This window comes from Geodermatophilus ruber (assembly GCF_900114385.1).
In the GTDB taxonomy this organism is placed as follows: Bacteria; Actinomycetota; Actinomycetes; order Mycobacteriales; family Geodermatophilaceae; genus Geodermatophilus; species Geodermatophilus ruber.
Genome location: NZ_FOSW01000003.1, coordinates 1 through 57,139, shown reverse-complemented (window position 1 = coordinate 57,139; position 57,139 = coordinate 1). Strand labels below are relative to the sequence as shown.

The window sequence follows — 57,139 nt, the reverse complement described above, 5'->3', positions numbered from 1 at the left end:
CCACCATCTCCAGCCGGTGCCCGGTGCGGGAGACGAACGCACGCCGGTTCACCGCGCCGGAGTTGCCGTCGATGAGCGTCACGTCGCCGGGGTCGGGCTCGTCGATCCCGTTGTACAGCCCGCCGAGGACGTAGGGGCGGTCGAAGCTGCCCTGCTCGAAGGCGACCAGGACCTCGTCACCCACCTCCGGCACGACGACGGCACCCCGGCCGGCCCCGGCGCCCGGCTGGACGGTGCGGGCCCAGTCGCTGACGAAGTCCTCGGACAGCCAGGGGAAGGTCAGCCGGACACGGGCCCGTTCCTCGGGATCGCGGTTGTCGGAGACCTGGGCGATGACCACGCCGTGGCCGCCGGCGTCCGCCGCGCCCGAGCCGCCGCCCTCGACCACGCCCCAGAGGCTGCGGTCCTGGGCCCCGGTCACGGTGACCCAGGTCGTGTAGCCGGTCTGCTGCTCGAAGACGTGCCGGCTGGCGGTCACCACGTACTTGCCGTCGAAGGGCGCGCCGGCGCCCGCCAGGGTGATCGCGGTGCCGGCCCGCACCGCGGGGTTGCCGCGGATGACCCCCTCCAGCGCGGCGAAGCCCCCGCTGACCTGCTCGGCCAGCGCCGCGGCCGCCTCCTCGACCTCGGACTGCGCGGCACAGGACGTGCCGGCGACGAGCAGCGGCGCCCCGAACTCGCCGGCCAGGTCGGCGGGTCTCGCCCCGGTCTGGGCCGACTGGGTGGCCGCCTTCGCCGTCCCGACCACCGCGCGCTTCGCAGCGGCGTCCCAGCCGCGCACCTCGACCTCCGGCACCTGTTCCCCCGAGGTGACGACCGCCCGGAGCTGCAGCAGGTTGCGCCCGAGCTCGAGCACGAGCGGGTCCTCGACGGCCTTCGTCCCGGCCGGTGCCCTGCTGGCCCGGGTGGGCCGCCGGAACTCGAGCTTGCCGTCCCGGACGGCGACCTCCGCGCCGACCTCGGCGGCCAGCCGGTGCAGGAAGTCCCAGTCGCTGACGTTGCCCTGCGACAGCTGCTGGTGCACCGTCGTCGTCGCGTCGACCTGCCCCACCTGCAGCCCCGCACCGCGTGCGATCTTCGTCGCGACGTCGGACACGGTCATCTCCCGGAAGCCGACGACGCGGCGCCCCCGGGTCAGCCGGTGCGCCCGGTCGAGACCCCGCACCACGGTGAAGGTTCCCGTGCCGTCGTGCTCCTTCTCCAGCGCGGTCACCTCCCCGACGAGCAGCGGCCCCCGCGGGACGACCTCGTTGGACGCGACCGACAGGGACACCGCGCTGCCGATCCGGAGGCCCGACTTCTCCAGCACCACGTTCTCGCCGTCGCGGAAGCGCAGCACGAACAGGTCCGGCATGGCCCGGCTGTCGTCCACCACGCTGCGGACCAGCAGCGGGCGCACGTCGTCGGCCAGCGGCCGGTCGTCGACGGTCACGAGCAGTTCGTTGGTGAAGTCCTGCGCGGGCATGCCGGCTCACCCACCCAGGTCCTCGGCGGCGGGGATGAACAGCGCCGTGCCGGCGGGAAGACGCATCGGGTCGTCGATGCCGTTGCGTTCGGCGATGACCCGCCACACGGTCGGGTCGCCGTACTCACGCCAGGCGATGGACGGCAGCGAGTCCCCGGCGACGACGGTGTGCACGGTCTGCGCGGTCAGCGCACCGGAGGTGGGGTTCTGCCCGGAGTGCTCGCCGGAGATCTCCTCGATGCCCACCGTCGCCGTGGCGCGGATCGGCAGGCCGTCGGGGGTGAAGAGGGTGTACTTCACCGAGACCGAGCTGACGTAGGACGGGAAGCCGCTCATCTGGCCCCAGCTGAAGATCACCCACGGTGGGCTGCCCGGCTTCTTGCGGAGGCTCTCCTTGGTGGGCACGCAGCATGCGAACAGCTGCTCGACCTTCTCCACCACGCTGGCGTCCTGGACGTCGCTGGCGTCGAGGAACATCTCCACGGACAGCTTGCTGGGGTCGGGCCCCTTGAACTGCGGGGGGTCGCTCTTCGCGTTGTTCTTCTGTGAGCCGCGATCCCACTTGGCCGACTTGCTGACCGTCAGCTCGCGGGGGTTGAACTGGAAGTCGATCCGGCCTCGCGACGGGCCGGGGTCCAGGCTGCCCTTGGCCGGCGGCGGGTCCCGGAGGTCGAGCCAGGCGTGCTGCAGCTTCGGGCGCCCGCCGGCGCCCGGCTGCGCGGTCGACGTGGTGGTCGCCGTGGCGGACAGGACGATCTGCTCGGCCATCGGCGTTCCTCAGTTCTGGCCCTTGGCCGCGGGCGCGTCGTCGCGCAGGAAGCCGTGATGGGCGATCTCGAGGGTCTCCGTCGCCACCTTGGGCGAGTCCAGGTTCAGCGAGGGGCCGGTCCAGCGGACCGGGACGACGCCCGCGAGACCCCAGCTCGCCACCTGCACCCCGTCGCCGGTCATCGCCGTGATGTGCCCCGTGGCCTTGTCGAGCGAGGCCCGCTTCGCCCCACCGGCCGTGACCTGCGCGATCCACTTCGCGACCTGCTCGGTCGACCGGGTGAGCGGTCGGCTGAGCTTGATGTTGGGGTACTTGATCCGGGACGGCAGCTGCCAGACGAAGCCGTTGTTCCCGCCCTCCTCGCGCTGCTCGATGACGACCTCGGCGCCGAGGCCCTCGCAGCTGTTGAAGGCCCCGAGGTCCATGTTGTCGAGGGTCACGACGAAGCAGACGGAGACGGCCGGGTCCTGGTCCTGGGGCGGCATGGCGTGCTCCTTGCTCAGTAGCGGAGATCGAGGGCGTGGCCGATCCGCTCACGGTCGAGCAGGAGCTCGGCCTTGAGCTGTCGGACGAGGGGGTCGTGCAGCCGGCGGACGAGCGCGTCGAGTTCGGCCGGGGCCGACGGCACGGCGGCCGGGGCCGCACCCCCCGTCGGCCCCGAGGCCGTCTCAGGCCCCGAGGCCGTCTCGGGTGCGGAGGCCGTCCCGGGAGCGGAGGCCGTCCCGGGAGCGGAGGCCGTCCCGGGAGCGACCTCCTCCGCCCGCTGGACCGACGCCGGTCCGGGCGGCACGGACCCGGCGACGGCGGGGCCGCCGGCGTCCGGCACGGCCGGACCGGGTGCGAAGACGCGCGGGGCCCCGGCCACGGGACTCTCGGACAGCTCCGCTCCGGAAGCACCGCCCAGGAGCGCGGGGGCGAGCAGCTGGTCCGGCGGTCGCTGGTGGCGCTGCACGAGAGGGCTCGGCGCGCCACGTGCCGGCGCAGGCACCGTCGCGCCCGCGTGCGGCGGAAACCGTTCGACGGGGCCCGGCGCCGCGGTCCCCGGGAGCGGCAGGGCCGCCCACTGCACCGAGACTCGACGCCCGCCGTCGGGGGCACGGTCGGCCGTCGGCACACGTGCCTCCCCGGGCGGCGCCGCCGGGGCGGGTGCGGCCAGCAGGCGGAGCACGATCGGCCGTGCGCCCAGCGGGCCCACCTCGGCCGCCGGCCCCGGGCCGCCGCCGGGCGGAAGCGCCGACGCCGCAGCGGGCCCGGCGTCCGTCCCTCCACCGGGCGACCCGCCGGGGAGGTCGGTCGACCAGCCAGGGCCGACGGCAGGCACCGACGCGGTCGGCGCCTCCGGCCCGACCGTCGGTCCGGGCTCCGTCGAAGCGCTCCGGAGCATGACCGGCCGGTCGCCGATCGGACCGGCCTCGTCCACGGCGGCGGTGCCGGTCCCGACGACGGGGTCGGCGCCGCGGCCGGGTGCAGCTACGGGCCAGGACGGACCGGTGCCTCCTCCGGCCGGGGTCGGGAGAACGGCCGCCCGCTGGAGTGCGGCGGGCCCGGGCGTCGGCAGGCCCGTCGGGAGGCCGGCGGAACCGGCAGCGGCGGCGTCGACGGCGCGCTGCAGGCCGGTGCCCCGCGGGGCCCCGCGAGGCGGCGCGGCGTCCGCCCCAGGGCCGGGGCCGTGCGCAGGCTCCATCGCCACCGACGCCATCGGTGCCGCCTCGCCGAGCAGCGGCGCGGGCGCGGCCGTCGACCCGTCCCCGACGACCCCCGTCATCGGGGCCTCGGCCGCCGACCCGGCGTTGGCGTCGCGGTCACCGCCGGCCCGCTGCACCGCGGCCGGCCTGGTGTCGGCCTGCTGCGGCCGTGGCTCCCCCGGGGGCTGGTCCGGCAGCCGGGAGACCGTCAGCGGCGGCGCCGTCGGTCCGCTCCGCGGCACCGGAGCCGCCGTCCCGGACCGGTCCCCCGGCTCGGGCAACTGCCCGCCGAGCGGGGACCCGCCGCCCACCAGCGGGGCCTCGTCGGCCCCGGCGCCGTTCACCGCCACGTCCGCCGGTGCCGCTGGGCTCGCCGGCTCCGGCAGGCCGGTGGTGCCCTCGTCGTGGCGGGTGTCGCCGGGATCCCGCTGCACCGCGGCCGGCGCGGGGCCAGGCGCGGGCGCGGGGTCCGAGCCAGCGGGGTCCGAGCCAGCGGGGTCCGGGGCACCGAGTTGCTCCCCCGGGCGGGGCTGATCCTCCGGCACGCCTGCCGGCACGGAGGGAGACGGCCACGGCACGCTCCCCGGTCCGGAGTCCTCCGGCGCCCCCGACGTCGAGCCTGCTGTGAGGGGCGTAGGGGCCGGGGCCTCCGCCGGCACGGGCGTCGTCATGGATGCGTCGCCGACCAGGGGCACCTCGTCGGGGGGCGTGGCCACTGCCGGGCCGACGTCCGGGTCCGCGCCCTCGACCCGCTGAACAGCGGTCGCCGGCGCCACGGTCGCACGGGGCGCGGGCTCGGGAACGGGAACGGGAGCGCCGGCGGACGGCGGGGCACCGGTCGACCGGGACACCGTGGGGCCGGCCGCCCGGTACCCGGCGGGCAGCGGAGCACCGAGGCCCAGGCGCCGGCGGGGCGGGGGCACGGGTGTCCCCGGGTCGAACGCCGGGGGCTCAGCCGCAGGTCCGGCCGGCTCCGCGAGGAGCGCGGTCGCGGGAGTGGCGGAGCCGGCGATCGGGGCCACTTCCTCCGGCGGCGACCCGGGCGGCGCCACCGGCGACGGCGGCTCGGTCAGCCGCTGCACCGGTTCCCCCGCCGCGCCGTCCGCCGTCGGCGCGGCGTCGTGCGGTACCGGCGCCGATGGTGCGTCGGGTTCGAGCGGCACGGCCGGAACCGGGCACGGGGGCGGCTCCGCCGCCGTGCCGACCGCGCTGACCAGGGGGCTCGCGACGAGCGGAGCGGGCCCGCCTGCGGGCTCCGACCGAGGAGCCGTCGGGGGGATCGGGTGATCGAGAGGGCCGGCGTCCCGCTGGACCGCCGCGGGCAGGGCGGGCCACTGCCGGGCCGGCCGGGCCGGTACGGACAGTGCGGTGACCGAACCGGACGGCGCGTCCGGCGACCGGAGGTGACCCGGCGGATGGAAGAACGAAGGGTTCCGCCAGCTGCCCAGGTGCCGGCTGAACTCCTCCGGGGCCGTGATGAGGAAGGGACCGGTCAGCACCCGCTGCACCGGGGGCAGGTGCTGCCACTCGTGCCGCGCTGGAACGGGCGGCGCCGCGTCGGGAGGCCCCGGAGCGGGCGGCCGACGGGAGAACAGGTCGCGCAGGCGCATGCCGGGTCACCGCCGGGCGGCCGAGGAGGCGTTGATCCGCCCGATCTCGGCGACGAAGCGCTGCCGGTCCGGGTGCTCGAGGTCGAGGATCTCGCTGAGAGGCCAGTGGAAGTGGTAGGCGACGTACGAGACCTCCTCGAGCACGCGCTGCGCCCCGTACGTCACGATTCCCCCACGCGCCCACCCGAGAGGTCCACGGCGAACTCGTGGCCGCACGAGGGACAGGTCGCCTCGGCCCGCGTGTGGCCTTCCGCGTTGACGCGCCGGTAGAGGTCCTGCAGGAACGCGAGGTCGGACGCGAAGAGGTCCTCGACCAGGCCGGCGTGGATGTCGGTGATCGTCCCGAGCCGGGTGATCACCCGCGCGAGCAGCACCACCGAGAGGTACGGGGGGTTCTCCCGGACCCGGTCGTCCCGCAGGGGTACCAGCTCGTCGCGCGCGGTCGCCAGCCGCATGGAGCCGGTGCGGTGCACCGTCCCGCGGTCGTCGACGTAGCCCCGGGGCAGGACGAACGGGAACTCCGTGCGGAACACCGGCCCGGGGGCGATGGGCGCCGGCTCTGCCGCGGGCGCCGGACGGCCGAGGCCCTCGGCCGTGCTCAGGACCCGCCTCATCACTCGACGTCCAGCGCCTCGTAGGTGACGACCAGCTTCTCGGTGAGGACGCTCGTGTCGCCGGCCTTCATCGTGTTGATCTCGAGCGACTTGGGCCAGCAGTTCGTGAGCTTGTACCGCTTGAGCGGCTGGCCCTCGAAGTCGTAGACGATGACCGAGCCGCCCTTGCGCGCGCTGCCCATCTTGCCGAACCGGGCGTCCTGCACCCACTTCTCGAAGCTGTTGTCCTTGGTCAGCCCGCGGGTGAGCGTGATCTCGCCGGCCTTGAAGCGGCCGGGCAGCTTCTTGATGACGAACTTGCCGTCGGCGGCCATGTTGGACTTGCTCTCGATGACGTCCTGCTCGATCTTGAGGCCGGAGACCTCCTGGATCTGCTTGATCACGACGCCGTCGATCTCGATGCCGAACGAGTGGCCGACCGAGCTGTCGAGGTCGGGAAGTGTCATGCCGGTTTCCCTCCTTGGTCAGACGCGGGCCGCGTCTGTCATTCCGCGACGAGGCTCGTGCCGCCGGAGAACTGGGCGAGCCTGAAGATGACGAACTCGGCCGGCTTGACGGGGGCCACCCCGACCTCGCACACGACCTGGCCGGCGTCGATGCCCTCCGCCGGGTTGGTCTCCCGGTCGCACTTGACGTAGAACGCCTCGTCGGGCGTGAGCCCGAACAGCGCGCCCTTGCGCCACTCGTTGACCAGGAACGCGCTGATCGTGCGGCGGATGCGCGCCCACAGGGCGTCGTCGTTCGGTTCGAAGACGACCCACTGGGTCCCGTTGAGGATCGACTCCTCGAGGTAGTTGAACAGCCGCCGGACGTTGAGGTAGCGCCACTCCGCCTCGGAGGACAGGGTGCGCGCGCCCCAGATGCGGATGCCCCGGCCGGGGAACGCCCGGATGCAGTTGACCCCCATGGGGTTGAGCAGGTCGTTCTCCCCCTTGGTCAGCTGGATCTCGGGGGCGATCGCCCCGCGGATGACCTCGTTGGCGGGCGCCTTGTGCACCCCGCGGGTGTCGTCGTTGCGCGCCCAGACCCCCGCGACGTGCCCGCTCGGCGGCACGGCCCGGTTCTTGCCGCTGATCGGGTCGAGCACGGTGAACCAGGGGTAGTACATCGCGGCGAACTTGGAGTCGTAGCCGGCCTTCTGCATGCGCCACTCCCCCACCTGTTGGGGGCTCAGGCCCGGCGGCGGGTCGAGGATGGCCACCCGGTCGCCCATGAGCTCGCAGTGCTCGATCATCTTGATCTGCACCGCCTGCACCGCGTCGAGGTCCACCGCGCCGCTCTGGTAGGCGCTCATCAGATCCGGGACCGCGATCATGGTGACCTGGTCGACCGCCTCCAGGCCGGAGAAGCCGGTCCGGTCGGCGACGTCGCCCACGTAGTCGTCGGTGGTGATGCGGTGTGGGGGCGGGAGCACGGCCGGCGGGGCGCTGAGCGTGACGCTGGCCGGTTCCGGCCGGGCGACCGTGCCCGGGCTCGGGACCTCCTCGATGGTGATCAGCTTGGACTCCTGGGACACCCGGGTCAGCACGCTGTCCTTGCCGCGCTTGGTGCTGACCCGGTCGAACGTCTCCTCCACCTTCGGGCCGCGCCGCACGACGAGCTTGAACAGGTCCTCGGGCGGTTGTTCCTCGCCCTCGGCCGGCGACGCCGGTTGGACCTCCACGGTGATGTCGCCCCGGGGGGTGCTCCCGCCGCTCGACAGCTCGACGACCCGGTAGGGGCCGATCACGCCCTCGCGCGGTGGGCTGATCGCCGCGGGGTTGTCGTTGCCCCGGGCGCCGTTGCCCTGGCCGTCCCCGGCGCCGTCCTGACCCACGCGGACGACGTAGGCCGAGCCGCCGCCGTTGGCGAAGAAGCCGTACACGGCGTGGGCGAGATACCCACCGTCCAGGAAGCCGCCGAACCGATCGGTGAACTGGCTCCAGTTGGTCACGAGGCTGGGCTCGTTGAACGGGCCGGACTGCGCGAACCCCACGAAGCTCGCCACGGCGGTGCCGACGCCTTCGATCGGCCGGGAGCCCGCCGGGACCTCCTCGACGAACACCCCCGGTGACAGGTAGTTCCCCATGACGCCTCCTCGTCGACCACGCCGGTCGCCGCCGAGCGTGCCGTCCTGAGGGCGCGCCGGGAGGGGACGGCCGGACGGGCGACAGGGCACACGTCGGTGCACGAACAGGCACGCCGGCCGGTCGGGGCGCGCGAACGAGCGGCCGCGGGGTTCCCGCGGCCGCTCGGGACAGGCCCCGCCGGCTACCCGGCGGGCTCCTCCTCGGCTTCCTCCTCCTGCCGCTGCACGAAGGAGCCCTGCACCGGGGTCTCCTCCTCCGGCTCGTCGGCGGCCGCCTCCCGCTGCACCTGAGCGGGCGCGGGCGATGCCGCGACCGGCGCGGCGACGGCCTGCGCGGCGGTGGCGGCCGCCTCGCGTTCGAACCGGTCGGAGGGATGGCTGACGCGGATGCCTCCGGGTGCCTCGGTCCCGTCCACCGGGCCGTTGCGTTGCTGGACCACGTGGGTCAGCTCGTGCGCCAGCGTGAGGCGGCCGCTGTCGCTGGACGGGTCGTAGGCCGACCGCTGGAAGGAGATGTGCGACCCGACCGTGTAGGCGTGCGCGTTGACCGCCTGCGCGGACGCCTCCGCGGCGCGGTCGGTGTGGATGCGCACGTCGCCGAAGTCGTGCCCGAGCCGCCCTTCCATGTCGGTCCGGACGTCGTCGGGCAACGGGGCCCCCGCCGAGCGGACGACGTCCTGCACCGGCGACTCGTGCTCCTCGTCGCGGTCGGCCACGAGGGCCGTGGCGCCGCTGTTCCCGGCCGCGCGCTGCACGCCGAGCAGGCCCGCCGGCCCGGCGACGTCGAGCCGTCCGGACACCGCGGCCCGCAGCATCCGGGCGTCGTCGGGCTCCGCGATCCGTGCGCCCTTGGGCCGCAGGCCCGGGGAGCTCTGTTGGTCGAAGTCGTGGTCGTGCACGGCACACCTCACTTGCCTTGGGTCTCGATCCGGAGGTCCTTCCACACCGCCGGGTGGTCCGGCCCGACGACGCTGATCCGCACGGTCGTCGCGCCCTGCGCCCCGGTCAGGTCGACATCGATCGGCTGCAGCACGCCGTCCGCCTCCTTCGTCAGCGAGTACACCTCGTGGCCGTTCACCGTCACGGCGAACTCGACGCTGCCCCCGGCGGCCCCTTGGAGGAAGCCGACCTCGCCGAGCAGGTGGTCGCCGGCGACGATGCCGTCGGTGATGGGGAAATCGCCGCTCACGCTGCCCCTGGGGGTGCTGGGCCGGAGGACGAGGACCCGTCCGCGCGTCCCGTCCTCCAGGTCCGCGGCCGCCTCCTTCCGCGGTCCGGCTGCGGTGCGCGCGGGGAAGTCCACCGATGCGGAGTCCACCTGCCACGTCGCGCGTTCGGCCAGATCGTAGAAGTCGAGCGGCTCGGCCACGGTGAGCGTGACCTCGTCCCCGGACGTCACCGCCGCGCCGGCCGCAGGGTTCGTCCGGAGGACCGCTCCGGCCGGCGCCGCGCTCGTGTGCCGCACCGCGGTCCGCGTCGCCAGGCCCGCGCGCTCGAGGACCCGCACGGCACGGTCAGAGGGCTGGCCCACGACGTCCGGCATCGCCGGCCGCGTCCCCCCCGGAGGCGTTCCGCCGCCCGGCCCGCCGGCGGGGCTCGATGCCGTGGCTCCCGTCGCGCCCGCGGAGGCACTGGATTCCGAGGCCGACGCCGACGCGGCCGACGCCGACGCCGACGCCGACGCCGACGCCGACGCGGGGCCCGTCGACACGTGCAGCGTGACCAGCTTGTCCGCGGGAGCCTCGCTGTTCGCGGGCGGGTCGGTGGAGAGGACGGTGCCCGCCGCGGCATCGCCGGCCTCGGTCAGCTCCTGGAACCTCAATCCGACCCGGGCGAGGTGAATCCTGGCCTCGTCGACCGGCTTGGTCACCACGTTCGGCACGATCAGCGGGCACTCCCCGTCGCAGGGGCCGTTCGAGACGAACAGGGTGATCGGCTCGTCCCCGGGATAGCGCTCCCCCGCCCCGGGCTCGGTGCGGAGGACCTTCCCGGCGTCGACGCGGTCGCTGCCCTCCGGTGTCGCGAGGATGTTGCTGAAGCCGGCGTTGCGGAGCTTCTGGATCGCCGCCTCCTGTGAAGCGCGGGCGACGCTGGGCACCTGGGGATCTCGGACCAGCAGGGCCGCGAGGGCGATCGCGACGCCGACGAGGGCCAGCGCGACGGTGGGCACCCACCATGGGAAGCGCGGCACCTGCCGGCGGACGCCCTGCAGCTGCACCGGCTGAGGAATCCCGGTGGTGACGACCTCGGCGGTGAAGGGGAAGGACTTGGTCCGGCCGAACCACGGCACGGGTCCGGCGACCTGGAAGGGCCGTTCCTCCCGGACGCCCGGCTCCAGCGTCTCGTCGAAGCTCGACGGGTCGAAGACCAGCTCACCGGTGTCGTCCTGCAGCTCGACCGAGACCCCGGCCGGCGCGTTGCCCGCGTTGACCAGTTCCAGACAGTGGGTGCCGGGACGCCGTCCGCGGGTCACCTCCGGGTCGAGGTCCGCGTCGAGGCGGGCGAAGGCCCCGACGACGACGACGCCCGAGCCCCGCTGGACGACGTCCGGGTTGACCGTCGAGCGCGCGACCACCTGGAAGGGATGCGGCCCGGCGCGCTGCCCCGGATCCCGAGCCGGGGTGAACCGGATGACGGCGCGCTGCTTCTTGTCCGGCAGCATGCGCAGGTCGGCCGGCTCCGCGGTGGCGAAGCTGCCCCCGGGGCCCCTCACCTCCAGCGTGAAGCGCTCGACCTCCTCGCCCAGGTTGTGCACCGTGACCGTCGTCGTGACCGCCGCCCCCGGCTCGGCCTCGAGCTCGGTCGGTTCCAGGCTCAGGTCGGCGCCCTTGCGCACGGCGCGGACCGGGGCCTCCGTCATCGGTCCGGGTTCGCGTTCCCGCGCGTCCGACCGCGGCGGCTGCTCCCGTCCCGGCAGGCCGGCAGGTTCCCTCGCTCGAGGGTCGCTCCAGCCCCCCGCGGGGAGGGCGCCGGCTTCCGCGGCGGTCGGGACGGGAGCGGTGGACGGCTCGTCGACCCGGAGGTCCGCACCGCAGTTGCCGCACGCCGCCGCCGACGTCGGGTTGTCGAACGAGCAGACGGGACAGTCAGGCACGGGGGCACCCCCCCTCCGAGAGGACTCTCGTGGGGAAATCCTGCCGTCGGACCCTCGCCCCGTGAACCGACTTGCGCGGGAGGCGCTGCTCGATCGAGCAGCGGATGCGGCTCACCGCAGCGCCGCGTAGTACTCGCCGAACTCGGCCTCGAGCGTGAGCCGGCCGAGCTTGCGGTACTCGCGGTGAACCCCGGTGACGAGGTCCGCGGTCCGCACCGGCCGGTCGTCCCGTGCGGCGAGGTACGCGGCAGCCACCACCGCGGAGCGGATGTTGCCCCCGGACAGCTCGAAGGCGGTCGCGCAGAACCCCAGGTCCAGGTCGGGGTCCCGCGGCACCGCAGCGCCGAGGCATCGGTCCCACAGCCGCCGGCGCAGGTCGGCGTCGGGCACGGGGAAGTCAACGACGACGTCCAGTCGCCGCGTCAGCGCGTCATCGAGGTTGGCGCGGAGGTTCGTGGCGAGGACGGCGAGCCCGTCGAAGGACTCCATCCGCTGCAGGAGGTAGGCGCTCTCGATGTTCGCGTAGCGGTCGTGGGCGTCGCGCACCTCCGAGCGTTTCCCGAAGATCGCGTCCGCCTCGTCGAACAGCAGGACGCCGTTGACCCCGGCCGCCTCGGTGAAGATGCGCTCGAGGTTCTTCTCGGTCTCCCCGATGTACTTGTCGACGACGCTCGACAGGTCCACCGCGTACAGCTCCATGCCCAGATCCCCGGCCACGACCTCCGCGGACATCGACTTGCCCGTGCCCGAGTCGCCGGCGAACAGCGCCGTGACGCCGCGTCCCCGGCCGCCTCCCGGTCGCATCCGCCACTCACCGAGCACCCGCGCGCGGTAGCGCGCTCGGAGCGCGATCTCGGCGAGCGCCGCACGCGTCGGCTCGGGAAGCACGAGGTCGTCCCAGCCCACGGCCGGCTCGATGCGCCGGGCGAGGCGGCCCAGCCCGATGGCGTTCTGGGCGCGGATGCCGTGCCCGAGGTCCGCGGCGGTCACCGGGCTGCCACGCGCGCCGGCCCGCAGCCGGGCGGAGCGGGCCGCCCGGACGACCTGCTCGGGGGTGAGCGCGAACTGCGCGCTCGCCGCGACGGGGTCCAGGTCGGACTCGACCCCGCCGTCGAGCCCGAGCGACCACAGCGCGGCCCGGTCGGCCGCGCTCGGCGCCGGTGCGGTCAGCAGGAGCGGAGCGGTCGACGACCACCGGGGGTCCCAGTGGGCGGCGCCGGCGAGCACGACCGCCGCGGCGGGATGGGTGAGGGCACGCAGGACTCCCGGCCGGGCTTGCAGGGCCTCGGCCGGCGCGCCGATGAGGACACCACCGGTCAGCCGCACCTCCCGGACGGCGACGGGGGCGAGCTCCCCCGCGTCGGGCCGCTCGGCCAGGCGGGCGAGGTCGAGGACCAGCGGACGCCGTCCGGCACGGCGGGCGGCGGCGGCGGCGGCCACCGCTCCGCCACCGCCGAGCTGTTCCCGCAGGTGCACCAGGACGGCGCCGCCGGCCAGGACCCGCGGCAGCGGATCGTCGTCCCGGCCGGAGGTCGGCGGCGGGTCCTCGACCAGCTCGGTGAGTGCGGGGTCCGGATCGTCGCCGCCGAGCAGCCACTCGGTCACCCGGTCGGGCACCCGGAGCCCCCGCGACAGGAAGGGCCGCTCCGGGTCCTCGACGACGAGCAGCCCCCCGGCGACGAGCGGGGCGTCGGCACCGAGACGGGCGCGCACGGCCCACCCGGACTCGGGGACCCCGCACAAGGACAGCGCCATGCCGATCGTGGCGCGGCGTCGGGTCACGTCGTCGTTGAGGTAGCCGTACAGCTGCTCGAACCGGGGGTCGACGTCCGGCGCCAGGGCGATCAGCAGGATCTCGGCGTCGAGCGGCTCGAGCCCGAAGGCGTGGACGACGCGACGCAGCCGCAGGTCCGCACCGCCGTCGGCGGCGGCGTCCGCGACCGCCTCGACCTCCGCCAGGCTGTCCTCCTCCACCGGGTCCGGCGCCAGCGGGGCGCGCGCGTGCGCCAGCACCCGGTCGACGGCCTCCGGCGTCAGGTACAGCCCGCGGAACGGGTCGTCCGGCGCCGGGTCGTCGGCCCGGCCCGCCGCCACGGCGCGCCGCACGCGGGCCTCGACGAGCCCCAGCCGGGCGAGCAGGTGCCGGAGACCCGGTGCGGTCGGCGTGGTCACGACCCGTGTCCTGCCGCGGGCCGGTGCCGCCGGCGGGGCGGGTCGGTGCGGACGCCGTCGCTGAGACCCACGCGGAGGCCGTCGTCGACCGGCGGCCCGACCGGGAAGCGCCGGCCGCTGTCCACGGGTGCGGTGACGACGACGTCCAGCGACGGCTTGAGCTCCCCGCCCAGGGCCGACCAGACGTCGGCGAAGGACCGGTCCTCGGGCGGGGGCAGCGCGACCGAGACCTCGACCGGCAACCCGATCTCGGCCAGCCGGCCGGTGAGCAGTTCCGGCGGGAGCGTCTCGTTGCGGAGGAAGACATACAGCAGCGCGGACAGCAACCGGTGCTCGTCCTCCGGGCGCTGCGTCCACGCCGTGATCAAGTACGTGACCTTGAAGTGACGCGGCGGGTGGCGCCGCTCGACGACGGTCCCGCGGTCGTCGTAGCTGTTCACCACCCCCCGCTCGCGCCGGCGCAGGTCCTCGCGGATGTCGTAGAGGTAGAGGTTGATCGTGGGCGCGTTCCGGCGGCCGGCCCATTCCCGGGTCGGGGCGTCGAAGGCGACCTCGACGTCGGCGGAGGGTGCCACCTCGGCCCGGACGAGGGCCCGCAGTGCCTCGTCGACCTCGTAGAACACCCTTGCAGTGTGGAGACCGTTCACGGCCGGCGGACCCGGGTGGAGGGCATCCGAAAGGGCGCGCCGGGCTGCCCGTCCGGTCAGATCATGCCCTGCTTGAGCGCGTAGGCCACCGCATGCGACCGGTTGCGCAACTGCAGCCGGCTGGTCACGTCGTGCAGGACGTTCTTCACCGTGCGCTCGGAGTAGGACAGCGCGGTCGCGATCTCCGCGGTGTCGAAGCCGTCGGCGATGAGCCGGAGGATCTCGATCTCCCGCTCGGAGAGCCCGGTGAGGGTGAACCCCCGGGGGCTGAGGAGCTGCCGTTGGACCCGGCCCACCTGAGCGAGAAGCCGGCCGAGCAGGTCGGGCGGCACGGTGCCGTCCCCCTTCGCGACCGAACAGACCGCGTGGGCCAGCCGCTCGGATGTCGCATCCGCGCGCCGGAGGAGCCCGGCCATGCCCGCCTCGACGGCGTTCGCGAGGGCCGCGTCGTCGATCGACGTGACGACGAGCAGGGCCCGGCAATTGCGGCGCTGCAGGGTGCGCAGCGTCCGCAGGACCTTCTCGTCCACCGTGTCCGCGACCACCACGGCCACGCGCACACGCTCGTCCTCCCAGCCGAGCACAGTGACCTCGGGCCGCGGCCGGAGCTGACTCATCAGCCCGGCCTGCGACACCGGATCATCGGCAGACACACAGATCGGCACACGATCCACGACAACCTCCGACCGGTCGTCCCCCTGTCCTCTCGGCGGCTGAGCGTGCTCACGAGCTTCCACGGGCACTCAACGTGGCCTCAACAGGCAGGTCATGCCCCGTGCCACCCCACTCCGGCGGGCCCGGTCGGACTCCTCAGCCTGCCCGTGCCGCTGCCCGTGAGGGTGGCTGTACCCCGAGGCGGTTGTGGGGACCTCTGCCCGCGAGGACGATCGCGCCCGTGCCCGAGATGCGTTACCGGTCCGGTGTGCGATAGATGCCCATCGCTCCGGCGTTGCGTGCCGGTGACTCGGCGCTGTGCCCCTTGGCCGACGGCCCCAAGCCCCACGGGGGTGGCCCGATCACCCCGGCAGCGACCGTTCCGACCGTGCTGATCGGGGGCGCGCCCGCCGCCGTCGCGAACAATGTGCCGGGCGGCATCGTCTGCGTCTCCCCTGTCCCCAACGGCATTGCCCAGGGCAGCATGACCGTGCTGATCGGCGGCTTTCCGGCAGCACGGCTCGGTGACCTGAGCATGCACGGCACGCCGATCGGCCCGGGGCCGGGCTGTCCCACCGTGGTCATCGGGGGGTGACCCGCCTGCCCCTGCGCCAGGACCCGTCCCCGGCCTGGGTCCTCCCCCACGATCCTCCCCCTACGGAACGACGGCAGCCCCCGGGCATCTCGCCGGAGCCTGTCGCAATGGTGACCAAAGACCGTCGCCTGCTCGACCGCTCGCACAATCACCCGGATCAGGCGATGCCGTCGCGCCCGCACGCTCGGACGGTGAGGCGATGAGCGGCGACACGGCTGGAACGGTCCTGGGGACGCCTGCCGCCACGCCCCAAGGGCCACACGCAGCTGAGCCGACGGCGAGGTCACTCGGCGGCCGCTCGCCGGACGCTCGACGCACGGCCCGCAGACTCTGATGGTGCGGGTCGACCGCGCCGAGCACGACGCGCTGCTCGAGGTGTGACGCCGTATGCCCTTCGTGAGAGCAAGCCGGCGGGCGAAGGCCGGTCCCGTCCCGCAACCGCGCTCCGAGCCGGGCGCCCGGTCCCCGTCCGACGAGGGGGCGTCCGGCCCCGGTGTCGCAGCCTTGGACCGATCTCGCGGGTTCTGGGCGGTCCTCGGCTACGCGGTCGTCCTCGGGATCGCGCTCGCCGTCGCAGCGCTGGCGTTCCTCGGGCTGGTCACCGGCGGCACGAAGCTGTGGTTCACGCTGCCGAAGAACCCGGACTGGCTCTCCGGACGCTGGTGGTGGGTGGCGGTGACGGCAGCCGCCGGGGTGCTCGTCGGCGTGCTGCGCCGCGTTCTCCGGGTCCCGGCCACGCTGCCCGGCACGTTGAAGGAACTCCGGGAGCAACGGGTCGAGCCGTCCACGGTCCTGAAGGCGGTGGCCGTCTCGCTGGTGTCGCTGGTCGGTGGTGCGAGCCTCGGGCCCGAGGATGCCCTGGGCAAGATGGGCGGCGGGCTCGGTACGTGGGTCTCGGAGCGGCGCAGGCTCGACGCGGACACCAGCGCGACGAACACGCTCAGCGGGATGTCCGCGGCGTACGGCGGCTTGCTGTCATCCCCGATCCTGGCGACGTCCTTGACGCTCGAGATCGCCCGTCCCAGGTCCGCCCGCCTCGGTTCCGCGCTGGTCGCGAGCCTGCTGTCCTCGACGGTGGCCTTCGCGGTGTACTTCCCCATCGCAGGGAGCACGTTCCTCGGCATCTACAGCGTGCCCTCCTTCCCGTACGAGGACTGGCAGCTGGCCGCGGCTGTTCCCCTCGGTCTGGTCGCCGGAGCGCTCGCGCTGGTGATCGCGGTGACGACCGGGCTGCTCACCAAGCTCACCGCGCCGCTCGGCCGGCGGACGATCATCCGCTCGACGCTCGGCGGGATCGTCTTCGGCCTGGTCGGCGTCGCCCTCCCGCTGACCCTCTTCACCGGGACGTCCCAGCTCACGACCGTGCTCGACCACGGGGCCGCGCTCGGGGCCGGACTGCTCATCGCGGTGGTGTTCGCGAAGATCCTGGTCTTCGCGCTCTGCGAGGCGACCGGGTTCATCGGCGGCCCGATCCTCGTGACGCTGTTCATCGGGGGCACCGCCGGGGTGGCCGTCCACCTGCTGATCCCGGGCATCCCTCTCGGGCTCGCGTTCGCCACGATGTTCGCCGCCATCCTCGGGGCTCTCGTCGCCGCGCCCTTCTCGCTGATCGTCCTGGTCGCCCTCACGACCCAGATCGGGACGCTGCAGCTCGCGCCGGTGGCCATCGCGGTCATCACGGCGTATCTCGCCGTGTCCGGCTCGGGCGTGCTCGTGGCCCTGGCGCGGAAGCGACGCACGGCGACCCCGCCGGCCCCGCACGACACGGGGCAGCCCCCGCGGAACGCCTCGTGACCGGGTGCCCCAGGGCGACGGGCGGGAGTGTGGCGGAGGCCGGCGGACGGCCGGTGTCCTCACCCGTAGCGGGGGAAGCGGGAACAGGGGTCGGCCGCTCACAGTCGGCCCATGAGCGTGACCACGCAGTCCGTCCCGCGGCCCAGGGTCGCGACCGAGGGTGCGGCCATCACCCGGATGCCCGCGGAGGAACGCCGCGCCGCCGGGCGGACCGTGCGGGCAGACGTCCCCCTGGACGCACTCGCCGAGTGCCCGAAGCCCACGTCCTCGCGAGACGCGCTGGCGCTCCTCGAGCAGCAGTCCGCGCCGCGGGTGCCCGACCTGGTGCCCATCCGGTACGGGCGGATGCTCGCCAGCCAGTTCAGCTACTACCGGGGGGCCGCGCTGGTCATGGCGGCCGACCTCGCCGGCCCACCGCACACCACGTTGACCGTGCAGATGTCCGGTGACGCGCACGTCGCCAACTTCGGCTTCTTCGGGTCCCCGGAGCGGCGGCTGGTCTTCGACACGAACGACTTCGACGAAACGCTGCCCGGCCCCTTCGAGTTCGACGTCAAGCGGCTGGTCGCCAGCCTCGAGGTCGCCGGACGCGAGAACGGGCTGTCCCGAAAACAACGACGCCGCATCCTCCGTGGGGCGGCCGCCCGCTACCGGACGGCCATGGCCGAGTTCGCCGAAACCCGGGACATCGACGTCTGGTACTCGTACATCGACACGGATGCGTTCCTGAACGACCCCCGGCTGGACAGCCGGCAGCGCCGGAACCTCGCTCGTGCCTTGGACAAGGCCCGCACGCGGGACAGCCAGCAGGCGTTCGGCAAGCTGACCGAGACGGTGGACGGCCGGACGGTGATCCGCTCCCAGCCTCCCTTGCTGGTACCCGTCGCGGAACTGCTCCCGGAGGTGGCCGGTCGCGACCTCGCCGAGCAGTTCCACCAGCTCATCCGCCAGTACCGGGACACCCTGCAGGCCGACAGGAGGCTGCTGCTCGAGCGCTACGGGTTCGTCGACATGGCCCGCAAGGTCGTCGGCGTGGGCAGCGTCGGCACCCGCTGCTGGGTCGTGCTGCTCACCGGCCGCGACGCCGACGACCCGCTGCTCCTGCAGATCAAGGAGGCCGAGCAGTCGGTGCACGCCCGGTTCCTGGGCCGGAGCCGGTTCGCCAACCAGGGAGAACGGGTGGTCACCGGCCAGCGCCTGATGCAGCAGGCCAGCGACATCTTCCTCGGCTGGCAGCGCACCACCGGGATCGACGGCGCCCAGCGCGACTTCTACGTCCGGCAGTTGCTCGACTGGAAGGGCTCGCTCGACACCGGGCAGATGCGACCGGAGGGGCTGCAGCTCTACGGCGAGGCGTGTGCCTGGTGCCTGGCGCGCGCCCACGCCCGCACGGGTGACCGCATCGCCATCGCCGGCTACCTCGGGTCCTCGAAGGGGTTCGACCACGCGATCGCCGACTTCGCCGAGGCCTACGCAGACCTCAACGAGCACGACCACCAGGAACTGGCCGACGCCGTCGCCGCCGGCCGGGTTCCGGCGGAGAAGGACGTCTGAGGCCACCACCCGGGCCGAGCCCGATGGGCAGGGGGTGGTCCCGCGGGGACGGGGAGCGGGCGATCGACGGCCCGAGCCCGGGCTCGTCCGGGAAGCCCGGGCGCTGGCCGAGCAACTGCTGGGGAGCACGGGCGCGCGGTGGCAGCACACCCGCGGTGTGGCCGCGTGCGGGAGCGGGCTGGCCGCCGTCGTTCCGGAGGAGGACCGGCCCGCGGCCTGGACCGCGAACTCTGGGCCTTCGCCGATCCGCGCTTCTGGACCGGTGAACTGGCCGACGCACTGACGGCGGCGGACCAGACGATCGGCCCGGACGGCCGGCCGATCGACGTGGACGACCCGCTGGCGGAGATGCTCTCGCGACACGGGCCGGGCAGTCCCCAGGCCCGGGTGCATCACCTCCGGGCGCCGGTGGTGCGCGCCGCCGTGGCCGAGACCGAGCGTCGGCTGCGTGCCGTGGGTCTGACCTCGGCCTCCCGCTGACGCCCGTCCCGGCTCCTGGCGGCAGTCAGCCGGTCCGCCCCTTCAACTCCCGTCCGTGCACGACGATCGCGTAGATGATGATCACGTCGAGCGCGATCACGATCACCGATCACGCGGGTTGGGCGGCGATGAACGCCGGGTCCACGATCGCGCTGACCCCGGCGATGATCACGCCGACCACGCGGGCCGCCCAGGCGGTGTCGTTCACGTGGACCACGAGGCCGCTGGGACGGACCGCGAAGTACTTGTCCTGGAACAGGGCGACCAGGCCCTCGATGGCGTGGAAGAAGCCGAGCACGATGAGCATCACGCCGGCGAAGGCGACCCAGCTCGCCCAGCCGGAGGTGATCGGCCTGCCGTACTCGTCGTACTGCGGCGCGCCGGATGCGGCCTGCGCTCGCGGTGCGCGCGGACCCGGCACGGACGCGGTGGCGTCCTGCTGTCGCGGGGTTCCTGTCTCGGTCATCCCGTCCGCTCCCCTCTCGGGTCGGGATCTAGAGACAGGACGGCACCGCTTGCACCGGACGGCGGCGCGGGCATCGTCCGCGCCGGGTGAGGCCCGGTCGGGCAGCGGCCCGCGAGAGCGCCGGCTGGTCGTCATGGAGCAGGCGACCGTCGCGGAGCGCACATCTGGATTCCCGGCGGCCAGGCCACGATCGAGATCTGGGTCGACGGCGTCGACCTGCCCGTGGACGTCGACGGCCTCGGCGACGACGCCCTCCGGAGCGATGCCGAGGACCAGGGCAACCCCGAGGGCGTCGGCGCAGGCGTGACCGCGATCACCGGCCCCGCGTCGAGCTGCTGGAGGGCCCGCGGGGGCGGGCGAGGCGCAGGTCGGCGTCCAGTGGCTCGCGCAGCAGCAAGTAGGCACCCAGGTTCACGCCGGCGGCGCCGGTCACGGCGGGCAGGCCACGGCGCCGGAGGTCGGCGGGCGACTCATCCGTCGAGGGACTCGGTGCCTCCCCCCGGACGGCGCAGGGAGGCGCTGTCGGTCCGTATCCCGGGAACCCGTGGTCCGGGCACGCCGCGAGGACGCGCCCGACTCGGCAGCTCCCGGGCCGCTGGGGACCGTCCGGTCGCCTCCTGCGGGACCCGGATCCGCAGCGCGCCCGGCCTGGTGGCGAACCGCAGCGGAGGTGACAGTCGTAGCGCCTCGCCGTCGATCCCGGCATCGACGAGTTCCCCGGAGTCCACCTCGAACGTCGACGGCTCCCAGGCGAGGAAGCCCGGGTAGCGCTCGGGCTGCCCGGCTGCGAGGGCGGAGAGGAACACGCGATCGGGCGGCCCCTCCGGGAGCTCGACCGCGATCACCCCGAGGCGGCCGGCGTCGAGGCGCGGGCGGCTGATGAGGGTGCGAACGGTACGTCCGTAGGCGTTGTTGGAGACCTGGACGACGTGCGCCCGGGTGTGCCGCTCCCCCGCGGGGCCGGTGAAGCGCAGGTCGAACGGCCGGCTGCCGGGACCGAGGAGCGCGGGGAGCATGCTCAGCGTGGTCTCGATCCTGGCCTCGCGGTACTCCGGCGAGCGGACGATCCGGGCGTACAGGCCGAGCGACACGTTGTTCACGAACGGCCGCCCGCTGACCTCCCCGAGATCGATCGGGTGTTCCAGCGCCGCGCCGAAGGCGTCGAGCGCGCCGACCACGTTCCCCCGGTCCAGACCGAGATCCATCGCCAGGTGGTTCCGCGTCCCGGCAGGGACGACGACCATCGGCACCCCGTGCCGGGCGGCCACGCTCGCCACGAGGGCCATCGATCCGTCGCCACCGGCCATGCCGAGCACGTCGGCCCCGCGCGCGACCGCGGCCTCGGCCAGGGCCACCACGTCGTCCCCCGGCCACAGCACAGCCGGCTCGATGCCGCGCGCCCGGCACTCATGGACCAGGCCGACGCGCTCGGCCTTCCCGTCACCGCTGCGCGGGTTGACGATCAGCACCGGGTGCGCAGCCCCCGGCACGGCCCGCCCGCGCGGCTGCTCGGCCGGCCGCGCACGGGCGCGGCCCCCTGGTGTGCTTCCGGGCACGGCGCTCACCGACCTTCCGTGCCAGGGCGGCCGGCCCGGCGCAGCGCCCACCCGACGAGCTCGCCGACGCTGGACCCGATCAAGGCGCCGAGGACGACGTCCCCCGGATAGTGCACCCCGGTGTGGACCCGGGAGTAGCCGACCGCGCCGGCGAGCAGGCGCAGCGGCGCGGCCGCGGTGGGCAGTGTCTGCCCGACCGCGTCGGCGAACGCGAAGCCCGACGCGGTGTGCCCCGACGGGAAGGACGCGGAGTGCGGCATCGGCACCTGCCGTCCGGCGGGCACGTGCGCCGAGTCGCGGTCGGGCCGCCTCCGCCGCGCGGCGAGCTTGAAGCCCCCGTTGACCACCGCGGAGTCGACGGCGAGCGCGACCAGCCCCGCGCCGGCGGCGCGCCGGCTGTCCCGGCCGCCCACCGCGGCCATCGCGGCGGCGATGCCGATCCACAGCCGAGACCAGTTGGCAGCCTGCGACAGCCTGCGCACCGGGCGGTCGAGCACTGGCGTGGGCGTTCCGGCGACGGCCCGGTAGACCGCACGGTCGATCTGGCCGAGCTCGGTCAGCGCGGCGATCGCAGTCTTCCGGGTCGTCACCGGTCGGCGCGCCGGCTGGGCGGCCAGGCGGCCGGCGAGCCGCTCCTCCGCCGGCGGGATCCGCGTCTGCACCTGATCCGTTGCCATGTCAACCATCTCCTCGTCCCGCCCGCTCCCTACGGGCCGTCTGCAGGCCGGAGGCCGTCCGTCGTCGCCACCCGGGGCTACCGGAGGACGCGCACGCGGCCGCTCCGCCGGGGATGGGCAGCCGGAAGTCGACCAGCCGCCGGCCGAGCACTCCCAGGATCGCCGCCACGGCCGGGACGCCGAAACCCGTGAATCCCCCCACCGGCCGTCCGGCGGATGTCGGGTCCTGTCGTCCCGGTGCCGGGCGGTTGCTGCCCGGCCCACGCATGCTGGGCGGGCCCGCGGGCACGGCGCTCCGGGTGATGCACCACGGCCAGGATCGCCGGCATCCCGTGGACAGCGATCAGGCGCAGACCGGCATGGCGTTCGACGTCGCGTACTCCGCGATCGAGGAGGCCGAGTACGCCGTCCTCGATGCCATCCTCGCGCGGGAGGACGCGGACGCCGCGGCGCAGAAGGTCAGCTCCTGAGTGGCCGTGGTCGACACGGCTCAAGCCAACGGGCCATCGCCCGCACCTGCCGAGGTCGAGGACGCGATCGAACCTGACCGCCTGACCGCCTGACCGCCGCGCTCGACGCCATGCCCAGCGCTCGGCGGAAAAGGGATGCATCTCCGCGTGTGGCTCGCCGCGCGATCCTCATGCGAGAGGCGGGCCGGCCTTCACGACCGACCCGCCTCTGACCTGCGGTTTCACTGTCGGGCTGACAGGATGTGAACCTGCGACCCCTTGACCCCCAGCCGACGGCAGCGGGTCCGCGGCCGTTCACCGAAGTCCATTTGCCGAGGTCAAGCGGCACACAGGACGACGGCGAACCGCAGCGACCCGCCCCGGACAGGGTGCAAAGGTGGTCACAAGGGGATCCGGGGCTGCTCCACCCGAACTGAACCGGACGCTGCGAGGAGACCTCAGCTTGCGGGCGGCGGGCCCCGTCAGCAGCTCAGTGGCGCTGGTTGGTCGCCAGACCTTGACCTCAGCCCGGGACCTCGAGCAGGAAGGCAGCGAAGAACGCGCTGAGAGCATCGTGGGCATCCAGCGGCAGGACGGCGGCGACGTACTGGTCGGGGCGGACGACGACGAGGCAGCCCTGCTGGCGGTCGATACCGCGCAGGTCGAAGACGTCGCCGGCCTTCGGGTCAGGGCAGAAGACCTTCTCGTAGTCCAGCAGGCCGAAGCGGCCCTTGCCCGGTAGCAGCAGCGGCGGCAGCCCCTCGACGGTCAGCTCGCGGTGGCCCTGCTGCAGCACCGCCCGCAGGTCGAACGCCGCGTCCACGTCGGCCCCGGCCGGGGTGAACCGGCGCAGCGGGGAGGCGTCGGAGTCGGCGAGGAACTCGCAGAGCCCGCGCAGCCGGGACGACAGGTCGCGGGGATCGGCGGGGTCGGCGAAGGCGTAGAGCCGCCACCGGCCGTCGGCCCGCGCCACGTGCCCGAGGTGCATCGGCTTGGCGTCGGCGAGCCGGACGACGGGCGCGGAGTGGAAGCGCTCCCCGATGACGAATCCCTTGGCGAGATCCTGGTGGGTGGCCTGCGCGGTGATCAGCGACGGCTGGTAGTGCGTCGCCACGCCGGCGGTGAACCGGCCCTGCTCGGAGTAGAGCCGCTGCAGGTCCGGGACGTCGTCAGGGTGGTCACCGGCGCCTGCGGCGTCCTTGAGCCGGGCGCTGTGCATCGCCGCCCACTCGCGGTCGAAGTCGATCAGCCGCTGCGCCACCGGCTGGCGCTCCGCGGAGTATGTGGCCAGCAGGGCCGGAGCGGCCCGCCCCTGGAGGACCGCGGCGAGCTTCCAGCCCAGGTTGAAGGCGTCCTGCATGCCCGTGTTCATGCCCTGTCCAGCCTTGGGGCTGTGCGTGTGGCATGCGTCGCCGGCGATGAACACCCGCGGCGACCGCGATCCGGCGTCGTCGGCCGGCACGTCGTCGAACCCGTCGGTCAGCCGCTGGCCGATCTCGTACACCGACCACCACGCGACGTCCCGGACGTCGAGCGTGTGCGGGTGCAGGATCCGGCGGGCCGCTTCGATCAGCGTCTCCACGGTGATACCCCGGCCGGCCACGCGCTCACCCGGAGCCAGGTCGTCGAGCTCGATGTAGAAGCGGACGAGGTAACCGCCCTCGCGCGGGATGAGCACGATGTTGCCCTCGCCGGACTGGATGACCGCCTTGAAGCGGATGTCCGGGAAGTCGGTGACGGCCAGGACGTCCATGACCCCCCACGCCTGGTTGGCCGAGTCGCCGCGCAGCTCCCGGCCGATCGACCGGCGGACGGTGCTGCGCGCCCCGTCGCAGCCCACCACGTAGCGCGCCCGGACCGTCAGTTCCTCCCCCGCCCGCTCCGGGCCGGTCCGCCGCAGGCGGACCTCGACCGGGTGCTCCCCCGCGTCGCCGACCTCGACGCCGATGACCTCCAGGCCGTAGTCGGGGACGACGTGGCCGGGCGAGCGCCGCATCACGTGGAGCAGGTGCTCCTGGACCCGGGCCTGGTTCATGATCAGGTGCGGCATCTCGGACAGCCCGTCCTCGACGTCCTGAATCCGGCCGCTGCGCACGATCCGGGCCGGGTCGGCGGCGTCGGGCCGCCAGAAGACCGTCTCGTTGACCCAGTAGGCCTCCTTGAGCAGCTGCTCGCTGAAGCCGAAGGCCTCGAACATCTCCACCGAGCGGCAGGCGAGGCCGTCGGCTTGGCCCATCTCCAGCGGCCCCGGCCGCCGCTCGACCATCCGGGTGGTGATGCCGGGGAAGGCCGCCAGCTGCGCCCCCAGCACCGACCCGGCCGGGCCGGAGCCGACGATCAGGACGTCGACCTCCGCCGGCAGCGCGGACGGCGGCGCCGCGGCACGGACCCGGTCCGCCGGGGGCAGCTCCGGGTCCCCGGGGTGGTAGCCGTTGAGGTAGAACTGCACGCGAGCCTCCTCACAGCAGGCGTCGACACGAGCGCTGGCGCCATCCGCTCGCAGCGTCTCGGAGGATCAAACGCGCCCGGCAATTCTTAGCACACGGGGCATCACCTTCTGCGTCACCGCACATCAAGGAACACTTCGGCGTCCCGTCCAGCCATCGGCTCGGCCATCTGCCGGGCCGCGGCGCCTCCCGCCAGTGTCAAGACGGGGCCAGGAGACCCGCCGCAGCGACAGCCGAGAGTCCGTCCCGGCACCCGGAGCAGCAGCGCGGACCGCCGGTGATGGTGGCCTAACGGTGGTCAACATGGTGGTCACACTGCCCCGGAAAGCGGTCAGGGGCCGTTCCGGATCCCTCCGAAACGGCCCCTGAGCTGCGGTTTCCCGCTGTCGGGCTGACAGGATTTGAACCTGCGACCCCTTGACCCCCAGTCAAGTGCGCTACCAAGCTGCGCTACAGCCCGAGCGCCGGGCGGCTCGCACCGCTCGAACGCTTGCGTGGATGAGGTTACCGCACCGCCCCTCGGGTCCTGCGCCCTGGTCAGCCCTTCTTCCGGTCGGTGCCCCGACCCTCGCGGACCTTGACCGAGATCTCGATCGGCGTGCCGTGGAAGCCGAACCGTTCGCGCAGCTTGCGCTCCAGGAACCGGCGGTAGCCGGCCTCGAGGAAGCCGGTGGAGAAGACGACGAACCGCGGCGGCCGGACGTCGGCCTGCGTCACGTACTTGATCTTCGGGGCCCGGCCGCCGCGCGCCGGCGGCGGCGTCTCCTGGACCAGGGCGCGCACGTAGGCGTTGAGCTCCGCCGTCGGCACCCGGGTCTCCCAGGAGGCGAGCGCCTCGCGCAGGTGCTGGGCCAGCTTGTTGACCCCGCGGCCGGAGGCGGCGGAGATGTTCACCCGGCTGGCCCACTTCACCCGGGCCAGGTCGCGGTCGATCTCCCGCTCCAGCTGGGCGTGCCGGTCCTCGTCCAGGGTGTCCCACTTGTTGATCGCCAGCACCAGCGCCCGCCCGGCGTCGACCACCTGCGAGATGACCCGCTGGTCCTGTTCGCTGATCACCTCGTCGGCGGCCAGCAGGACGACGGCCACCTCGGCGGCCTGGATGGCGGCCTCGGTGCGCAGGCTGGCGTAGTACTCCATGCCGCTGGCGGTGTTGACCTTGCGGCGCAGCCCGGCGGTGTCGACGAACCGCCACTCCTCGCCGCCGAGGGTGACGATCGAGTCCACCGGGTCGACGGTGGTGCCCGCGACCGAGTCGACGACCGACCGCTCGTCCTTGGCCAGCCGGTTGAGCAGGCTGGACTTGCCGACGTTCGGGCGGCCGACCAGGGCCACCCGGCGCGGGCCGCCCTCCTCGAGCTGCTCGCGCGGCGCCTCGGGCAGCGCGTCGAGGACGAGGTCGAGCAGGTCGCCGCTCCCCCGCCCGTGCAGCGCGCTGACCGGCTGCGGCTCGCCCAGCCCCAGTGACCACAGCTCGGCGGCGTTGGCCTCGCTGCGCTCGTCGTCGACCTTGTTGGCCACGACGATCACCGGGCGGTCGCTGCGGCGCAGGATGCGCGCGGCGGCCAGGTCGGTGTCGGTGGCGCCCACCGCGCTGTCGACGACGAGGACGATGACGTCGGCGGTCTGCATCGCGTACTCGGCCTGCCGGCTGATCGAGGCGCCCAGCCCGGCCGCCTTGGGGTCCCAGCCGCCGGTGTCGACGACGGTGAAGCGCTTGCCGTTCCACAGCGCCTCGTAGGAGATCCGGTCGCGCGTCACCCCGGGGACGTCCTGGACGACCGCGGCGCGGCGGCCCAGGATCCGGTTGACCAGCGTCGACTTGCCCACGTTGGGCCGCCCGACGATCGCCACGACCGGCAGCGGCCCGCCGTTCCCCTCGCTCACGGCCGCGCTCCCACCGCGGACCGCGCGAGCTCGACCACCCGGTCGACGACTCCCTCGCGGTCCAGTTCCGTGCTGTCCACGATCACCGCGTCGGCGGCCGGGCGCAACGGGCTGTCGGCCCGGCTGCTGTCGTACTGGTCCCGGCGGCGCAGGTCGACGGCGAGCGCCGCCACCTCGGCCGGGTCGCTGATGCCCAGCTGGGCGGCCCGGCGCTGGGCGCGGGCCTCCGGCGCGGCGGTGAGGTAGATCTTCAGCGTGGCGTCGGGGAGGACGACGGTGCCGATGTCCCGCCCCTCGACGACCACCGCGTCGGCCGCGGCCACCAGCGCCCGTTGCTGATCGACCAGCCGGCGGCGCACCGCGGGCACCGCGGAGACGGCGGAGACCGCGCGGGTCACCTCCGCGCCCCGGATGCGGACGGCGACGTCGACGCCGTCCACCCGCACCACCTCGGTGTCGGCCGCCGTCCCCACCTCGATCCGGGCCGCGGCGACGACGGTGGCCACGGCCGCGGCATCCTCCGGGTCCGCCCCGGCGTCCAGGACGGCGACCGTGGCAGCCCGGTACATGGCGCCGGTGTCGAGGTAGGCCGCGCCCAGCCGGGTCGCAGCGGCCCGGGCGACGCTGGACTTCCCCGTCCCCGACGGCCCGTCGAGGGTGATCTGCCCTCGGAAGTCCGGGGTCACTGGGCGATGTCCCGTCGCAGCGCCACGGCCCCCCGCAGGTACACGTGCTGGACCTCGGCGCGCGGCCGGTCGGTCTCCACGTGCGCCATCAGCCGCAGCACCCGCGGCAGCGCGTGCGGGACGTCGATCTCGGTGGCACACATCAGCGGCACGTCCCCGAACCCCAGCTCGCGGGCGGCCAGCGCCGGGAACTCCGAGATGAGATCGGGGGTGGCGGTGAACAGGATGCTGATGACGTCGTCGTGCTGCAGCTGGTTGCGCTGCATGACCTCGGTGACCAGCTCGCGGGTCGCGTCGAGGACCAGCTCCCGCTTGTCGGCGTCCACCTGCGTCGCACCCCGGATGGCTCGAACGGCCACTACCACTCTCCTCGATCGATCCAGGGGCACGGGTCGCCGTGCCCCTCGGTCGAGTCTAGGGAGGCCGCGCCACCGCCCTCCGCGCGCGCCGACGGCCGGGGGAACACCCCCGTCAGAGGCCGACCTGCTCCTCGAGCGCGCCCAGCTCGGTGCGGGTCAGCTTGCGGATGGAGCCGACCCGCATCCGGTCCAGCCGCACCGGCCCGACCGCCGTGCGGGTCAGCCGCGACACCGGCAGACCGACGTGCGCGAGCAGCCGCCGGACGATGTGCTTGCGCCCCTCGTGCAGCACCACCTCGACGACCGACTGCCCCGCGTGGGTGTCCGTGACCCGGAAGGAGTCGACCTTCACCGGGCCGTCGTCCAGCTCGACGCCGGCGCGCAGCCGGCGGGCCAGGTCCCGCGGCACGGAGCCGGAGACCTGGGCGAGGTAGGTCTTGCGCACCTCGTAGGAGGGGTGGGCCAGCCGGTGCGCCAGCTCGCCGTCGTTGGTGACCAGCAGCAGTCCCTCGGTGTCCTGGTCCAGCCGGCCGACGTGCACCAGGCCGGGCGCCAGGTCACCGACCATGTCCCCCACGGTGGGCCGGTTGCGGTCGTCGCTCATGGCGGTGATCACGCCCGCGGGCTTGTTCAGCGCGTAGGTGACGCGGTCGTCGCGCAGCTCCAGCCGCGCGCCGTCGACGGCGATCTTGTCCCGGCTGGGGTCGACCCGGCGGCCCTGCACGGTCACCGTCTCGCCGTTCACGCTGATCCGGCCGGCCGCGATCATGTCCTCGCACACGCGCCGCGAGCCGACGCCGGCCCGGGCCAGCACCTTCTGCAGCCGCTCGCCGGGACGCTCCGCGTCGCTCTCGGCGGCACCGCGGTCGCCGGGGTGGGCCGGCGCCAGCTCCATGTCCTCCGACCACCCCTCGCCGGCGTCGGTGGTGGGGCCCTCGTCGGGCATGTCGGGCGGGGCGGTGTTCATCCCCGCCAGTGTCCCACCCGACGGCGCGGCGATCCCGCGCCGTCGGGGAGGGGCACCACCGGGGGTCAGCAGTTGTTCTGGCCGTACTCGTCGACGGCCTCGCCGGTGGACACCAGGTCCCCCTGCAGCTGCTGGGCGTCGGCGGCCAGGTCGGTGTTCGCCGACGGGTCGGTGAGGTCGGCCTCGGAGACCAGGTCCCGCATCCCCGCCCACGCGTCGACCAGCGCCTGCCACTCGTCGGCCACCTCCGACGGCGGCTCGACCGCCTCGAGGCGGGAGACCGCGTCGTCGAGGAGCCCGGGTGCCTGGGTCGGGTCCCCCGTGGCGGTCTGCAGCTCGGCGGTGATGTCCTCCAGGAGGGTGGGGACCTCCTCGCAGAACGCCTCCTGGCGCTGCTCGTCCTCCGAGGCCCCGCATCCGGCGAGGAGGACGGTGGTGAGGGTGAGCGGGAGACCGACGGTGCGGACGGAGAGTGAACGGCGCATCGCTCGAGCGTAGTTTCCGCAGGTCGCGGCGCCGCGCGCCGGGCCGGACGCGCCGCCGGCCGCGTCAGGCGTCGGGGTGCTCGTCGAGCACGGCGGAGGTCTCCGGCAGCAACGGGCCCAGCTCGGGCAGCTCCTCCAGACCGGCCAGCCCCAGCCGCTCCAGGAACAGCGGCGTGGTGGCGTACAGGCCACCACCGCTGTCGGGGTCGCTGCCGACCTCGTGCACCAGCCCGCGGGCGATCAGCGTCCGCATGACGCCGTCCACCCCGACCCCGCGGATCGCCGAGACGCGGGCCCGGGTCACCGGCTGCCGGTAGGCGATCACCGCGAGCGTCTCCAGCGCGGCCTGGGTGAGCCGGCTGCGCTGGCCGTCGACGAGGTAGCGCTCGACGACGCCGGCGTGCTCCTCCCGGGTGTAGAGCCGCCAGCCCTCCCCCACCCGGCGCAGCGTGATCCCCGCGCCGCGGCGGTCGTAGTCGGCGGCGAGGTCGGCCAGCGCGGCGCGGACCTGCGGCACGGTGCAGCGCAGCGCGCCGGCCAGGGTGACGTCGTCGACCGGGTTGTCCACGACGAACAGCAGCGCCTCCAGGCCACCGCGCAGCACCCCGGGATCGGCCGCGAGCTCGGGTTCCGGCTCCGGCTCGGGCTCCGGCTCGGGCTCCGGCTCGGGCTGCGGTACCCCAGCGGCGACCGGTGGGGGCAGCGGCGCCGGCTCCACCACCGGCTCGGGTTCGCCCACCGGGGCCGCCCGCTCGGCCACCCGCGCGGCCAGCTCGGCGGCGACGGCGTCCCAGGTCGCCGAGTCGGGGCCGTCGGGGCCCTCGCGCTCGGTCGCCTCCTCCCGGGTGGCGGCCAGCTCGGCGGCGAGCGCGTCCCAGGAGATCGCCGGCCGCTCGGGCTGCTCCTCGGTCACGCGTACTCCTCGTCCGCGCCGGCGTCCCCGGCGTCCGCGTCGGGGGCCGCCCCCCCGGTCCAGCGCACGTGCAGCTCACCGAGCGGGGTGAGCTGCTCGAAGGTGACCCGCTGCTGACGGTAGAGCTCGAGCAGGGCCAGGAAGCGGGCGACCACCTCCAGGGTGTGCCCGCAGTCCGCGGTCAGCGCGCGGAACGTCGCCGTCCCGGCGGCCATGAGCCGGTTGCGCACCAGGAGCAGCTGCTCGGCGACGCTGACCGGCGGGGCGTGCAGGTGAGAGACGCTGACGACCGCCGGCGCCCTGGGCGTCAGCGCCCGGGCGGCCAGCGCGGCGAACTGCTCCGCCGTCACCCCGAGCAGCACCTCGGGCAGCAGATCGGCGAAGCGCGGCTCGAGCGAGACGTCCCGGGGGAACCGGCGGACGGCGCCGGCCTCCCGCTCGCGCAGGAACGCCGCGGCCTGCTTGTACGCCTTGTACTGCAACAGCCGGGCGAAGAGCAGGTCGCGGGCCTCGAGCAGCTCGAGGTCGTCCTCGTCCTCCACGTCGGCGGCCGGCAGCAGCCGCGCGGCCTTGAGGTCGAGCAGTGTCGCCGCCACGACGAGGAACTCGCTGGCCTGGTCGAGGTCGAGCTCGTCGCCGAGGGCCCGCAGGTGGGCGATGAACTCGTCGGTGACCTGCGACAGCGCGATCTCGGTGACGTCGAGCTTGTGCTTGCCGATCAGCTGCAGGAGCAGGTCGAACGGGCCCTCGAAGTTGGTCAGCCGGACGGTGAACCGCGACTCCGCCTGCGTCCCGGTCACGCGACCAGCCTAGAGAGCTCAGCCCCGCAGCCGCCGGACCAGGACCGAGTCCTCGCCCCGCTCCTCGAGGTCGGCCAGCAGCACCGCGATGGCCTCCCGCACGATCCGCCCGCGGTCGGCGGCCACGCCGTGCTGGGCCCGCAGGGTCAGCCGCGCGCTCTCCAGCGCGAGCAGCTCCTCGGCCGAGATGTAGACGGTGATCTTCTCGTCGTGCTTGGTGCGCTCGGTCCGCTGGGCCCGGCCGCGGGTCCGGGGGGCCGGCACGGCCGGCGGCGGGGGCGGGGTCCGGTAGCCGGCCAGCGGGTCGGCGTCGTCGACGCCACCGGGCACCAGGGTCAGCGGCGCGGTCGTCTCGACCGCGGACGGCGCCGGGACCGGCTCGGGGCGACGCGCCGCGGCGCCGCGCAGCGCCGGGGAGCTCACGGTCGCGCTGATGCTGGGCAGCTCGGTGACCTCGGGGACGGACGGGACGGTGTCGGTACGACGGAACAGCTCGGCCGCGCCGGGGAGGACGGGTCGACGCGTCACAGTGCCAGGACCTCCTTGGCCAGGTCGCGGTAGGCGGCTGCCCCCGTGGAAGTGGGCGCCCACGTGGTGATGGGCTGGCCGGCGACGGTGGTCTCCGGGAAGCGGACGGTCCGCTGGATGACGGTCTGGAAGACGGTGTCGCCGAAGGCCTCGACGACGCGGCTGAACACCTCGCGGCAGTGCACGGTCCGCGCGTCGTACATCGTCGCGAGGATCCCGGAGATCTCCAGGTCGGGGTTGAGCCGCTCCTTGACCTTCTCGATCGTGTCGACGAGCAGCGCGACCCCGCGCAGCGAGAAGAACTCGCACTCCAGCGGGATGATCACGCCCTGGGCGGCGGTGAGGGCGTTGACGGTGAGCAGGCCCAGCGAGGGCTGGCAGTCGATGAGCACGTAGTCGTACTCGTGTCGCACATCGGCGAGCACCCGCAGCAGCGTCTGCTCGCGCGCGACCTCGCTGACCAGCTGCACCTCGGCGGCCGACAGGTCGATGTTGCTCGGGACCAGGTCCAGGCCGGGGATGTCGGTGGAGACGCGGACGTCGGCCACCGTGGTCTGCCGCTCCATCAGCGCGTTGTAGATCGTCCGGTCCAGGTGCTGCGCGGGGACGCCGAGGCCCACCGAGAGCGCGCCCTGCGGGTCGAGGTCGACGAGCAGCACCCGGCGGCCGTGCTCGACGAGGGCGGCGCCCAGGTTGATGGTCGACGTCGTCTTGCCGACGCCGCCCTTCTGGTTGCACATCGCGATGATCCGAGCGGGACCGTGCTGCGTCAGCGGCTTGGGATCCGGCAGGCGGCGCAGGCGCGCACGGGCCGGGTCCAGCCGCGAGGCGGCGGCGCCCATCTCGGGTCCGGTGTCGGTCGGGAGCGCGACGGCCGGGCCGGCCGCGTCCCCTCGCATCGCCATCGGTCTGTTGCCTCCACCTCGTGCCCGTTCCCGGCCTTCACCGGAGGCGGTCAGCCGCTCTGAACCGCCCGGGTGATCGCAACGCTAGGGAGCTGTACGCGTTTCACCGAGGAGGCACGCCGTGGGTCGTGTCGACTTGGCGACCAGTGCCAATCGCATCTCGACGTTCAGCCGAAATGACTGGCAGAAGATTATGAGACGGATGGCCCCCCGCTGTCAGCTCAGCGCACGCGGGTGGCTGCTCGCGTAGACCTCCCGCAGCCGGTCGACGGTGACCAGCGTGTAGACCTGCGTGGTGGTGACCGAGGCGTGGCCCAGCAGCTCCTGGACCACGCGGACGTCCGCGCCGCCGTCGAGCAGGTGGGTGGCGAAGGAGTGCCGGAGGGTGTGCGGCGACACCTCCGCCGTGAGGCCGGCCCGCTGGGCCGCCGTCCGCAGGATGGACCAGGCGCTCTGCCGCGACAGCGAGCCGCCGCGGGCATTGAGGAACAGCGCGCCGCGGCGCACGCCGGTCCGCCCGGTCGCGGCCAGCGCGGGCCGGGCGCGCACCAGGTAGTCCTCCACCGCCTTCAGCGCGTACGAGCCGACCGGCACGATCCGCTCCTTGCCGCCCTTGCCCGCCAGCCGCACCGTCGCCTGGCCGCGGTCGAGATCGTCGACGGCCAGCCCGACGGCCTCCGAGATCCGGGCGCCGGTGCCGTAGAGCAGCTCCAGCAGCGCCCGGTCGCGCAGCCCGCGGGGGCCTTCCAACGCCCCTGCGGCCTCGATGAGGCCGACGACCGACTCCACCGGGATCGCCTTGGGCAGCCGGCGCGCCGCCGAAGGCGGGCGGACCTCGTGGGCGACGTCGTCGGGCACCAACCCGTCGAGCAGCGCGAACCGGTGCAGCCCGCGGACGGCGACCACCGCGCGGGCCGCCGACGTCGCCGACAGCGGCGGATGCGCGTCGTCCCCCGCGCGCAGGGCGGCGAGGAACCCGGCCACGTCGGACTCGGCCACCTCGGCCAGCCCGCGCACCCCGGCGGCGTCGAGGAACTCGGTGTAGCGGCGCAGGTCCCGGCGGTAGGAGGAGATCGTGTTGGCGGCCAGGCCGCGCTCGACGGTCAGGTGGTCGAGGTAGCCGGTGACCACCCGCTCGACGCCGGTGGTGGTGGACGCGGTCAGGGGAGGACCTCCTCGAGCGGGACGGCGGCCATCCCGTGGGCCTGGGCGACCTCGGGCAGCACCACCTGCCCGGCCGCGATGTTCACCCCGCGCGCCAGGGCGCGGTCGGCGCGCACCGCGGCGGCGGTCCCCTCGTTGGCCAGGGCCATGACGTAGGGCAGCGTCACGTTGGTCAGCGCGTGGGTCGAGGTGTTCGGCACGGCTCCGGGCATGTTCGCCACGCAGTAGAACACCGACTCGTGCACGCGGAAGGTCGGCTCGTCGTGTGTCGTCGGCCGCGAGGCCTCGAAACAGCCGCCCTGGTCGACGGCGATGTCGACGAGCACCGACCCGGGCTTCATCCGGGCGACCAGGTCGTTGCTGACCAGGGTGGGGGCCTTGGCCCCGGGGACCAGCACCGCCCCGATCACCAGGTCGGCGTCGACCACCGCCCGCTCGATCTCGTAGGCGTTGGACGCCACGGTCTGCAGGTGGCCCCGGTAGATCCGGTCGGCCGCCCGCAGCTTGTCGATGTCGCGGTCGAGGACGATCACCTCCGCCTGCATGCCCAGCGCGATGGCGGCGGCATTCATCCCGGAGACCCCGGCGCCGATGACGACGACCTTGGCGGCGTACACGCCGGGCGCGCCGCCGAGCAGCACGCCGCGGCCGCCGTGCGCCCGCTCCAGGCTGTGCGCGCCCACCTGCGGCGCCATCCGGCCGGCGATCTCCGACATCGGCGCCAGCAGCGGCAGCGCGTGGTCGGCGGTCTGCACGGTCTCGTAGGCGATGGCGGTCGTGCCGGAGGTGACCAGCGCGTTGGTGCACTCCTCGGACGCGGCGAGGTGCAGGTAGGTGAACAGCGTCTGGCCGGCCCGCAGCCGCCCGTACTCCTCGGCGACCGGCTCCTTGACTTTCAGCAGGAGGTCGGCCTCGGCCCACACGTCGTCGGCCGACGGCACGATCCGCGCGCCGGCGGCGGTGAAGTCCTCGTCCGGGATGGAGGAACCCTCCCCCGCCCCTCGCTCCACCAGCACCGTGTGCCCGGCCCGCACCAGCTCGGTCACCCCGGCCGGGGTGAGCGCCACCCGGTACTCGCGGTTCATGACCTCTCGGGGAACGCCGACCCGCATCTGCCGTCTCCTGGTCCCGGCGGGGCGCTCCCGAGGATGACGGGGCTCCCACCGCGTCGTGGGCCGCCCGGTCGGGGCGGCCTGGCCGGGAGTCTAGGCACCGGAGGCGCCGGCTCCCGGGTGATCCGGTGCGTTCCGGAGCCGGACAGGCGGCGCTCGGACTGCAGGCGCCTCAGGTGGCGTCGACCGGGCGCAGCCGCGGGGCCGCGGCCCGCACCCGATCGGCCGCGAGCAGGCCGATGACCGCCGCGGCGTTGCGGATCTCCCCGTCGAACACCTGCTGGACGGCGTCGGCGAGCGGCACCCGCGCCAGCTGCATGTCCCGCTCCTCGTCCTCGAGGGCGAAGCCCGCGGGGTGGTCGGCGTCGGCCAGCCCCTCGGCGAGGTAGATCAGCACCAGCTCGTCGCAGAAGCCGGGCGAGCTGTAGGTCGTGGTCAGCAGCGACCAGCGCCGCGCCGCCAGCCGGGCCTCCTCGGCCAGCTCGCGCTTCGCCGTCTCCAGGGGCGGCTCGCCGTCGGCGTCCCGCAGCCCGGCGGGCAGCTCCCACAGGTACTGCCCCACCGGGTGCCGGTACTGGCGGACCAGCACCACCCGCTCGTCCTCGTCGAGCGCGACGACGGCGACCGCGCCGGGGTGGTGCACCACCTCGCGGGCGCCCTCCCCGCCGCCGGGCATGGCCACGGTGTCGCGGCGCAGCTCGATGACCCGGCCCCGGTAGATCGTCTCGCTGGCGAGAACCCGGTACTCGTGCGGTGCGGCCTCCTGGTCGGAGACCATCAGATCCCGACCTTCTCGGCCTCGTCGATCGGCACCGGCAGCCGCGCGGACTCCTGGTAGTCGACCGCCGCCTGCACGAACGCGGCGAACAGCGGGTGCGGCCGGGTCGGGCGGCTCTTGAGCTCAGGGTGGGCCTGGGTGCCGACGTAGAAGGGGTGCACGTCGGCCGGCAGCTCGGCGAACTCCACCAGCATCCCGTCCGGCGAGGTCCCGGAGAAGACCAGACCGGCCTCGCCGAGCCGGTCGCGGTAGGCGTTGTTGACCTCGTAGCGGTGCCGGTGCCGCTCGGTGATCTCGGTCGCGCCGTAGGCGGTGGCGGCCACCGAGCCCTTCTGCAGCGTCGCCGGGTAGCTGCCCAGCCGCATCGTGCCGCCCAGGCCCCGCTCACCGGCGATGACGTCGACCTGGCTGGCCATGGTGGCGATGACCGGATCGGGGGTGTCGGGGTCGAACTCCGCGGAGTTGGCCTTCGCCAGGCCGGCCACATTCCGCGCGTACTCGATGACCATGCCCTGCATGCCCAGGCACAGGCCGAGGGTCGGGATGCCGTTGACCCGGGCGTGCCGCAGGGCGCCGAGCTTGCCCTCGATGCCGCGGACGCCGAAGCCGCCGGGGACGCAGATGCCGTCGACCCCGGCCAGCGCCGCGGTGGCGCCCTCGGGCGTCTCGCACACGTCGGAGGGCACCCAGCGGATCTCCACCCGGGCGCGGTGGGCGAACCCGCCGGCGCGCAGCGCCTCGGTCACCGACAGGTAGGCGTCGGGCAGGTCGATGTACTTGCCGACCAGCGCGATCGTCACGGTCTGCCGGGGCGCGTGCACGCGGTCGAGCAGGCCACCCCAGACGGTCCAGTCCACGTCGCGGAAGGGCAGCCCGAGCCGGCGGACGACGTAGGCGTCCAGGCCCTCCCGGTGCAGCACCTTGGGGATGTCGTAGATCGACGGCGCGTCGGCGCAGGAGATGACCCCCTCGGCGTCGACGTCGCACATCAGGCTGATCTTCCGCTTGATGCCGGTGTTGATCTCCCGGTCGGAGCGGCAGACCAGCGCGTCGGGCTGGATGCCGATGCTGCGCAGCGCGGCCACCGAGTGCTGGGTGGGCTTGGTCTTCAGCTCGCCCGACGGCGCGATGTAGGGCACCAGCGAGATGTGCAGGAAGAAGCAGTTGTCCCGGCCGATCTCGTGCCGCACCTGGCGGGCGGCCTCGAGGAAGGGCAGCGACTCGATGTCACCGACCGTGCCGCCGATCTCGGTGATGACGACGTCGACCCGCTCGGCCGAGTCCGCGCCGGCGAGGATCCGCGCCTTGATCTCGTTGGTGATGTGCGGGATGACCTGCACGGTGTCACCGAGGTACTCGCCGCGCCGCTCCTTGGCGATCACGTCCGAGTAGACCTGGCCGGTCGTCACGTTGGCCCGCCCCGACAGGTCGGTGTCCAGGAAGCGCTCGTAGTGGCCGATGTCGAGATCGGTCTCCGCGCCGTCCTCGGTGACGAACACCTCCCCGTGCTGGAACGGGTTCATCGTGCCGGGGTCGACGTTGAGGTAGGGGTCCAGCTTCTGCATGGTGACCCGCAGGCCGCGGGCGGACAGCAGGGCGCCGAGCGAACTCGCGGTCAGGCCCTTGCCGAGGGAGGAGACCACCCCACCGGTGACGAAGACGAACTTCGTCGGCTGGGAGTTGTGCAGGAGGCCGTGATCACGTGTTCCAGACGGTCGATCCACGGGTCACGACCGTAACACGATCCGGGCCTCCGGCCGCGGCCGAAGCGGGAGTGCCGTCGGCCACCACCGCCTCCTCCGCACCGGCCGGACGGGGCCGCGCGGCCAGCCACACCAGCAGCGGCACCAGCAGCGCCGCGGCGGTGGCCGGGACGGCGACGCCGGAGTCGTTGGCCGCCGCGCCCACGGCCAGGCTGAGCGCGACGGCCAGCAGCCCGGCCCGCAGGGCGGCGAGGTCGGCCGGCGGCAGCAGGTCGGCGCGGCGGCGCAGCGCGCCCGGGCCGCGCAGCGGTGCCGGCAGCAGGCCGGGCGGGCGGACCAGCCACACCGCGGCGACCAGCGCGACCGGCAGCATCCAGGCCAGCGGGCTGCCGAGCAGGATGTCGATGGCGGCCTGCCCCTTGCGGCTGACCACCGTCCACGCCTCGCCGGTGAGGACCTGCTCGACGAACCGGCCCAGGTGGCTGCGCTCCTCCGCGGGGCGCCGCCAGTCGAGGACCGCCAGCGCACCGACGGCCACCACGGCGAGGGCCAGCGCGCCGGCCAGCCGGATCAGGGTCACCCGGGTGCCGGTGAGCAGCATGGCCAGCAGCAGGAAGCCCGGCAGCACGGCGAGCACCCCGCCGAAATCACGCCCGAGCGCCGGCGTCCCCACCACCAGCACGGTGAGCGCGGCGGCGAGCAGCACCGTGCCGGCGACGACGGCGCGGCGGCCGCGCTCCGGCGCCCGCCGTCCCACCGCGGTGGCCACGGCCGTGGTGACCAGCAGCGCGCTGACCGCCAGCAGGCCGAAGGTGAGGTTCCCGAAGCCGGTGAACCGCCCGGCGACGATCGCGTCGTACCCCAGCAGGGCGCCCATCTCCAGGTGCGATCCGGTGAGCACGTCGCCGACGAGGGTCACCAGGGTGATGCCCAGGACCGCGCCGGGCGGGCCGAGCCGGCGGGTGCGCCAGGGGCCCAGCGCGGCGACGGCCAGCACGGCCAGGGCCGAGGCGAGGACCGCGCCGGCCAGGGCCAGCCGTGCCAGTCCCCCACCCTCCCCGCCGGCCCGCTCCCACGGCAGCAGCCCGGCCAGGTAGGAGGCGGCGGGCACCGCCGCGACGCCGAGCGCGAGGACCCGGACGGCCGCGCGGACCCGCTCGGCCGCGGGGCGGGCCGGCCCCCGGCGCCGCCCGGCCGCGGTGAGCAGGCCGAGGCCGACCACCGCGGCGGTGAGGACGACCAGCACCCAGAAGAAGCTCCCGGTGCTGCGGTAGTGCACGGCGGCGGTGGTACCGGCGTCCTCGAGGGTGTCGACCGCCTCGGCCAGGCCGGGGCGGTCCCCGGCGACCCGCAGCGGCTGGCCGTTCATCGACGCCGGCCGCTCCAGCCCCAGGGCCGCCAGCGCGGTCGGGGCGACGTCGATGAGCTGGGCGAACGGTGCCCGCCCGGTGCTGGCGGAGGTCAGCCAGGCGGGAGCGGCGTAGCCGGGCCCGCGGGCGATGCCGACGTGCAGCTGGGCGCGGCCGTCGTTGACCTCGGAGATGCCCTGCAGCAGCAGGAGGGTCTCCCCCGGCGCGGCGTCCGCCGCGGCGACCAGCCGGCCGACGGCGGCGTCGATGGCGGCCAGCGCGGCGGCGCGCGGCAGCGGCTCGGTACCGGTGTCGCTGCCCTCGGGGGCGGGTTCGCCGGCGTCGACCAGCGCGTCCAGGGAGACCAGCGTCAGCGGGCAGCCGGCCAGCAGCTCCCCCACCGCGGCGGGGTCGGCCGGCAGCTCGTCGGACCGGTCCAGCGCCACGCCGGGCGCGGCCACCGCCAGGGTGGGGCCGCGGCCGACCACCGTCGCGCAGCCGACGGCGGCCCCGAGGGCGGCCGGCTCGGCACCGAACCGCGCGGTGGCCTCGTCACCGGCCACGGCGGCGACGGCGTCCTGCGGCTCGGCCAGCCCGACGGCGGCCAGCCGCTCCTGCAGGCCGCAGTGCGACAGCGACGGCGCCGCCGGCGGGACCGGCGGGGGCTGGTCCTCCGGGATCACCCCGCCCTCCCCCGGCCCGCCCGCCCCGGTCGGTTCCTCCTCGTCGCCGGGGGCCTCCTGCGGCAGCGGCACGGTCGGCAGCGGCACCGGGGGCAGGGACTCGTCCGGTGCCGGGAAGCGCGCCCGGTTGCCCGCGCCCAGGGTGGCCCAGCCGTCGAGCAGGCAGCTGGTGGCGCGGGCCGCGCGGACCGAGACCGCGCCGATCGGCGCGTCCTCGGCCAGCGCCCACAGGTGCGGGGTGGCCTGGGGGTCGACGTCGCTCCACACCAGCCCGGGGACGCCGACCACGAGCACCCGGTCCGCGGTCGCGCCGTCCCCCGCCGCCGCGGCGGGGAGCGCCCCGGGCAGCAGGACGGCGAGCAGCAGCAGGGCGACGAGCAGCAGCACCCGTCCGCCCGCCGGAGCCCGCACGGCCGGCCTCATCGGACGCCGGCCTCCGGCGGGCCGAGCAGCTCGCGGTAGAGCGCCACGAGCTGCCGGGCGGTGGCCGCCTCGTCCGGCCACGTGGCCGCCCGGCGGGTGCCCGCGGCGGCCAGGCCGGCGGCGCGGGCGGGGTCGGTGAGCAGGCCGGCGACGGCGTCGGCCAGGGCGGCGGGATCACCGACCGGCACCAGCTCCGCGCCGTCGCCGAGCAGCTCCGGCAGGCCACCGGTGCGGGTGGCGACCAACGGGGTACCGGCGCGCAGCGCCTCCTGAGCGGTCAGCGAGCGGGCCTCCCAGCGGGAGGGCAGCACGGCGAGGTCGGCGGCGGCGAGCAGGTCGGCGACGTCCGGCCGGCGGCCCAGCAGCACCACCGGCAGCCGCTCGGCGGCGATCCGCGCGGCGAGCTCGTCCTGCAGCGGGCCGTCGCCGGCCACCGCCACCAGGGGCGGGGCCGGCAGCCGGGGGTCGTCCGCCCAGCGGCCGACGGCGTCGAGGAGGACGTCGTAGCCCTTCTGCGGGTGCAGCCGCCCCACCGCGACCACGAGGGGGCGCCCGTCGGCCAGGCCCAGCTGCGCGCGGACCTCGGCGCGGCTGCGGTCCGGCGGCGGCAGCGGGGGCGCGGAGACCGGGGCGACCCGCACGTCGCGGGCGCCCTGTCGGCGCGCGTTGTCGGCGAGGTCGCCGGAGGCGGCGAGGACGACGTCGGCGCCGCGGATGGTGGCCCGCTCCAGCAGGCGCAGCACCCGCCGCACCGGGCCGCCGCGCTCGGGCAGCGCGTTGTGCAGCGTGAGGACCAGGGGCCGGCTCTGCCCGCCGAGCCGGCGGGCGGCGGCGGCCACCAGGCCGGCGCGCAGCCCGTGGGCGTGCACCAGGTCGCCGGACCCCACGAGCCGGCGCAACCGGGCCACGGCGCGCGCGTCGGCGCCCGGGGACAGCCCCGCGGCGATCTCCACGGGACCGAAGGCCGCCCCGGCGGCGGAGAACCCGAACAGCTCCTCGGTCGCCGCCGGGCCGCCGACGGTCACCTCGGCGCCCGCGGCCACCAGCGCCGGCAGCACCGCCCGCACGTGGGTGCCCACGCCACCGGTGCTGGTGGCGAGCACCTCGACCACCCGGCGGCCCTGCAGCGGGAGCGGCTCAGCCACCGCGCACCTCCTGCCGATCGCTCGAACGCAGTCCGCGCACGGCCTCCTGCAGCGGCCCGCGCGCCGTCCCCATGATGACCGCCGCGGCCACGACCAGCGCCGCCCCGGCCGCGAGCACGCCGGTTCCGACCGCTCCGAGCAGGCCGCCGTGGGGCACCGGGTCGGCGCCCAGTGCGTCGGCGACCGCCAGGCCTGCCGCCGCGCCCAGCGCCGCGGCGCCCACGGCGGGCAGCCCGGTGCGCAGCACGCCGGTCAGCCCGCCTCGGCCGACCGTCCGCAGCACGACCGCGAGCAGCGCGACGCCGGCCACGGTGACCCCGAGGCTGTGCCCGGCGGCCAGCGCCGCGCCGCGGTGGGCGGTGGGCAGCAGCAGCGCCAGGGCGACGTCTGCGGTCACGGCCAGCAGCCAGCCGCCGACCACGCAGGCCGTCGGCGCCCGCCACAGCCCGCGGGCGTAGAGCGCGCGGGCGAGCAGCGCGACCAGGCCGTAGCCGAACAGCCCCGGGGCGAAGGCGACGATGGTGTTCCGCAGCGCCTCCACGGTGTCCGCCGGCCAGTCCACCAGGAAGACCCGCGCCAGGGGCCCCGCCACCGCCACCAGGACCGCCGCGGCCAGCAGCGAGGCCACCACCACCAGGGTCGCGGCCGGGGCGAGGGCCCGGCGGTAGCCCGCCTCGTCCCCGGTCCCGGCCCGCTCGGCCAGGCCCGGGTAGGCGGAGGTGGCCAGCGGCACCGCCAGCGCTGCCCAGGGCACCAGGAAGACGGTGAGCCCGGCGGCGTACACGACCTGGGTGCCGTCGGGGGCGCCGTCGTTGGCCAGCCGGATCGCCACGACGGCGACCAGCTGCTGCCCCGCCAGGGTGAGCACCCCGGCCAGCGCCAACCGGCGCACCCGGGGCGCGGCGCCGACCGGAAAGCGCAGGGCCGGCCGCAGCCCCAGCCGCAGCCGGCGGGCCGGCACCAGCAGGCTCAGCGTCAGCGCGACCACGCCCAGCGTCGTGCCGACGGAGAGGACGAGCTCGGCCGGGGTGGACAGGTCGTCGGCCGAGGGGCTGCCGCCGATCGCCGCGAACGCGAGGTAGGCGCCGGCGACCACCACGCTGGACAGCAGCGGGGCCAGCGCCGGCCCGGCGAAGCGGCGGTGCGCCTGCAGGACGCCGGTCAGCACGATGCCGATGCCGTAGAGCACCACCTGCGGGGCGAACACCAGCAGGAACCGGGCGGCGAGGTCGACCTGCGCGGCGTCGCCCGGGCCGAGCAGCAGCCGGGCGATCGGCTCGGCGAGCACCGCCACCAGCACCGCCAGCGGGGTGAGCAGCAGCAGGGTCCAGCCCAGCAGCGCCGACGCGGTGCGGCGCACCTGCTCCCGGTCCCCGGTGACGATGCCGCCGGCGAGCATGGGCACGACGAGGGCGGCCAGGGCGCCCCCGGCGACGACCTCGAAGACGATGTTCGGGACGTTGTTGGCGGCCAGGTAGGTGTCGCCGGTGCTGCCGGCCCCCACGGTGTTGGTGAAGACCAGCGTCCGGCCGAAGCCGGCCAGCCGGGCGAGCACCGTGAAGACGGCGATCAGCGCGGCGGCGCCGGCGACCCCCTGGACGACCCGCCGGCGGCTCATGCCCGGCGGCGGCCGAGCCGGTCCAGTTCCCGCAGCCCGGGGGTGGCCTCGATGACCCGGGTGAAGCTGACCTTCTCGCTGACCAGCGTCAGCGCGACGATCCCGGCGAGCAGACCGGTCCGGGCCGCCCGGCCGGGCAGGGCGGCCAGCCGCAGGCCCAGCAGCGCGCCGAGCGCGTTGGCGCCGCTGTCGCCGAGCATGACCCGCTCGCCGAGGTCGGCGGGGAGGACGGCCAGGGTGGCGCCCAGCGGGCCGGCGACCAGGCTGCCGGCCGGGCCGGCCAGGGTCGCGGCGGCGGCCAGGGCGCCGGCCTTGCCCGCGCGGCCCGGGCGCAGGTCGAGCAGGTTCACCAGGTTCGCGGTGCCGGCGACCAGGCCGGTGGTCAGGACGCCGTCGAGCAGCGACCGCTCGCGCCGGGTGAGCACCGCGGCCGCTGCGGCGACCGCCCCGATCCCGGCCACCTTGACCGCGCCCGCGGACACCCGCCCGGCGCGCAGTGCGCGCAGGTGCCCGGCCAGCCCCTTGTCGCGGGCCTGCTCGGGGCGGGCACCGACGAGGTCGTCATAGCCGCCCACCAGCCCGGACACGCCGCCGACCAGGGCCACGGCCGCCTTCAGGCCGCCCGGGGCGCCGGCTCCCGCGCTCAGCGTCGCCGCCGCCGCCAGGGCGGGGCCGCCGAGCAGGGTGACCGGCCGGCCGGCGTAGTTGGTCCGCCGCCAGGGCGCGCCGGCCGGGCGCGCGGCCAGCGCCGCCGCGCCGGCCAGGCCGAGCCGGGCCGCGGCCGCGCCGCCGACGGCCAGCAGCGCCCGGCGCCGCGCGCCGCCGTCCGTACCGCGGGTCACGGGGTGGCGGCGGGGACCGGCGGCACCGGCTGGGTGTCCTCGCCGGTGCCGTACTTGCCGGAGGTGCCCTCGCCCTCGCGGCCCAGCGCGAGCACGGCGCTGATCCGGCCGGCGGCGGAGTCGACGTTGTCGACGGTGGAGACCGCGGCCGAGACCTCGGGGTCGGCGCGGAGGTAGCCCACCAGGCCGGTCTCCCGGGCCGAGGCCGCGTCGCCGGCGACCACGGCGCCGGAGCCGGCCGCGTCCAGCGCCACCGCCAGGTCGACCAGCGTGTCGGCGCGCTCCTGGGCCTCGTCCGCGGGGAAGGCGCCCGCGGTGAGCAGCACCGCGTAGTCGGCCGGGGTGACCGACGCCGACTCCTGGGTGAGCACGTCCAGCGCCGAGAGGCCGGCCAGCACCGAGGACAGCGCCGCGGTGTCCGGCGCCGGTGCGGCCGGGTCGGCGGGGACCAACAGGGTCTGGGCGAGCAGGGCGGCGACCAGCTGGCCGGTGTCGTCGGTCTCGGGCAGCGTGACGCCGGTCGGCAGGCCCGGCCCGGTGACGTAGCTCTGCAGGCTGGAGGCGGTGGCCGGGTCGCTGTACTCCGGCTGCAGCCGGAGGGTGCCGGTCACGGTGCCGCCGGCCTGCCCGATCAGCGCGCTGACCCCCTCCACGGTGTCGGCGTCCTCGTCGCCGGCCACGACCAGCACGACGCGCCGCTCGGCCAGGCTGCCGGCGACCAGCGCGGGCGCGACGGCCTCCTCGAAGGCATCCCCGGTGTCCAGCTGGGTCTGCAGGTCACGGGTCTGGTCCTCCAGGTCGCGCTTGTCCTGCTGCAGCGCGCTGACCTGGGTCTCGAGGTCGGCGAGGATGGGGCCGTTGAGCTGGGTCGTGCCGATGACGATGCCCAGCGCGACCGCCAGGAAGACCGCGATCAGCGAGACCAGGTGGTAGCGGAAGTCGATCACGAGAAGAGGTTCTCCAACCAGAACACGAAGCTGTTCCACTGGTCGACCAGCAGGTCGAGGTAGACCCGGCCGGCCGCCGACACCGCCAGCGTCGAGCCGATGGCGATGAACGCGGCCAGCACGAGGACGACGAGGGCCGTGGTCGAGATCCGGCTGCGGTAGAGCCGGCTGACGCCCTTGGCGTCGACCAGCTTGCCGCCCAGGCGCAGCCGGGTGAGGAAGGTGGAGGCCATCCCGCCGCGGCCCTTGTCGAGGAACTCGACGAGGGTGGCGTGGGTGCCGACGGCGACGATGAGCGTGGCGCCCTTCTCGTCGGCCAGCAGCATTGCGATGTCCTCGCTGGTGGCCGCCGCGGGGAAGGTGATCGCGTCCACGCCCAGGTCCTGCACGCGGGCCAGGCCCGGGGCGCGCCCGTCGGCGTAGGCGTGCACGACGACCTCGGCGCCCGAGCGCAGGACGTCATCGCTCACCGAGTCCATGTCGCCGATGATCATGTCCGGCTGGTAGCCGGCCTCCTTGAGCGCGTCGGCGCCGCCGTCGACGCCGATGAGCACCGGCCGGTAGTCGCGGATGTAGGACCGCAGCGCGTGCAGGTCCTCCTTGTAGTCGTACCCGCGGACGACGACCAGCACGTGCCGGCCCTCGATCGGCGTCGTCACGTCGGGCACGCCGACGCCGTCGAGCAGCAGCGCGCGCTCGCGCTTCATGTACTCCATCGTGTTGGTGGCGAACGCCTCCAACTGGGTGGACAGGCCCGCCTTCGCCTCGGCCATCGCCACGGCGATCGTCTCCGGGGTCTGCTCGATCCCCTCGGCGACGACCGTGCCGTCGGCCAGGTGGAGGCGGTTGCCCTCGACGCGGACCCGCGCGCCCTCCTTGACCGCGGACAGGACGTCCTTGCCCACGCCGTCGACCAGTGGGATGCCCGCGTTGGTGAGGATCTCGGGGCCGAGGTTGGGGTAGCGGCCGGAGGTGCTGACCGAGGCGTTGACCACCGCGGCCACCCGGCAGGCCACCAGGGAGTCGGCGCTCACCCGGTCGATGTCGACGTGGTCGATGACGGCGATGTCGCCGGGGCGCAGGCGCTTGGTCAGGTTCTTCGTGCGGCGGTCCAGCCGCACGGTGCCGGTCACTCCGGGTGCCGTCTCCTGTGCCCGGCCGCGACGGAGGGAGCCGATGCGCATGACCCGCATGCTCCCACGGCGTCCTGGGGCCGCCCCTGTCCGACGCGCACGCGCAACCTCCCGGTCACCCAGCGTGTCCGACACCACGGGGCCTCCGACACGCCGGGAGGAGCGTCACCGGTGGCCCTGCCAGCGCGAACGGGCGCGCTGGCTAGCGTGGACCAGGTGACTCCAGGGGTGCATGCAACCGGCCGCACGCCGGACGGGGACCTGGAACCGGATGCCGCCGGGGTCGAGGCCGGGGAACCCGAGGGCGACGCCCCGGACGGCCCCGCCGGCCCCCTCGACCCGCCGGACAGCCCGCCCCCGGACGGCGCCGCGGTGGCCGAGCCGGGCCGGGGACGCCGGAGCCGGCGCGCCCTGCGCGGGCCCGGGCTGCGCGAGCGCCGCCGGCTGCAGACCCGCACCCGCATCGTGGACGCCGCCGCCGAGCTCTTCGCCGAGCGCGGCTTCGACGCGGTCAGCGTGGTCGAGATCGCCCAGCGCGCGGGTGTGGTGGAGAAGACGGTCTTCAACCACTTCCCGGTCAAGGAGGGGCTGGTCTTCGAGGCCGACCCGCCGATGCGGGCGGCGCTGCTGGACGCCGTCCGCTCCCGCCCGGCCGGGGAGTCGGTGTCCGCGGCGGCCGGCACCTTCGTCGTCCGCGCGATGAGCGGGCTCGGCGCGCCCGAGGCCGCCGCGGGGGTGGCGGAGATGGCGCGGATCATCCGCGGCAGCCACACGCTGCAGGTCCGCGAGCGGGAGATCCTCGGGGAGCTGACCGCCGCCCTGGCCGCGCTGATCGCCGAGGAGACCGCACCCGAGCCCGGGGAGCTCGCGCCCTGGCTGGCCGCCAACTCCGTCCTCGGCCTGTACGCCGCCCTGCTGGAGCTCGCCCGCGACCGGGTGCTGGCCGGCGTCACCGGACCCGCGCTGTCGGCCGAGCTGCGGGCCCGCGGCGAACGCGGCCTGGCGCTGCTGCAGTTCGGCCTGGCGGGATACGCCAAGCGGCGCTGACGGTCACATACCGGCGCGGTCAGGCCCCCAGCTGGAGCGCGCGCAGCAGGTGGGGAGCGCGGTCGCCAGGGATGTCAGGGTTCTGGGTGAGGAGCGCGACGGCGACCATGTATTCGTCCTCCCCCGCCCAGCCGCGGCCCTCCGCGCAGATCCGCTGGATGTGCGCGCGCACCTTCGGCTCCGAGCTGTAGGGCCCGAAGTCCAGCGCCATGGCCAGGAAGTTGGCCACCCGGTAGCCGAGGTCGCTCGCCGTCGCCACGGTGGTGACCGGGTCGGAGTAGCTGGGCACGGCCATCACGATGTTGGGGTGGCCGGCCTTGAGCAGCTGCAGCGCCAGGTCGTTGCCGTGCACCCCGCCCCACAGCTCGGGCATGAGGATGTCGCGGTCCGGCGCGGGGATGTACGGCGGGTTGGCGATCACCGTCGACACCGGCGGGCCCGCGGCGGAGTCGGCCCGGTCGAAGAAGTCACCGAGCTCCACCGTGTAGCGGTCCGCGACCCCGCGGGCGGCGATGTTCGCCCGCGCCCGCTCCACCGACGAGGCGCTGATGTCGAAGCTGCGCACCCGCAGCCCGGGCAGTGCGGCGACGACGTCGGCGATGACCGTGGCGTCACCGGTGCCGAGCTCGAGCACGCCCTCGCGTTCCCAGCCCAGCTGCTCGCGGTACTGCGCGAGCAGCATGCAGACGGAGAACCCGTAGTGCGCCGACTCGTCGGCCGAGGAGAAGCAGCTCACGAGGCCGCCCCTACCCGCCTACCGCGCTCCTTACGCCGGTCCGCCGCCAGTGATCCCCGCTGGTCAGGCGCGTGCGTCGGCCGCCACGGCGAGCAGCTCCCGGGCGTGGGCCTGGCCGGTGTCGCTGTCGGCCAGCCCGGAGAGCATGCGGGCCAGCTCGCGGACCCGGTCCTCACCGTCCACGGCCCGGATGTCGGTGGCCGTGACCCCCGCCCGGGTGTCCGGGGACTTGTCCACGACGAGGTGGGTGTCGGCGAAGGCGGCGACCTGGGCCAGGTGGGTGACGACGACGACCTGGTGGTCGCGGGCAAGCCGGGCCAGCCGCCGGCCGATCTCACCGGCCGCCTGCCCGCCGACGCCGGCGTCGACCTCGTCGAACACCATCACCGGCACCGGGTCGGCCCCCGCGAAGACCACCTCGATGGCCAGCATGACCCGGGAGAGCTCACCGCCCGAGGCGCCCTTGTGCACCGGGCGCGGCGGGGCGCCGGGATGGGCGGCCAGGAGCAACGCCACCTCGTCGATGCCCTCCGGCCCGGGGGCGCCGGGGTCGCTGTCGATCGAGAAGGAGACGCGGGCGCTCTTCATCGCCAGCCCGGCCAGCTCCCGGCCCACCTCGGCGGCGAACCCGTCGGCGGCCGCCCGCCGCCCGGACGAGACCTGGGCGCCGAGGTCGTCGACCTCGGCCCGGGCGGCGTCGCGGTCGGCCTCCAGCGCCTCGAGGGCCTCGTCGGAGACGTCGAGCTCGTCGAGCCGGCGGCGGGCGTCCTCGGCCCAGGCCAGCACGCCGCCGACCCCCTCCCCCACGTCGGCGAACTTGCGCACCAGGGCGGTGATCGCCGCGCGGCGGTCCAGCACCTCGGCCAGCCGCGCGGGGTCGGCGTCCAGGTCGGCGACGTACCCCGCCAGCTGGCCGGCGACGTCGGACACGACCGCGACGGCGTCGGCGAGGTCCTGCGCCAGCATCACCAGCGTCGGGTCGTCGGAGCCGGCCATCGCGCGCTCGGCGATGGCCAGCGCGGCGGTGGCGTCCTGGGGCAGGTCGTCGGCGCCGAGGTCGCCGGTGACGTCGCCGACCAGCGCCATCCGGGCCTCGTCGGCGGCGGCGCGCAGTGCGTCGGCGTCGCTGAGCCGGCGTGCCTGGGTGTCGAGCTCCTCGTCCTCGCCCGGCTGCGGGCCGACCGCCTCGATCTCCGCCAGCCCGTGGCGGAGCACGTCGGCGGCCTGGGCCAGCTCGCGGGCCTGGCCGCGGCGGCGCTCGAGGTCGGCGGCCAGCTCCCGCCAGCGGGCGTGGGCCGCGCGGTAGCGGTCGAGCAGCTCCAGGTGCGTCGGCCCGGCGTAGCGGTCCAGGGCCCGGCGCTGCTCGGCCGGGCGGGACAGCCGCAGCTGGTCGCTCTGCCCGTGCACGGCCAGCAGCCCCTCGGCGAGCTCGGCCACCACGCCGACCGGCACGCTGCGCCCGCCCAGGTGGGCCCGCGAGCGGCCCTCGGCGCTCACCGTGCGGGCGAGGATGAGGGTGCCGTCGTCGTCGGCGTCCGCGCCGGCGTCGGCCGCCCGCTCCCAGACCGGGGAGCCCGCGGGCAGGGCCAGGCGCCCCTCCACCCCGGCCCGCCCGCTGGCCCGGACCCGGCCCGGGTCGGCGCGGCCGCCGAAGAGCAGGGTGAGCCCGGTGACGACCATCGTCTTGCCGGCGCCGGTCTCCCCGGTCACCACGGTGAGCCCCTCACCCAGCTCGAGGGTGACGTCGTCGATCGCGCCGAGACCGCGGATGCGCAGCTCGGTCAGCCGGCCCAGCCGGCCGCCGGCCGCCCGCTCAGGCGTGCTCGCCCGTGCCGCCACCGCAGCCCTCCTCCCTCGGTTCCACGGTGACGAAGCCGCGGGTCAGCACGTTGCAGGAGCGCGTGAGCTCGTGGCCGGGGTCGTGGGTGCGGGAGTCGCGGAAGCCGCGGACCGGCAGGCCGAACTTGGCGACCAGCCGGTCACCGAAGGTGGATTCGTGGACCCGGGCGATGCGGACCGGGCGGGCCGCCCGGCGCACGTCGACGCGGCCGCCGTCGGGCACCTCGAGCGCGCGGCGGCCGTCGGCGGAGACCTGCGCCCGGTTGCCGTCGGCCGGGATGGCGACGGTCAGCACCGAGTTCGGGGAGGTGACCAGCGGGCGGGAGAACAGCGCGTGCGCGTTGGAGGGGACGAGCAGCAGCGCCTCGACGTCCGGCCACACCACCGGGCCGCCGGCGGAGAACGCGTAGGCGGTGGAGCCGGTGGGGGTGGAGAACAGGACGCCGTCGCAGCCGAAACTGGTCAGCGGCCGCCCGTCGATGGCGACGACCACGTCGAGGACCCGGGAGCGCTCGGCCTTCTCCACCGAGGCCTCGTTGAGCGCCCAGGTGCCCGCGACCACGGTGCCCTCGCAGTCGAGGACGTCGACGTCGATGGCCAGCCGCTCCTCCACCCGGTACTCGCAGCGCTCGATGGCGGTCAGCGTCTCCTCCACCGCCTCGGGCTCGGTCTCGGCGAGGAAACCGACCCGGCCCAGGTTCACCCCCATCAGCGCGGCGTCGCTGAAGCGGGCCAGCTCGGCGGCGCGCAGGAACGTCCCGTCCCCGCCGAAGACCATGACGATCTCCGCGCCGTCGGCGGCCTCGGCGTCGGCCGGGACGACGTGGGCGCCCTCGATGCACAGCGCGCCCGCCTCCTCCTCGAGCACGCGCACGCCGATACCCGCCCGCGCCAGGCGGGCGGCGCAGCTGCGGGCCAGCTCGACGATGTCCTGCCGCCCGGTGTGCACGACCAGCAGGACCTGCCGGTTCGTGCCCGCGCTGGTACCGACCTCTGTCACCGGGGATCCCTCCTCGACCGTCACCGAGGGCCCTCCTCGACGGCGCGCTGCACGTCCTCCTCCCGCGGCGGGCCGGCGTCACGGCGCAGCCACAGAAAGAACTCCACGTTGCCCGCCGGGCCCGGCAGCGGGCTGGCGGTCACCCCGGCGGTCCCCCAGCCGAGCTCCGCGGCGGCCCGGGCGACCTCCAGCACGGCGGCCTGCCGGTGCGCGGGCTCCCGCACCACGCCTCCGGAGCCCAGGCGCTCCCGGCCGACCTCGAACTGCGGCTTGACCATGGGCAGCAGGTCGGCGTCGGGGGTCGCGCAGGCGGTGAGGGCGGGCAGCACCAGCCGCAGCGAGATGAAGGACAGGTCGGCGACGACGAGGTCCACCGGGCCGTCGACCTGCCCCGGCGTCAGGGTGCGCACGTTCGTGCGCTCCAGGACGCGGACCCGCTCGTCGGTGCGCAGGGACCAGGCCAGCTCGCCGTAGCCGACGTCCACCGCGACCACCTCGCGCGCGCCGCGGCGCAGCAGCACCTCGGTGAAGCCCCCGGTGGAGGCGCCGGCGTCCAGGGCGCGGCGCCCCTCGACGGCCACGGGGAAGGCCTCCAGCGCGCCGAGCAACTTGTGCGCGCCGCGGGACACCCAGCTCGGCGCGTCGGGATCGGTGCGGACCACCAGGGGGGTGTTCGGATCGACCCCGGTGGCCGGCTTGCTGGCGGCCCGCCCGGAGACGGAGACCCGGCCCTCCGTGATCAGCGTGACGGCGTGCTCGCGCGAGCGGGCCAGTCCCCGCCGCACGAGCTCCGCGTCCAGTCGGCTGCGGCGGACCATCAGAGCTGGTCGATCGTGGCGAGCTCGCGCTGCAGCCGGACGTGCTCGGCCTCGAAGACGGCGACGTGCTCGGTGACCGGGCGGTGCGCCAGGTCGCCGAACGGCGGGTCGTCCGGCGCTGATGCCGGCGGCTGAGCTTCCACCGCCGCGCCCGGGACCGTCGCCGGAGCGCTCCACGGGCCCGGGCCGGGCCGCGGGGGGCCCGGTACCGGTCGCGGTCGACTCGGCTCCGTCATGGTTCGCCTCTCGGGTGGGGGGTGCGCCGGGCGCGTGCTGCGGCGCCGGCGATGCGCTGTCCTGGCCCGCGAGATTACCGGCCGGGAGCGACGGGCACGGGCGGGTCGACCGACGGATAGCGTTCCGACGGCCCGGACCCTTCGTGCGTTGGAGGCATGCCCGCGTGGCGACGATGGAGCAGTGCATGACCGCCCTCAAGGGCATTCTCGGTGACCTCGCGGCGAACCCCGCCGCCCAGGGGCTGGACCGCAGCCTGTCCTGCCGCTTCCCGGATCTGGGGCAGATCGTCCGGGGGCGGCTGGCCCGCGGGTCCGTGCACGAGCTTCGGGCCGAGCCGGAGGAGCAGTCCCTGGAGAAGGCCGACATCCGGCTCACCATGAGCAGTGACGACCTCGTCGCGCTCACCGAGGGCCGGCTGTCGTTCGGCCCGGCGTGGGCGTCGGGCCGGGTGAAGCTGGAGGCCGGCCTGAGGGATCTGCTGCGGCTGCGCGCGCTGCTCTGACCGGCGCCCGGGACCTCGTCCAGCGGTGCCGGTTCAGCCGGTCCTGAGCGCCCACCGCAGCAGAGCGGCCTCGGCCCGGGAGTCGGCGGCCCGCACGACGGCGGGCACCTCGTCGTCGGGATGCTGCGCCCAGTGCGCGGCGCAGAGCGCCCGCAGGCCGTCCAGCCCGTCGCCGGGGCCCTCGTGCCCGCCGGGCCCCGCGCTGCGGAGCTCCAGGGGACCGCCCTCCCCCACCGCCCGGGCTTCCCAGCCCCCGCACCGCCAGCCGCCGCCCTCGGCGGTCACGGCCGGGTGCGGGACCAGCAGCCCGGAGGCGTCGGCCGAGAGCAGGTCGGGGCGCTGGTGCGGGCCGGCGGCCAGCAGCGTCGCCGGATCGGTGACGCCGGAGAGGACCAGCAGGCTGGCCGCCCCGGCCCGTCGGCCGCCCTCGACGTCGGTGTCCAGGCGGTCGCCGACGACGAGCGGCCGGTGGGCGCCGGTGCGCCGGACGCACTCCGCGTGCATCGCGGGGTCCGGCTTGCCGGTGATCAGGGGAACCCGGCCGGTCACCGCGCTGACCACGCCGACCATCGCGCCGTTGCCCGGCAGCGGCCCCCGCGGCGAGGGGATGGTCGCGTCGCCGTTCGTGGCCACGTGGTGGGCACCGTTGCGGATGGCGACGACCGCCTCGGCCAGCTGAGCCCAGCCGACGTCCCGGCCGTACCCCTGGACGACCGCGGCCGGCTCGTCCTCGGCGCGCTCGACCACGGTCAGGCCGACCGCGCGCAGGGCCGCGGCGACGCCCGGGCCGCCGACCGGCAGCACCCGTGCCCCGGCGCCCAGACGCTGGGCGACGACGGTCGCCGCGGCCTGGGAGCTGGTGATGACGTCGTCGGCGCCGGCGGGGACGCCGAGCTCGGTCAGGTGGCGGGCCACCTCCTGCGGGGTGCGGGCAGCATTGTTCGTCACGAAGCCCAGCCGCATGCCGGCCCGGCGGGCGGTGGCCAGCGCCTCGGGAACGCCGGGCACGGCGTCGGGCCCGACGTAGACCACCCCGTCGAGGTCGAGCAGCGCGACGTCGTGCACGGCGGTGGGTGGCTCGGTCAGTCCCGCGGCGAGCGGGACGGGCGGCAGGGCGTGCGCGCTCACGCCGACTCCGCCGTCCGCCGGGCCCGGACGCCGCGCAGAGCCCGGGCGTAGTGGGCCCGGTCCGGGCGCATCGCCACGGCCAGGGCGAGGTGCTCGGCGGCCAGGTCCAGGTCGCCGGCCCGACTGGCGGCCAGACCCAGACCGAACTGGGCGTAGTCGTCGGCGGGATTGCAGGACGCGAGCTCGCTGAAAGTGCCGATCGCCTCACGGAAGCGGCCGGCGTCGTACTGGGCGCGCCCGAGCGCCTCCAGCAGGCTGCGCGATCCGGGTTCGGCCTGCAGCGCCCGGGTGAGCAGGGTCGCCGCAGCGGCGGGGTCGCGGTTGGTCAGCAGCTGCAGGCCCCGCTGGTACCAGTCGTAGACGTCGCCCGCGGGGGACCCCGCATCCGTCACTGTCTTCCCCTCGGTTCCGGCCGTCGCCCCGGCGCCCGTGCCGGCCCGTCCGGGACCGGCCGCGACGCCGGATCCCGGCGCACCGCTCCTACGATTTCTCCGTGCCCCCGCCTCCGGCCGATGCCCCACCCCCCGCAGGACCGGGGCTCGAGGTCCGGCCCTTCCGCGCCCTGACCTACCGGCGAGGGGATCCCGGGCACCTGGCCCGGGTCAGCTCGCCAGCGTACGACCTGGTGACCCCTGAGGGCCGGGAACGGCTGGCCGCGGCGGACCCGCACAACATCGTCCGCCTGATCCTGCCGCACGTCCTCCCGTCCGACGGCGCGACCGCGTCCGCCGACGGCCCGGTGGCGCAGGCTGCCCGGACGCTGCGGGACTGGCAGGCCGCGGACGTGCTCGGGCGCGACCGCGAACCGGCCATGTGGCTCTACGAGATGCAGCCACCGGACGGTTCGCCGGCGACCCTGGGGTGGCTCGCGGCCGTGACCGTGCCGGCGCCCGGATCCCCGGCGGTGCTGCCGCACGAGGACACCTACCCGGTCGCCGTGGAGGGCCGTCGCGCGCTGCTGGCCGCCACCGGGACCGACCTCGAGCCGATCATGCTCGCCCACGACCCGGAGCCCACCGTTCCCGGGCTCATCGCCGCGACCCGGGAGGGTGCGCCCACTCTGGCGATGGCCGACGGCGAGGGCGTCCGGCACCGCCTCTGGCGGGTGAGCGACCCGGGAGTGCTCGGCCGGCTGACCGACGCGTTCGCCCGCACGGGGGCCGTCATCGCCGACGGGCACCACCGCTTCGCCGCGGCGCAGGCCCACGCCCGCCTGCACCCCGGCCAGCCGGGTACGCAGGCGGTGCTCGCGCTGCTCACGCCCATGGGGCCCACGGGCCTGCAGGTGCACGCCATCCACCGGGTCGTGCCCGACCTGCCCCTCGAGGCCGCGCTGTCCGCCGCCGCGCGCGGGTTCGAGATCACCGACCTGGCCGCGCCCGCGAGCGACCCCACCGAGCTCCTCGCCCTCGCGCACCGCTGGCTCGCCGACCCCGGGCAGTCCGGGGTGCTGGTCAGCGACGGTCGGCGGCTGGTGCGGCTGACCGGCCCGACGACGACGGTCCTCGACGCGGTGCCGCGCGAGGCGCCGGCTGCCTGGCGCGGGCTGGACGTCGTGCTGGTCCACCACGGCCTGTTCCGCACGCTGTGGGGCCGCGGCGACGAGGAGGGCGCCGTCCAGGTGGCGCATGACCTGGAGGAAGCGCTGACCGGGGCGGTGGCCCGTCGCGGGGTAGCCGTGCTGCTCCGGGCGCCCGCGCCGGCCGACGTCGCCGCCGTCGCCCGGGCCGGTGCCCGGATGCCGCGGAAGTCGACGCTGTTCGTGCCCAAGCCGCGCACGGGTCTGGTGCTGCGCCCTCACCGGGACTGACCGGTCCGCTCAGCCCGTGGCGCCTTCGTGGCGCCCGACGCGCGCGGCACCTTCCGGCCCCTGCGGCAGTTCACCTCGCAGACGGAGGCCGTGCCGCCCGGCGTCCGCCAGAAGCGGCGCTGCAGCGCGCCCTCGACCTCGATGACCTCCCCTGCCTCCCACGCCGCCACCCGCCGCTGGAGCGCCCGGTCGTAGGTGATGCAGGTGAGAACGTCGACGGACTGCCCGCGCGCCCGCGGCTCGGGCCTGCGCACGACGATGCGGAAGCTGACCAGCGTGTCGCCGCTGGGCAGGGACGTGAGCTCAGCGGGTGCGGACATCCGCCCGCGGAGTACCACGGTGTTCCGGTCGATGACTGCCACGCTCATGACGGCAGCCTCGCCGCCGGCTCCGGACCGGGCCAGGCCCGGCGCCCGCCTGTGGACCGAGGCGGTCGGTGTGGACGGGGCCGGGCCGGACGTCAGAGGTCAGTGCTCCTCGTCGCCCGGCGGCTCGATCTCGCCGAGCAGCTCGGCCACCTCGGCCTCGATGTCCTCATCGAGCACGAGGTCCTCGTCGCCGGGCTCGGCCGGGACCACCTCGGGCACCGGCGTCTCCTCACCTGCCGGGACGGCAGCCGGCTCCTCGCCGTCGACGGCGGCCACCTCCTGGTCGATCTCCTCCTCGGAGAACTCCACATCGAGGTCCTCGGGGGTGTGGGCGTCCACCGCGGCGCGCCACTCCTCGGCGAGGGTGTCCTCGCCCGACGCCGCGAGCAGGTCGGCGTAGGCGGCCGCCAGGCGCAGGGTGCCCGGATCGCTCAGGTCCACCGCCTCGGGACGCGGCCGCCCGCCCAGCGCGCCCTCGAGCACCAGCCGCGCGGCGGGCAGCTCGTCGAGGTCCTGACGGGTGCCGGCCTCGACCAGGCGCAACTCGACGGCCTCCTCGGGGTCGGGCCCCTCGGTCAGTGCCTCGCGGACCAGGCGGAGGGCCACCTCCGGCCGGCCCAGTGCCCGCTCGCAGTCGGCGAGGACGGCACGGTAGCCCTGGTCACCGCTCATCCGCCGGTAGGCCCGCAGCTCACGGGCCGCCTCTGCGTAGTCCCCGGCGTGGTACGCCGCGACGCCGACCGCCTCCCGGACCGCCGCGATCCGGGACGCCCGGTCCCGGGCGGCGCGGGCATGCGCGAGCGCCTCCTCGGGCTGGTCGTCGACCAGCGTGCCCGCGGCGACCAGGTGGCCGGCCACCCGCTCGGCGTTGCGTGAGTCGAGCCCCCGCAGCGCCTGCCGGACGGCCGGGGCGAGTTCGCGGGGATCGGCCCACTCGGGGATCTCCGGACCCACCGGCGCGGGCGGCGTCCGGTCCGCGTGCGGCCGCGGACCCGCGCCCCCGTCCGGCCGCCCGCGGCGGTCGTCCGACGGACGGCGCTCCCGCCGGTCGCCACCGCGCGCGCCGCCGGTCCCGCCCTGGCGGGGCGGACGCCGCTCCTGCCATTCCTGCCGCGGTCCACGGGGCTGCTGGAAGCGGTCCCCCTGCGGGCGGTCGCCCTCGGGCCGGCGCTCCCGCCAGTCGCCACCGCGCGCGCCGCCGGTCCCGCCCTGGCGGGGCGGACGCCGCTCCTGCCATTCCTGCCGCGGTCCACGGGGCTGCTGGAACCGGTCCCCCTGCGGGCGGTCGCCCCGCTGGGGGCGCTCCCCCTCGGGACGGCGATCCCGCCAGGCCCCGCCGGCCGCGGGACGCTGCGGACGATCGGCCCGCTGCGAACGGTCCCCCTCGGGACGGCGGTCCCGCCAATCTCCACCGGCCGCGGGCCGCTGGGGCCGCCCCCCGGGGGCACGGTCACGCCACTGCGGCCGCTCCCCGTCCGGACGACGCTCGCGCCATTCCCCACCGGTGGCCGGCCGCTGCTGGCGCCCGCCGGCGACCGATCGGTTCTGCCAGCCCCCGGAGGGCGCATCGCTCCGCTGAGGCCGTTCACCCTGGGGACGACCGGCCCACCGGGAGCCCCGGTCCGACCCGCGCTCGCCCTGGGCGCCGCGGTCCCGCCGGTCCTGGACGCCACGGTCCCGCCGGTCCGCCCCCGATGCCGGTCGCGGAGAGCGGGCACCCTCGGCGCCGTCCCGCCACCGCGGACGCTCTCCCTGCCGGCCCTCGGACTCGGGACGCCGGTCCCGCCAGTCCCGATCGGAGCCCTGATCGGCCGGCCGCTGGGGCCGCTCGCCGGCCTGGCGGCGCCCCTGCCAGGACCCGCCGCGCCCACCGGCCGCGGGAGAGCCCCCGCGGAAGCCGCCCGAGCCTTGTGACCGCCCCTGACCGGAGCCGCCCCGGCCGCCTCGAGGCCCCTGTCCGCCGGAACCACCGGCGCCGCGCCGCGGAGAAGTCATGACTACTGCTTACCTCATCGCTGAATGCCGCACCCACGAGGAGCCGCGGTGAAGGGGAATAGTGCTCAACGCACGAAACGGGGGTCAGAGCGCGTGGCTCTGACCCCCGTTTCGGAATGGTTGTCCGGCGGCGTCCTACTCTCCCACCCCGTCTCCGGGGCAGTACCATCGGCGCTGAGAGGCTTAGCTTCCGGGTTCGGAATGAGACCGGGCGTTTCCCTCTCGCCATGGCCGCCGTAACGCTGTGAACATGTCGAACCGGAGACCGGTTCGTGCGTTCAGAACCGCACAGTGGACGCGACAATTACTCTTCTGACCGGCCCGTAGACGGGTTGCCTGTAGGGCGTGTGGTCAAGTCCTCGGCCTATTAGTACCGGTCAGCTCCACGCCTCGCGGCGCTTCCACCTCCGGCCTATCAACCCGCTGGTCTGGGCGGGGG

Annotated in this window: 53 protein-coding genes, 1 tRNA gene and 2 rRNA genes (1 of these 56 cut by a window edge); 8 read left to right on the top strand and 48 right to left on the bottom strand. The window is 75.3% G+C overall.

Annotated features, from left to right (window positions below; genetic code table 11):
* The 13 genes from BMZ50_RS05435 to BMZ50_RS05380 form a co-directional block, all read right to left on the bottom strand.
* Window positions 1-1,465, bottom strand: partial view of a VgrG-related protein gene (locus tag BMZ50_RS05435; protein WP_091322087.1) — the 5' portion only. Its footprint begins 263 nt before the window's first position; the window shows 1,465 of its 1,728 coding nt (coding positions 1-1,465); the start codon lies at window positions 1,463-1,465; its stop codon lies off the left edge, out of view.
* Window positions 1,466-1,471: 6 nt separating this feature from the next.
* A complete protein-coding gene (locus tag BMZ50_RS05430; protein WP_091322085.1) occupies window positions 1,472-2,233 on the bottom strand; it encodes a CIS tube protein in 762 nt (253 codons plus the stop codon).
* 9 nt (window positions 2,234-2,242) lie between these two features.
* On the bottom strand, window positions 2,243-2,719 hold the full coding sequence (locus tag BMZ50_RS05425; RefSeq protein ID WP_091322083.1) for a phage tail protein: 477 nt from the start codon (window positions 2,717-2,719) through the stop codon (window positions 2,243-2,245).
* 14 nt (window positions 2,720-2,733) lie between these two features.
* On the bottom strand, window positions 2,734-2,862 hold the full coding sequence (locus BMZ50_RS24965) for a hypothetical protein (protein ID WP_281245396.1): 129 nt from the start codon (window positions 2,860-2,862) through the stop codon (window positions 2,734-2,736).
* Window positions 2,863-5,535: 2,673 nt separating this feature from the next.
* A complete protein-coding gene (locus tag BMZ50_RS24025; protein WP_091322080.1) occupies window positions 5,536-5,694 on the bottom strand; it encodes a DUF6760 family protein in 159 nt (52 codons plus the stop codon).
* Complete coding sequence (locus BMZ50_RS05410; RefSeq protein ID WP_091322078.1) at window positions 5,691-6,143, bottom strand: hypothetical protein; 453 nt, start codon at window positions 6,141-6,143, stop codon at window positions 5,691-5,693. The genes BMZ50_RS24025 and BMZ50_RS05410 overlap by 4 nt, the downstream gene beginning before the upstream one ends.
* A complete protein-coding gene (locus tag BMZ50_RS05405; protein WP_091322076.1) occupies window positions 6,143-6,589 on the bottom strand; it encodes a phage tail protein in 447 nt (148 codons plus the stop codon). The genes BMZ50_RS05410 and BMZ50_RS05405 overlap by 1 nt, the downstream gene beginning before the upstream one ends.
* A 38-nt stretch (window positions 6,590-6,627) precedes the next feature.
* Window positions 6,628-8,211, bottom strand: a complete 1,584-nt coding sequence (locus BMZ50_RS05400) for a phage tail sheath family protein (protein ID WP_091322074.1) — start codon at window positions 8,209-8,211, stop codon at window positions 6,628-6,630.
* A 182-nt stretch (window positions 8,212-8,393) separates the two neighbouring features.
* Window positions 8,394-9,110 (bottom strand): eCIS core domain-containing protein, encoded by a 717-nt coding sequence (locus BMZ50_RS05395; RefSeq protein WP_218146112.1) that lies wholly within the window; start codon window positions 9,108-9,110, stop codon window positions 8,394-8,396.
* Between the two features lie 8 nt (window positions 9,111-9,118).
* Window positions 9,119-11,071, bottom strand: a complete 1,953-nt coding sequence (locus tag BMZ50_RS05390) for a PASTA domain-containing protein (protein ID WP_091322072.1) — start codon at window positions 11,069-11,071, stop codon at window positions 9,119-9,121.
* A gap of 345 nt (window positions 11,072-11,416) precedes the next feature.
* Entirely contained in the window at window positions 11,417-13,477 is a 2,061-nt protein-coding gene (locus tag BMZ50_RS05385) for an ATP-binding protein (RefSeq protein WP_177212652.1), read from the bottom strand.
* A complete protein-coding gene (locus BMZ50_RS24020) occupies window positions 13,474-14,100 on the bottom strand; it encodes a Pvc16 family protein (RefSeq protein WP_177212651.1) in 627 nt (208 codons plus the stop codon). The genes BMZ50_RS05385 and BMZ50_RS24020 overlap by 4 nt, the downstream gene beginning before the upstream one ends.
* A gap of 80 nt (window positions 14,101-14,180) precedes the next feature.
* Complete coding sequence (locus BMZ50_RS05380; RefSeq protein WP_218146111.1) at window positions 14,181-14,741, bottom strand: helix-turn-helix transcriptional regulator; 561 nt, start codon at window positions 14,739-14,741, stop codon at window positions 14,181-14,183.
* Between the two features lie 314 nt (window positions 14,742-15,055).
* Here BMZ50_RS05380 and BMZ50_RS05375 point away from each other — a divergent pair, with 314 nt between their 5' ends.
* From BMZ50_RS05375 to BMZ50_RS05360, 4 genes are all read left to right on the top strand, one after another.
* Window positions 15,056-15,373 (top strand): PAAR domain-containing protein, encoded by a 318-nt coding sequence (locus tag BMZ50_RS05375; protein ID WP_091322066.1) that lies wholly within the window; start codon window positions 15,056-15,058, stop codon window positions 15,371-15,373.
* Window positions 15,374-15,877: 504 nt separating this feature from the next.
* Window positions 15,878-17,167 (top strand): chloride channel protein, encoded by a 1,290-nt coding sequence (locus BMZ50_RS05370; protein ID WP_177212650.1) that lies wholly within the window; start codon window positions 15,878-15,880, stop codon window positions 17,165-17,167.
* Between the two features lie 111 nt (window positions 17,168-17,278).
* On the top strand, window positions 17,279-18,721 hold the full coding sequence (locus BMZ50_RS05365) for a DUF2252 domain-containing protein (RefSeq protein ID WP_218146110.1): 1,443 nt from the start codon (window positions 17,279-17,281) through the stop codon (window positions 18,719-18,721).
* Window positions 18,722-18,886: 165 nt separating this feature from the next.
* The gene (locus BMZ50_RS05360) at window positions 18,887-19,201 is read left to right on the top strand and encodes a hypothetical protein (protein WP_091322059.1); all 315 of its coding nucleotides are present in this window, start codon (window positions 18,887-18,889) and stop codon (window positions 19,199-19,201) included.
* Window positions 19,202-19,310: 109 nt separating this feature from the next.
* Here BMZ50_RS05360 and BMZ50_RS05355 read toward each other — a convergent pair whose 3' ends face one another.
* The 3 genes from BMZ50_RS05355 to BMZ50_RS05345 form a co-directional block, all read right to left on the bottom strand.
* Complete coding sequence (locus tag BMZ50_RS05355) at window positions 19,311-19,667, bottom strand: DUF7144 family membrane protein (RefSeq protein ID WP_218146109.1); 357 nt, start codon at window positions 19,665-19,667, stop codon at window positions 19,311-19,313.
* Between the two features lie 470 nt (window positions 19,668-20,137).
* Window positions 20,138-21,232 carry a diacylglycerol/lipid kinase family protein gene (locus BMZ50_RS05350; RefSeq protein ID WP_177212649.1) on the bottom strand — a complete coding sequence of 365 codons (1,095 nt, stop codon included), beginning with the start codon at window positions 21,230-21,232 and terminating at the stop codon, window positions 20,138-20,140.
* Window positions 21,229-21,900 carry a phosphatase PAP2 family protein gene (locus tag BMZ50_RS05345; RefSeq protein ID WP_091322055.1) on the bottom strand — a complete coding sequence of 224 codons (672 nt, stop codon included), beginning with the start codon at window positions 21,898-21,900 and terminating at the stop codon, window positions 21,229-21,231. The genes BMZ50_RS05350 and BMZ50_RS05345 overlap by 4 nt, the downstream gene beginning before the upstream one ends.
* Before the next feature lie 332 nt (window positions 21,901-22,232).
* On the opposite strand from BMZ50_RS05345, the gene BMZ50_RS24015 reads away from it, so the two are divergent.
* Window positions 22,233-22,370, top strand: a complete 138-nt coding sequence (locus tag BMZ50_RS24015; RefSeq protein ID WP_177212648.1) for a hypothetical protein — start codon at window positions 22,233-22,235, stop codon at window positions 22,368-22,370.
* Window positions 22,371-22,872: 502 nt separating this feature from the next.
* On the opposite strand, the gene BMZ50_RS05335 is transcribed toward BMZ50_RS24015, so the two are convergent.
* From BMZ50_RS05335 to steA, 21 genes are all read right to left on the bottom strand, one after another.
* Window positions 22,873-24,798, bottom strand: a complete 1,926-nt coding sequence (locus tag BMZ50_RS05335) for an FAD-binding monooxygenase (RefSeq protein WP_091322051.1) — start codon at window positions 24,796-24,798, stop codon at window positions 22,873-22,875.
* A 384-nt stretch (window positions 24,799-25,182) separates the two neighbouring features.
* A tRNA-Pro gene (locus BMZ50_RS05330) sits at window positions 25,183-25,256 on the bottom strand.
* Between the two features lie 77 nt (window positions 25,257-25,333).
* Complete coding sequence (der, locus tag BMZ50_RS05325; protein ID WP_091322049.1) at window positions 25,334-26,680, bottom strand: ribosome biogenesis GTPase Der; 1,347 nt, start codon at window positions 26,678-26,680, stop codon at window positions 25,334-25,336.
* Window positions 26,677-27,366, bottom strand: a complete 690-nt coding sequence (gene cmk / locus BMZ50_RS05320; RefSeq protein ID WP_091322046.1) for a (d)CMP kinase — start codon at window positions 27,364-27,366, stop codon at window positions 26,677-26,679. The genes der and cmk overlap by 4 nt, the downstream gene beginning before the upstream one ends.
* Window positions 27,363-27,725, bottom strand: a complete 363-nt coding sequence (gene aroH, locus BMZ50_RS05315; protein ID WP_091322044.1) for a chorismate mutase — start codon at window positions 27,723-27,725, stop codon at window positions 27,363-27,365. Before aroH ends, cmk begins: the two co-directional genes overlap by 4 nt.
* Window positions 27,726-27,837: 112 nt before the next feature.
* Window positions 27,838-28,692 (bottom strand): pseudouridine synthase, encoded by an 855-nt coding sequence (locus BMZ50_RS05310; RefSeq protein WP_091322041.1) that lies wholly within the window; start codon window positions 28,690-28,692, stop codon window positions 27,838-27,840.
* A gap of 65 nt (window positions 28,693-28,757) precedes the next feature.
* Window positions 28,758-29,177: a hypothetical protein gene (locus BMZ50_RS05305; protein WP_091322039.1), complete on the bottom strand. Its 420-nt coding sequence runs from the start codon at window positions 29,175-29,177 to the stop codon at window positions 28,758-28,760.
* 64 nt (window positions 29,178-29,241) lie between these two features.
* Window positions 29,242-30,090, bottom strand: coding sequence for an SMC-Scp complex subunit ScpB (gene scpB / locus BMZ50_RS05300; RefSeq protein ID WP_091322037.1), 849 nt, complete (start codon window positions 30,088-30,090; stop codon window positions 29,242-29,244).
* Window positions 30,087-30,890, bottom strand: a complete 804-nt coding sequence (locus BMZ50_RS05295; RefSeq protein WP_091322035.1) for a segregation and condensation protein A — start codon at window positions 30,888-30,890, stop codon at window positions 30,087-30,089. The genes scpB and BMZ50_RS05295 overlap by 4 nt, the downstream gene beginning before the upstream one ends.
* An 18-nt stretch (window positions 30,891-30,908) precedes the next feature.
* A complete protein-coding gene (locus BMZ50_RS05290; protein WP_091322033.1) occupies window positions 30,909-31,418 on the bottom strand; it encodes a hypothetical protein in 510 nt (169 codons plus the stop codon).
* Complete coding sequence (locus tag BMZ50_RS05285; RefSeq protein WP_091322031.1) at window positions 31,415-32,323, bottom strand: ParA family protein; 909 nt, start codon at window positions 32,321-32,323, stop codon at window positions 31,415-31,417. The genes BMZ50_RS05290 and BMZ50_RS05285 overlap by 4 nt, the downstream gene beginning before the upstream one ends.
* A gap of 216 nt (window positions 32,324-32,539) precedes the next feature.
* Window positions 32,540-33,454 carry a site-specific tyrosine recombinase XerD gene (xerD, locus tag BMZ50_RS05280; RefSeq protein ID WP_091322029.1) on the bottom strand — a complete coding sequence of 305 codons (915 nt, stop codon included), beginning with the start codon at window positions 33,452-33,454 and terminating at the stop codon, window positions 32,540-32,542.
* A gap of 29 nt (window positions 33,455-33,483) precedes the next feature.
* Window positions 33,484-34,599: an alanine dehydrogenase gene (gene ald, locus BMZ50_RS05275; protein ID WP_091322027.1), complete on the bottom strand. Its 1,116-nt coding sequence runs from the start codon at window positions 34,597-34,599 to the stop codon at window positions 33,484-33,486.
* Window positions 34,600-34,771: 172 nt separating this feature from the next.
* A complete protein-coding gene (locus BMZ50_RS05270; RefSeq protein ID WP_091322025.1) occupies window positions 34,772-35,377 on the bottom strand; it encodes an NUDIX domain-containing protein in 606 nt (201 codons plus the stop codon).
* Entirely contained in the window at window positions 35,377-37,101 is a 1,725-nt protein-coding gene (locus tag BMZ50_RS05265; protein ID WP_245753396.1) for a CTP synthase, read from the bottom strand. The genes BMZ50_RS05270 and BMZ50_RS05265 overlap by 1 nt, the downstream gene beginning before the upstream one ends.
* Entirely contained in the window at window positions 37,076-39,523 is a 2,448-nt protein-coding gene (locus tag BMZ50_RS05260; protein ID WP_245753395.1) for a hypothetical protein, read from the bottom strand. Before BMZ50_RS05260 ends, BMZ50_RS05265 begins: the two co-directional genes overlap by 26 nt.
* Before the next feature lie 8 nt (window positions 39,524-39,531).
* Entirely contained in the window at window positions 39,532-40,680 is a 1,149-nt protein-coding gene (locus BMZ50_RS05255) for a glycosyltransferase family 4 protein (protein WP_091322024.1), read from the bottom strand.
* Complete coding sequence (murJ, locus tag BMZ50_RS05250) at window positions 40,673-42,298, bottom strand: murein biosynthesis integral membrane protein MurJ (protein ID WP_091322022.1); 1,626 nt, start codon at window positions 42,296-42,298, stop codon at window positions 40,673-40,675. The genes BMZ50_RS05255 and murJ overlap by 8 nt, the downstream gene beginning before the upstream one ends.
* Window positions 42,295-43,140, bottom strand: a complete 846-nt coding sequence (locus BMZ50_RS05245) for a hypothetical protein (protein ID WP_091322020.1) — start codon at window positions 43,138-43,140, stop codon at window positions 42,295-42,297. The genes murJ and BMZ50_RS05245 overlap by 4 nt, the downstream gene beginning before the upstream one ends.
* Window positions 43,137-44,087 (bottom strand): copper transporter, encoded by a 951-nt coding sequence (locus tag BMZ50_RS05240; RefSeq protein WP_091322019.1) that lies wholly within the window; start codon window positions 44,085-44,087, stop codon window positions 43,137-43,139. Before BMZ50_RS05240 ends, BMZ50_RS05245 begins: the two co-directional genes overlap by 4 nt.
* Window positions 44,084-45,220, bottom strand: coding sequence for a putative cytokinetic ring protein SteA (steA, locus tag BMZ50_RS05235; protein ID WP_245753393.1), 1,137 nt, complete (start codon window positions 45,218-45,220; stop codon window positions 44,084-44,086). The genes BMZ50_RS05240 and steA overlap by 4 nt, the downstream gene beginning before the upstream one ends.
* A gap of 216 nt (window positions 45,221-45,436) precedes the next feature.
* Here steA and BMZ50_RS05230 point away from each other — a divergent pair, with 216 nt between their 5' ends.
* On the top strand, window positions 45,437-46,267 hold the full coding sequence (locus tag BMZ50_RS05230) for a TetR/AcrR family transcriptional regulator (RefSeq protein ID WP_245753391.1): 831 nt from the start codon (window positions 45,437-45,439) through the stop codon (window positions 46,265-46,267).
* A 19-nt stretch (window positions 46,268-46,286) separates the two neighbouring features.
* Here BMZ50_RS05230 and BMZ50_RS05225 read toward each other — a convergent pair whose 3' ends face one another.
* From BMZ50_RS05225 to BMZ50_RS24010, 5 genes are all read right to left on the bottom strand, one after another.
* Entirely contained in the window at window positions 46,287-47,003 is a 717-nt protein-coding gene (locus BMZ50_RS05225; protein ID WP_091322015.1) for a class I SAM-dependent methyltransferase, read from the bottom strand.
* Window positions 47,004-47,066: 63 nt separating this feature from the next.
* On the bottom strand, window positions 47,067-48,842 hold the full coding sequence (gene recN / locus BMZ50_RS05220) for a DNA repair protein RecN (protein WP_091322014.1): 1,776 nt from the start codon (window positions 48,840-48,842) through the stop codon (window positions 47,067-47,069).
* On the bottom strand, window positions 48,817-49,842 hold the full coding sequence (locus BMZ50_RS05215) for an NAD kinase (protein ID WP_091322677.1): 1,026 nt from the start codon (window positions 49,840-49,842) through the stop codon (window positions 48,817-48,819). The genes recN and BMZ50_RS05215 overlap by 26 nt, the downstream gene beginning before the upstream one ends.
* A gap of 20 nt (window positions 49,843-49,862) precedes the next feature.
* Window positions 49,863-50,660 carry a TlyA family RNA methyltransferase gene (locus BMZ50_RS05210; RefSeq protein ID WP_091322012.1) on the bottom strand — a complete coding sequence of 266 codons (798 nt, stop codon included), beginning with the start codon at window positions 50,658-50,660 and terminating at the stop codon, window positions 49,863-49,865.
* Window positions 50,660-50,803: a hypothetical protein gene (locus BMZ50_RS24010; protein WP_177212647.1), complete on the bottom strand. Its 144-nt coding sequence runs from the start codon at window positions 50,801-50,803 to the stop codon at window positions 50,660-50,662. The genes BMZ50_RS05210 and BMZ50_RS24010 overlap by 1 nt, the downstream gene beginning before the upstream one ends.
* A gap of 278 nt (window positions 50,804-51,081) precedes the next feature.
* Here BMZ50_RS24010 and BMZ50_RS05205 point away from each other — a divergent pair, with 278 nt between their 5' ends.
* Entirely contained in the window at window positions 51,082-51,399 is a 318-nt protein-coding gene (locus tag BMZ50_RS05205; RefSeq protein WP_245753390.1) for an alkyl sulfatase C-terminal domain-containing protein, read from the top strand.
* Between the two features lie 33 nt (window positions 51,400-51,432).
* On the opposite strand, the gene BMZ50_RS05200 is transcribed toward BMZ50_RS05205, so the two are convergent.
* Both BMZ50_RS05200 and BMZ50_RS05195 read right to left on the bottom strand, forming a co-directional pair.
* Window positions 51,433-52,527 carry an HAD-IIA family hydrolase gene (locus BMZ50_RS05200; protein ID WP_245753388.1) on the bottom strand — a complete coding sequence of 365 codons (1,095 nt, stop codon included), beginning with the start codon at window positions 52,525-52,527 and terminating at the stop codon, window positions 51,433-51,435.
* A complete protein-coding gene (locus BMZ50_RS05195) occupies window positions 52,524-52,919 on the bottom strand; it encodes a tetratricopeptide repeat protein (RefSeq protein WP_091322008.1) in 396 nt (131 codons plus the stop codon). The genes BMZ50_RS05200 and BMZ50_RS05195 overlap by 4 nt, the downstream gene beginning before the upstream one ends.
* A gap of 101 nt (window positions 52,920-53,020) precedes the next feature.
* On the opposite strand from BMZ50_RS05195, the gene BMZ50_RS05190 reads away from it, so the two are divergent.
* Window positions 53,021-54,337 (top strand): DUF1015 domain-containing protein, encoded by a 1,317-nt coding sequence (locus BMZ50_RS05190; RefSeq protein WP_091322006.1) that lies wholly within the window; start codon window positions 53,021-53,023, stop codon window positions 54,335-54,337.
* Here BMZ50_RS05190 and BMZ50_RS05185 read toward each other — a convergent pair.
* The 4 genes from BMZ50_RS05185 to BMZ50_RS05165 form a co-directional block, all read right to left on the bottom strand.
* The gene (locus tag BMZ50_RS05185) at window positions 54,325-54,705 is read right to left on the bottom strand and encodes a single-stranded DNA-binding protein (protein WP_091322004.1); all 381 of its coding nucleotides are present in this window, start codon (window positions 54,703-54,705) and stop codon (window positions 54,325-54,327) included. The two genes, BMZ50_RS05190 and BMZ50_RS05185, sit on opposite strands and share 13 nt — an antisense overlap.
* 99 nt (window positions 54,706-54,804) lie before the next feature.
* Window positions 54,805-55,659, bottom strand: coding sequence for a tetratricopeptide repeat protein (locus BMZ50_RS05180; RefSeq protein ID WP_091322002.1), 855 nt, complete (start codon window positions 55,657-55,659; stop codon window positions 54,805-54,807).
* A gap of 1,163 nt (window positions 55,660-56,822) precedes the next feature.
* A 5S ribosomal RNA gene (gene rrf, locus BMZ50_RS05170) occupies window positions 56,823-56,939 on the bottom strand.
* A 108-nt stretch (window positions 56,940-57,047) separates the two neighbouring features.
* A 23S ribosomal RNA gene (locus tag BMZ50_RS05165) occupies window positions 57,048-57,139 on the bottom strand; the annotation flags it as partial.

Bases quoted from the DNA above. Each gene is read 5' to 3' on its own strand.
- BMZ50_RS05430 (WP_091322085.1), bottom strand. From the start codon at position 2,233: ATGGCCGAGCAGATCGTCCTGTCCGCCACGGCGACCACCACGTCGACC.
- BMZ50_RS05425 (WP_091322083.1), bottom strand. From the start codon at position 2,719: ATGCCGCCCCAGGACCAGGACCCGGCCGTCTCCGTCTGCTTCGTCGTG.
- BMZ50_RS05410 (WP_091322078.1), bottom strand. From the start codon at position 6,143: ATGAGGCGGGTCCTGAGCACGGCCGAGGGCCTCGGCCGTCCGGCGCCC.
- BMZ50_RS05405 (WP_091322076.1), bottom strand. From the start codon at position 6,589: ATGACACTTCCCGACCTCGACAGCTCGGTCGGCCACTCGTTCGGCATC.
- BMZ50_RS05400 (WP_091322074.1), bottom strand. From the start codon at position 8,211: ATGGGGAACTACCTGTCACCGGGGGTGTTCGTCGAGGAGGTCCCGGCG.
- BMZ50_RS05390 (WP_091322072.1), bottom strand. From the start codon at position 11,071: ATGACGGAGGCCCCGGTCCGCGCCGTGCGCAAGGGCGCCGACCTGAGC.
- BMZ50_RS05380 (WP_218146111.1), bottom strand. From the start codon at position 14,741: ATGAGTCAGCTCCGGCCGCGGCCCGAGGTCACTGTGCTCGGCTGGGAG.
- BMZ50_RS05375 (WP_091322066.1), top strand. From the start codon at position 15,056: ATGCCCATCGCTCCGGCGTTGCGTGCCGGTGACTCGGCGCTGTGCCCC.
- BMZ50_RS05365 (WP_218146110.1), top strand. From the start codon at position 17,279: ATGAGCGTGACCACGCAGTCCGTCCCGCGGCCCAGGGTCGCGACCGAG.
- BMZ50_RS05355 (WP_218146109.1), bottom strand. From the start codon at position 19,667: ATGACCGAGACAGGAACCCCGCGACAGCAGGACGCCACCGCGTCCGTG.
- BMZ50_RS05345 (WP_091322055.1), bottom strand. From the start codon at position 21,900: ATGGCAACGGATCAGGTGCAGACGCGGATCCCGCCGGCGGAGGAGCGG.
- BMZ50_RS05310 (WP_091322041.1), bottom strand. From the start codon at position 28,692: ATGAACACCGCCCCGCCCGACATGCCCGACGAGGGCCCCACCACCGAC.
- BMZ50_RS05305 (WP_091322039.1), bottom strand. From the start codon at position 29,177: ATGCGCCGTTCACTCTCCGTCCGCACCGTCGGTCTCCCGCTCACCCTC.
- BMZ50_RS05285 (WP_091322031.1), bottom strand. From the start codon at position 32,323: ATGGCGATGCGAGGGGACGCGGCCGGCCCGGCCGTCGCGCTCCCGACC.
- ald (WP_091322027.1), bottom strand. From the start codon at position 34,599: ATGCGGGTCGGCGTTCCCCGAGAGGTCATGAACCGCGAGTACCGGGTG.
- BMZ50_RS05270 (WP_091322025.1), bottom strand. From the start codon at position 35,377: ATGGTCTCCGACCAGGAGGCCGCACCGCACGAGTACCGGGTTCTCGCC.
- murJ (WP_091322022.1), bottom strand. From the start codon at position 42,298: ATGAGCCGCCGGCGGGTCGTCCAGGGGGTCGCCGGCGCCGCCGCGCTG.
- BMZ50_RS05210 (WP_091322012.1), bottom strand. From the start codon at position 50,660: ATGGTCCGCCGCAGCCGACTGGACGCGGAGCTCGTGCGGCGGGGACTG.
- BMZ50_RS05205 (WP_245753390.1), top strand. From the start codon at position 51,082: ATGACCGCCCTCAAGGGCATTCTCGGTGACCTCGCGGCGAACCCCGCC.
- BMZ50_RS05185 (WP_091322004.1), bottom strand. From the start codon at position 54,705: ATGAGCGTGGCAGTCATCGACCGGAACACCGTGGTACTCCGCGGGCGG.